The 57,671-nt window shown below is 40.6% G+C and carries 57 protein-coding genes, 2 tRNA genes and 1 other RNA gene (1 of these 60 running past the window's edge); 31 read left to right on the top strand and 29 right to left on the bottom strand.

Translation table 11 applies throughout. From position 1 onward, the window contains the following. From dnaX to HZC45_05380, 8 genes are all read right to left on the bottom strand, one after another. Window positions 1-534, bottom strand: partial view of a DNA polymerase III subunit gamma/tau gene (gene dnaX, locus HZC45_05415; protein MBI5682586.1) — the 5' portion only. The gene continues 1,050 nt to the left of window position 1, outside the view; only the first 534 of its 1,584 coding nucleotides appear in the window; the start codon lies at window positions 532-534; the stop codon falls past the left edge of the window. Window positions 535-591: 57 nt separating this feature from the next. Further along, window positions 592-692: signal recognition particle sRNA small type (gene ffs / locus HZC45_05410), an RNA gene on the bottom strand. A gap of 98 nt (window positions 693-790) precedes the next feature. Continuing rightward, window positions 791-881, bottom strand: a tRNA-Ser gene (locus HZC45_05405). Window positions 882-888: 7 nt separating this feature from the next. Next, window positions 889-2,184, bottom strand: a complete 1,296-nt coding sequence (locus HZC45_05400; GenBank protein ID MBI5682585.1) for an adenylosuccinate synthase — start codon at window positions 2,182-2,184, stop codon at window positions 889-891. Then, window positions 2,185-3,180 carry an ATP phosphoribosyltransferase regulatory subunit gene (gene hisZ, locus HZC45_05395; GenBank protein ID MBI5682584.1) on the bottom strand — a complete coding sequence of 332 codons (996 nt, stop codon included), beginning with the start codon at window positions 3,178-3,180 and terminating at the stop codon, window positions 2,185-2,187. A gap of 69 nt (window positions 3,181-3,249) precedes the next feature. Beyond that, the gene (locus HZC45_05390) at window positions 3,250-4,833 is read right to left on the bottom strand and encodes a phosphoglycerate dehydrogenase (GenBank protein ID MBI5682583.1); all 1,584 of its coding nucleotides are present in this window, start codon (window positions 4,831-4,833) and stop codon (window positions 3,250-3,252) included. A gap of 186 nt (window positions 4,834-5,019) precedes the next feature. Beyond that, window positions 5,020-6,690 carry an apolipoprotein N-acyltransferase gene (gene lnt, locus HZC45_05385; protein ID MBI5682582.1) on the bottom strand — a complete coding sequence of 557 codons (1,671 nt, stop codon included), beginning with the start codon at window positions 6,688-6,690 and terminating at the stop codon, window positions 5,020-5,022. Continuing rightward, window positions 6,690-7,421 carry a diacylglycerol kinase gene (locus HZC45_05380; GenBank protein MBI5682581.1) on the bottom strand — a complete coding sequence of 244 codons (732 nt, stop codon included), beginning with the start codon at window positions 7,419-7,421 and terminating at the stop codon, window positions 6,690-6,692. Before HZC45_05380 ends, lnt begins: the two co-directional genes overlap by 1 nt. Before the next feature lie 145 nt (window positions 7,422-7,566). On the opposite strand from HZC45_05380, the gene HZC45_05375 reads away from it, so the two are divergent. Continuing rightward, a tRNA-Gly gene (locus tag HZC45_05375) sits at window positions 7,567-7,642 on the top strand. Window positions 7,643-7,721: 79 nt separating this feature from the next. On the opposite strand, the gene HZC45_05370 is transcribed toward HZC45_05375, so the two are convergent. Further along, on the bottom strand, window positions 7,722-8,360 hold the full coding sequence (locus HZC45_05370) for a radical SAM protein (GenBank protein ID MBI5682580.1): 639 nt from the start codon (window positions 8,358-8,360) through the stop codon (window positions 7,722-7,724). A 70-nt stretch (window positions 8,361-8,430) separates the two neighbouring features. Next, window positions 8,431-10,224, bottom strand: a complete 1,794-nt coding sequence (gene aspS, locus HZC45_05365; protein ID MBI5682579.1) for an aspartate--tRNA ligase — start codon at window positions 10,222-10,224, stop codon at window positions 8,431-8,433. A gap of 275 nt (window positions 10,225-10,499) precedes the next feature. Here aspS and HZC45_05360 point away from each other — a divergent pair, with 275 nt between their 5' ends. After that, a complete protein-coding gene (locus HZC45_05360) occupies window positions 10,500-11,756 on the top strand; it encodes a replication-associated recombination protein A (protein MBI5682578.1) in 1,257 nt (418 codons plus the stop codon). A 49-nt stretch (window positions 11,757-11,805) separates the two neighbouring features. Here HZC45_05360 and HZC45_05355 read toward each other — a convergent pair whose 3' ends face one another. The 15 genes from HZC45_05355 to HZC45_05285 all read right to left on the bottom strand — a co-directional run bounded on the left by HZC45_05355 (window position 11,806) and on the right by HZC45_05285 (window position 23,626). After that, on the bottom strand, window positions 11,806-11,994 hold the full coding sequence (locus HZC45_05355; GenBank protein MBI5682577.1) for a hypothetical protein: 189 nt from the start codon (window positions 11,992-11,994) through the stop codon (window positions 11,806-11,808). Between the two features lie 106 nt (window positions 11,995-12,100). Continuing rightward, complete coding sequence (locus tag HZC45_05350; protein MBI5682576.1) at window positions 12,101-12,469, bottom strand: YraN family protein; 369 nt, start codon at window positions 12,467-12,469, stop codon at window positions 12,101-12,103. Next, the gene (locus HZC45_05345) at window positions 12,466-13,083 is read right to left on the bottom strand and encodes a ribonuclease HII (GenBank protein MBI5682575.1); all 618 of its coding nucleotides are present in this window, start codon (window positions 13,081-13,083) and stop codon (window positions 12,466-12,468) included. The genes HZC45_05350 and HZC45_05345 overlap by 4 nt, the downstream gene beginning before the upstream one ends. A 78-nt stretch (window positions 13,084-13,161) precedes the next feature. Continuing rightward, window positions 13,162-13,503 (bottom strand): 50S ribosomal protein L19, encoded by a 342-nt coding sequence (gene rplS / locus HZC45_05340; protein MBI5682574.1) that lies wholly within the window; start codon window positions 13,501-13,503, stop codon window positions 13,162-13,164. Window positions 13,504-13,511: 8 nt separating this feature from the next. Next, on the bottom strand, window positions 13,512-14,249 hold the full coding sequence (gene trmD / locus HZC45_05335) for a tRNA (guanosine(37)-N1)-methyltransferase TrmD (protein MBI5682573.1): 738 nt from the start codon (window positions 14,247-14,249) through the stop codon (window positions 13,512-13,514). Next, complete coding sequence (gene rimM, locus HZC45_05330) at window positions 14,246-14,788, bottom strand: 16S rRNA processing protein RimM (protein MBI5682572.1); 543 nt, start codon at window positions 14,786-14,788, stop codon at window positions 14,246-14,248. Before rimM ends, trmD begins: the two co-directional genes overlap by 4 nt. A gap of 25 nt (window positions 14,789-14,813) precedes the next feature. Then, the gene (locus HZC45_05325; GenBank protein ID MBI5682571.1) at window positions 14,814-15,044 is read right to left on the bottom strand and encodes a KH domain-containing protein; all 231 of its coding nucleotides are present in this window, start codon (window positions 15,042-15,044) and stop codon (window positions 14,814-14,816) included. Window positions 15,045-15,102: 58 nt separating this feature from the next. Continuing rightward, window positions 15,103-15,372, bottom strand: coding sequence for a 30S ribosomal protein S16 (rpsP, locus tag HZC45_05320; protein ID MBI5682570.1), 270 nt, complete (start codon window positions 15,370-15,372; stop codon window positions 15,103-15,105). Window positions 15,373-15,432: 60 nt separating this feature from the next. Further along, entirely contained in the window at window positions 15,433-16,785 is a 1,353-nt protein-coding gene (gene ffh / locus HZC45_05315) for a signal recognition particle protein (protein MBI5682569.1), read from the bottom strand. A 126-nt stretch (window positions 16,786-16,911) separates the two neighbouring features. Next, complete coding sequence (locus HZC45_05310) at window positions 16,912-18,357, bottom strand: mannose-1-phosphate guanylyltransferase/mannose-6-phosphate isomerase (GenBank protein ID MBI5682568.1); 1,446 nt, start codon at window positions 18,355-18,357, stop codon at window positions 16,912-16,914. Window position 18,358: 1 nt separating this feature from the next. Then, the gene (locus tag HZC45_05305) at window positions 18,359-19,792 is read right to left on the bottom strand and encodes a phosphomannomutase/phosphoglucomutase (GenBank protein ID MBI5682567.1); all 1,434 of its coding nucleotides are present in this window, start codon (window positions 19,790-19,792) and stop codon (window positions 18,359-18,361) included. Next, entirely contained in the window at window positions 19,789-21,093 is a 1,305-nt protein-coding gene (locus HZC45_05300; protein ID MBI5682566.1) for a nucleotide sugar dehydrogenase, read from the bottom strand. The genes HZC45_05305 and HZC45_05300 overlap by 4 nt, the downstream gene beginning before the upstream one ends. A gap of 34 nt (window positions 21,094-21,127) precedes the next feature. Further along, the gene (locus HZC45_05295) at window positions 21,128-21,637 is read right to left on the bottom strand and encodes a UpxY family transcription antiterminator (protein MBI5682565.1); all 510 of its coding nucleotides are present in this window, start codon (window positions 21,635-21,637) and stop codon (window positions 21,128-21,130) included. Between the two features lie 16 nt (window positions 21,638-21,653). Continuing rightward, window positions 21,654-22,625, bottom strand: coding sequence for a GDP-mannose 4,6-dehydratase (locus tag HZC45_05290; GenBank protein ID MBI5682564.1), 972 nt, complete (start codon window positions 22,623-22,625; stop codon window positions 21,654-21,656). 11 nt (window positions 22,626-22,636) lie between these two features. Continuing rightward, window positions 22,637-23,626 carry a dipeptide ABC transporter ATP-binding protein gene (locus HZC45_05285; GenBank protein MBI5682563.1) on the bottom strand — a complete coding sequence of 330 codons (990 nt, stop codon included), beginning with the start codon at window positions 23,624-23,626 and terminating at the stop codon, window positions 22,637-22,639. 654 nt (window positions 23,627-24,280) lie between these two features. Here HZC45_05285 and HZC45_05280 point away from each other — a divergent pair. After that, window positions 24,281-24,652 carry a hypothetical protein gene (locus HZC45_05280; protein MBI5682562.1) on the top strand — a complete coding sequence of 124 codons (372 nt, stop codon included), beginning with the start codon at window positions 24,281-24,283 and terminating at the stop codon, window positions 24,650-24,652. Here HZC45_05280 and fusA read toward each other — a convergent pair. After that, window positions 24,605-26,701 (bottom strand): elongation factor G, encoded by a 2,097-nt coding sequence (gene fusA / locus HZC45_05275; GenBank protein MBI5682561.1) that lies wholly within the window; start codon window positions 26,699-26,701, stop codon window positions 24,605-24,607. The genes HZC45_05280 and fusA overlap by 48 nt on opposite strands. 16 nt (window positions 26,702-26,717) lie before the next feature. Then, complete coding sequence (locus tag HZC45_05270; protein ID MBI5682560.1) at window positions 26,718-27,482, bottom strand: type III pantothenate kinase; 765 nt, start codon at window positions 27,480-27,482, stop codon at window positions 26,718-26,720. A gap of 165 nt (window positions 27,483-27,647) precedes the next feature. On the opposite strand from HZC45_05270, the gene mraZ reads away from it, so the two are divergent. The 20 genes from mraZ (at window position 27,648) to tsaE (ending at window position 49,127) form a co-directional block, all read left to right on the top strand. Then, window positions 27,648-28,145 (top strand): division/cell wall cluster transcriptional repressor MraZ, encoded by a 498-nt coding sequence (mraZ, locus tag HZC45_05265; protein MBI5682559.1) that lies wholly within the window; start codon window positions 27,648-27,650, stop codon window positions 28,143-28,145. Between the two features lie 2 nt (window positions 28,146-28,147). After that, window positions 28,148-29,083, top strand: a complete 936-nt coding sequence (rsmH, locus tag HZC45_05260) for a 16S rRNA (cytosine(1402)-N(4))-methyltransferase RsmH (GenBank protein ID MBI5682558.1) — start codon at window positions 28,148-28,150, stop codon at window positions 29,081-29,083. Window positions 29,084-29,100: 17 nt separating this feature from the next. Continuing rightward, window positions 29,101-29,460 carry a cell division protein FtsL gene (gene ftsL / locus HZC45_05255; GenBank protein MBI5682557.1) on the top strand — a complete coding sequence of 120 codons (360 nt, stop codon included), beginning with the start codon at window positions 29,101-29,103 and terminating at the stop codon, window positions 29,458-29,460. Next, window positions 29,457-31,430 (top strand): PASTA domain-containing protein, encoded by a 1,974-nt coding sequence (locus tag HZC45_05250; GenBank protein ID MBI5682556.1) that lies wholly within the window; start codon window positions 29,457-29,459, stop codon window positions 31,428-31,430. Before ftsL ends, HZC45_05250 begins: the two co-directional genes overlap by 4 nt. Before the next feature lie 67 nt (window positions 31,431-31,497). Beyond that, window positions 31,498-32,988 (top strand): UDP-N-acetylmuramoyl-L-alanyl-D-glutamate--2,6-diaminopimelate ligase, encoded by a 1,491-nt coding sequence (locus HZC45_05245; protein ID MBI5682555.1) that lies wholly within the window; start codon window positions 31,498-31,500, stop codon window positions 32,986-32,988. Between the two features lie 18 nt (window positions 32,989-33,006). Further along, window positions 33,007-34,224 carry a UDP-N-acetylmuramoyl-tripeptide--D-alanyl-D-alanine ligase gene (gene murF, locus HZC45_05240; protein MBI5682554.1) on the top strand — a complete coding sequence of 406 codons (1,218 nt, stop codon included), beginning with the start codon at window positions 33,007-33,009 and terminating at the stop codon, window positions 34,222-34,224. A gap of 80 nt (window positions 34,225-34,304) precedes the next feature. Next, complete coding sequence (locus HZC45_05235) at window positions 34,305-35,378, top strand: phospho-N-acetylmuramoyl-pentapeptide-transferase (protein MBI5682553.1); 1,074 nt, start codon at window positions 34,305-34,307, stop codon at window positions 35,376-35,378. A 4-nt stretch (window positions 35,379-35,382) separates the two neighbouring features. Then, a complete protein-coding gene (locus HZC45_05230) occupies window positions 35,383-36,804 on the top strand; it encodes a UDP-N-acetylmuramoyl-L-alanine--D-glutamate ligase (GenBank protein ID MBI5682552.1) in 1,422 nt (473 codons plus the stop codon). After that, the gene (gene ftsW, locus HZC45_05225; protein ID MBI5682551.1) at window positions 36,801-37,904 is read left to right on the top strand and encodes a putative lipid II flippase FtsW; all 1,104 of its coding nucleotides are present in this window, start codon (window positions 36,801-36,803) and stop codon (window positions 37,902-37,904) included. Before HZC45_05230 ends, ftsW begins: the two co-directional genes overlap by 4 nt. A gap of 2 nt (window positions 37,905-37,906) precedes the next feature. Continuing rightward, window positions 37,907-38,623 carry a UDP-N-acetylglucosamine--N-acetylmuramyl-(pentapeptide) pyrophosphoryl-undecaprenol N-acetylglucosamine transferase gene (locus HZC45_05220; GenBank protein ID MBI5682550.1) on the top strand — a complete coding sequence of 239 codons (717 nt, stop codon included), beginning with the start codon at window positions 37,907-37,909 and terminating at the stop codon, window positions 38,621-38,623. Window position 38,624: 1 nt separating this feature from the next. Then, complete coding sequence (locus HZC45_05215; protein MBI5682549.1) at window positions 38,625-38,984, top strand: hypothetical protein; 360 nt, start codon at window positions 38,625-38,627, stop codon at window positions 38,982-38,984. Continuing rightward, window positions 38,977-40,365: a UDP-N-acetylmuramate--L-alanine ligase gene (locus HZC45_05210; GenBank protein ID MBI5682548.1), complete on the top strand. Its 1,389-nt coding sequence runs from the start codon at window positions 38,977-38,979 to the stop codon at window positions 40,363-40,365. Before HZC45_05215 ends, HZC45_05210 begins: the two co-directional genes overlap by 8 nt. A gap of 20 nt (window positions 40,366-40,385) precedes the next feature. After that, the gene (gene murB, locus HZC45_05205; protein MBI5682547.1) at window positions 40,386-41,327 is read left to right on the top strand and encodes a UDP-N-acetylmuramate dehydrogenase; all 942 of its coding nucleotides are present in this window, start codon (window positions 40,386-40,388) and stop codon (window positions 41,325-41,327) included. Window positions 41,328-41,388: 61 nt separating this feature from the next. Continuing rightward, window positions 41,389-42,285, top strand: a complete 897-nt coding sequence (locus tag HZC45_05200) for a D-alanine--D-alanine ligase (GenBank protein ID MBI5682546.1) — start codon at window positions 41,389-41,391, stop codon at window positions 42,283-42,285. Between the two features lie 78 nt (window positions 42,286-42,363). Continuing rightward, the gene (locus HZC45_05195) at window positions 42,364-43,113 is read left to right on the top strand and encodes an FtsQ-type POTRA domain-containing protein (protein ID MBI5682545.1); all 750 of its coding nucleotides are present in this window, start codon (window positions 42,364-42,366) and stop codon (window positions 43,111-43,113) included. Between the two features lie 22 nt (window positions 43,114-43,135). Further along, a complete protein-coding gene (gene ftsA / locus HZC45_05190; GenBank protein MBI5682544.1) occupies window positions 43,136-44,368 on the top strand; it encodes a cell division protein FtsA in 1,233 nt (410 codons plus the stop codon). A 92-nt stretch (window positions 44,369-44,460) separates the two neighbouring features. Further along, on the top strand, window positions 44,461-45,639 hold the full coding sequence (gene ftsZ, locus HZC45_05185; GenBank protein MBI5682543.1) for a cell division protein FtsZ: 1,179 nt from the start codon (window positions 44,461-44,463) through the stop codon (window positions 45,637-45,639). A 56-nt stretch (window positions 45,640-45,695) separates the two neighbouring features. Continuing rightward, window positions 45,696-46,946 (top strand): glutamate-5-semialdehyde dehydrogenase, encoded by a 1,251-nt coding sequence (locus tag HZC45_05180; protein MBI5682542.1) that lies wholly within the window; start codon window positions 45,696-45,698, stop codon window positions 46,944-46,946. Window positions 46,947-47,107: 161 nt separating this feature from the next. After that, window positions 47,108-48,628, top strand: a complete 1,521-nt coding sequence (locus tag HZC45_05175) for an NAD(P)H-hydrate dehydratase (GenBank protein ID MBI5682541.1) — start codon at window positions 47,108-47,110, stop codon at window positions 48,626-48,628. A gap of 61 nt (window positions 48,629-48,689) precedes the next feature. Further along, window positions 48,690-49,127 carry a tRNA (adenosine(37)-N6)-threonylcarbamoyltransferase complex ATPase subunit type 1 TsaE gene (tsaE, locus tag HZC45_05170; protein ID MBI5682540.1) on the top strand — a complete coding sequence of 146 codons (438 nt, stop codon included), beginning with the start codon at window positions 48,690-48,692 and terminating at the stop codon, window positions 49,125-49,127. A 21-nt stretch (window positions 49,128-49,148) separates the two neighbouring features. Here tsaE and thiD read toward each other — a convergent pair whose 3' ends face one another. Further along, window positions 49,149-49,898 (bottom strand): bifunctional hydroxymethylpyrimidine kinase/phosphomethylpyrimidine kinase, encoded by a 750-nt coding sequence (gene thiD / locus HZC45_05165; protein ID MBI5682539.1) that lies wholly within the window; start codon window positions 49,896-49,898, stop codon window positions 49,149-49,151. Next, entirely contained in the window at window positions 49,895-50,500 is a 606-nt protein-coding gene (thiE, locus tag HZC45_05160; protein MBI5682538.1) for a thiamine phosphate synthase, read from the bottom strand. Before thiE ends, thiD begins: the two co-directional genes overlap by 4 nt. Window positions 50,501-50,572: 72 nt before the next feature. Here thiE and HZC45_05155 point away from each other — a divergent pair, with 72 nt between their 5' ends. The 8 genes from HZC45_05155 to HZC45_05120 all read left to right on the top strand — a co-directional run. Next, entirely contained in the window at window positions 50,573-51,958 is a 1,386-nt protein-coding gene (locus tag HZC45_05155) for a TldD/PmbA family protein (GenBank protein ID MBI5682537.1), read from the top strand. A gap of 91 nt (window positions 51,959-52,049) precedes the next feature. Further along, the gene (locus HZC45_05150) at window positions 52,050-52,538 is read left to right on the top strand and encodes a YajQ family cyclic di-GMP-binding protein (GenBank protein ID MBI5682536.1); all 489 of its coding nucleotides are present in this window, start codon (window positions 52,050-52,052) and stop codon (window positions 52,536-52,538) included. Window positions 52,539-52,544: 6 nt separating this feature from the next. Beyond that, complete coding sequence (locus tag HZC45_05145) at window positions 52,545-53,834, top strand: glycoside hydrolase (protein MBI5682535.1); 1,290 nt, start codon at window positions 52,545-52,547, stop codon at window positions 53,832-53,834. Between the two features lie 37 nt (window positions 53,835-53,871). Further along, the gene (locus HZC45_05140) at window positions 53,872-54,657 is read left to right on the top strand and encodes a hypothetical protein (GenBank protein MBI5682534.1); all 786 of its coding nucleotides are present in this window, start codon (window positions 53,872-53,874) and stop codon (window positions 54,655-54,657) included. 252 nt (window positions 54,658-54,909) lie between these two features. Continuing rightward, on the top strand, window positions 54,910-55,215 hold the full coding sequence (locus HZC45_05135; protein MBI5682533.1) for a BrnT family toxin: 306 nt from the start codon (window positions 54,910-54,912) through the stop codon (window positions 55,213-55,215). After that, window positions 55,193-55,462 carry a CopG family transcriptional regulator gene (locus HZC45_05130; protein MBI5682532.1) on the top strand — a complete coding sequence of 90 codons (270 nt, stop codon included), beginning with the start codon at window positions 55,193-55,195 and terminating at the stop codon, window positions 55,460-55,462. The genes HZC45_05135 and HZC45_05130 overlap by 23 nt, the downstream gene beginning before the upstream one ends. A 273-nt stretch (window positions 55,463-55,735) precedes the next feature. Next, window positions 55,736-56,797: a hypothetical protein gene (locus HZC45_05125; protein ID MBI5682531.1), complete on the top strand. Its 1,062-nt coding sequence runs from the start codon at window positions 55,736-55,738 to the stop codon at window positions 56,795-56,797. A 113-nt stretch (window positions 56,798-56,910) separates the two neighbouring features. Then, the coding region (locus tag HZC45_05120; GenBank protein ID MBI5682530.1) for a hypothetical protein at window positions 56,911-57,671 on the top strand (761 nt) is incomplete at its 3' end.

Raw genomic sequence — 57,671 nt, 5'->3', positions numbered from 1 at the left:
TATCCTCTTAAAATCAAATCTCTGGCACCGCGAGAGGATTGTATTTGGAATCTTGTGAGGTTCGGTAGTTGCAAACATAAAGATTGTATGGGCTGGCGGTTCTTCAAGGGTTTTTAGAAGTGCGTTAAATGCGTTATTTGAGAGCATATGCACCTCATCTATTATATAAATCCTGTATCTTCCCATAGAAGGAAGATACTTAACTGTTTCCCGTAGTTCCCTTATACTATCCACGCCGGTATTGGATGCACCGTCTATTTCAAGGACATCAACAGAGGAACTGCGGGTTATATCCCTGCATATCTGGCATTCATTGCACGGAACAGGGGCTGGGCCATTAAGACAGTTTAATGCCTTTGCAAAGATACGGGCAACGGTTGTTTTTCCAACGCCTCTTGGTCCAGAAAAAAGGTATGCATGGGCAACCCTTTTTGATGTAATGGCATTTTGAAGGGTTTGGCTGACATGCCTCTGCCCAATAACATCTTCAAAGACCTGTGGTCTCCATTTTCTTGCAAGTACGAGATAGGACATAATTTTGTAATTTCAAATTTAAGATTTAAGATTTGAAATAATCTTGTGGTTATTATTGATAGCCAGGCAGACTTGCGGCACCCGGAATAGAGTTACTGCCGTTGCTTCCTTCCGGACCTGGCGGGGTTCGCAACCTAACCGCTGCGCAAGACCCGGCTATCAATACTAACCACAATTAACTACGGTTCGGAGTTAAAGAGTTTAGGAGTAAAAACAAAAACAGTAACTCCATAACTCCTTAACTCTCAACTCAATCTGGCGGAGAGAGAGGGATTTGAACCCTCGGTACGGTATTAGCGCACACACGATTTCCAGTCGTGCTCCTTCGGCCGCTCGGACATCTCTCCTTAACAATCATTCAAACGGATTTTTTAACATTATTGCTTCTTTTCTCTTTGCACCAACAGAAATCATAACCACACTAACCCCTGTCAGCAGTTCAATCCTTTTTATATATTCCTTTGTATTGTTCGGTAATTTTTCAAATGAGGTAATCCACTGTATATCTTGTTTCCAGCCGTGCAGTGTTTCAGATACAGGTATGCAGTTCCCTAATTCATGGACATCTGTGGGCAAATCTTCTAATATTGTTCCATTATAGTTATATCCCGCACATATCTTTATCTCTTCAAGTTCATCAAGTATATCAAGTTTTGTCATTATTACAGATTCCAGTCCATTTACCCTTACTGAATGCCTTAAGGCAACTGCATCAAACCAGCCGCACCTTCTAGGTCTTCCTGTTGTTGCACCAAATTCCTTCCCCTTTTCCCTGAGCCTGCTGCCTTCTTCACCTTTAAGTTCAGTTGGGAATGGTCCCTCTCCAACCCTTGTTGTATATGCCTTTGATACACCCAAAATACTGCCAAGTTTTGTGGGACCGATACCGCTTCCTGTTGATGCCTGTGCAGCTACGGTGTTACTGGATGTAACAAATGGATATGTGCCATGGTCAACATCTAAAAGCGTTCCCTGCGCCCCCTCAAAAAGTATCTTCTGGTTTTGTTTAACAGCACTATCAAGAAAAATGGATGTGTTTGTTATATACCGCTCAATCCTTTGTGCATATTCCATGTATTGGCAGTAAATTTCTTCTACCTCAAAGCCGTGTTCACCTAATGTATCTTTTAGACAACTATTTTTTTCTATGAGATTTATCTTGAGTTTCTCTTTGAATATATCTTTATTTAAGAGGTCGCGGCATCTGATACCGCATCTTGCAACCTTGTCTTCATACGCAGGACCTATCCCTCTGCCTGTTGTCCCTATCTTTGAACTGCCCCTTAACCGTTCCCTTGCTATATCCAGCACTTTATGATACGGCATAATCAGATGACTATCTTCACTTATAAAGAGATTTGATTCGCTAACATTGCAGCCCTTTTTTTTCAGCATTTCCATCTCTTCCAGAAGAACTGCCGGGTCAATAACAACACCATTTCCTATAACACATCTCTTTCCCGGAGTAAGTATGCCGGATGGGATAAGATGGAGAATGAACTTATCATCACCAACAACAATGGTATGTCCTGCATTATTGCCACCCTGAAACCTGACAACTACATCACAGTATTCACTCAGTATATCAACTATCTTGCCTTTACCCTCATCACCCCACTGGGCACCGACAATGACTACATTTTTAGACATTTAAACCCCATTCTCTTTTTTTATTGCTGCCGCTACACTTTCTATATTAATTGCAAAACCGGTTGCAGGGCATGGATAGCCGTATTTTCCCAAGAGATTATCGTATCGTCCACCCCGAAGCAGTGCTTTGCCAACACCTTTTGCAAAGCCTTCAAATATTATGCCTGTATAATAATCAAAACCCCTTACCTCACCGAGGTCAACGGTTACATACTGTTCCATTTTCCTCTTCTTGAGTATCTCAATAACTTTTGCAATATCATCCAATGCCTTTCTGGCAGATTCTGCCTTCACAAGAGGTTTGACCCTGCCTATAACTTCTTTTCCGCCAAACATAAAGGGCAGTTCAGCAATGATTCTTTTTGAATCACTATCTTTAACAGAAGACAGTATCTCTTTTAAAGACGAACTGTCTTTTATAAGCACAGATCGTCTGATACTTTTTTCAATGGATTTGTTAGCCTTAATATCCTCCATAAGTCCTTTAAAAAAACCTATATGCCCTATATCAATCTTGAAACCCATTACCTTCGTCTTCTTCATCGCCTCTATGGCAGTTGATATAATCTCTGCATCTGCCTTTGAAGAGTCTTCACCTATGTATTCTGCACCTATCTGACGGAGTTCTACAGGTGTTCCTGCACGAAGGTCATCATATCTGACAATGTTTTCATTATAGCACAACTTGAGCGGCAGCGGATAATCTTTCATCCGTGCGGCAACCATTCTAGCCACCTGCGGCGTGATGTCAGGTCTTATGGCTATTATTTTACCTGAAACAGACTCAACAAACTTAAATATCTTGTCCTTTAGTTCAGCGCCCAATCCAAGCAATACAACATCAAGATATTCCAGAAGCGGCGTAATAACCTGCTTAAATCCATTTTTCTCAAAAACTGAAATTACAGCATCCTCAACATGCCTTGCCTTTTCAGCCTCTTCAGGGAGTATATCACGGACACCCTGCGGGAGGGATATGTTTAGTTGACTAACCATAGTTTAGGATTAGGAGTATTTAACTCCTCAACTGTTTTTGCTTTTACTCTTAAACTCTTTAACTTTTTTTTATAATCTTACAACCTTTACAGAGATTATGTTTGGAAGTTTAAGAAGTTTTCCCATAACATTTTCAGAAACAGGGGTGTCCACATTCCAGACAGAGACAGCCTCACCTCCGATAGACTCTCTGCCGAGATGGAGTCTTGCAATATTTATATTGCTTTTACCGAGGAGTGTCCCGATATTGCCTATAACCCCTGGTTTATCATAATTATGGAGGAGCAGCAGATAACCATCCGGAACCGCATCTATAAAGAATTCATTTATTCTAACTATCCTTAAATCCTTCTTGCCAAATAAGGCGCCTTCAACAAGATTCTCCTTTTCCTTTGTCTTAACCTTTATTGTAATTGTGCTTGCAAAGTCTATTGTTCTGGAACTTTTTGTTTCAATAACCTTTATGCCTCGTTCCTTTGCTATAAACGGGGCATTTACAAAGTTTACCTGCTGGTCAAGCACCTGGTCAAGGACGCCTTTCAGTGCTGATATGGTAACAGATGCAACATCATAATTTGCAACATCACCTGTATATTCAACTACTATCTCCTCTATCCCGCCTTTGAGTATCTGCCCCTGAAGGCTACCAAGTTTTTCAGCAAGGGTTATATACTGCCCAAGTGTCAACAATAGTTCAGTAGGCACAGACGGCACATTCACAGCATTTCTTATTGTGCCTTTTGAAAGATATTCTGCAATCTGCTCTGCAATTGCAATTGCAACGCTCTCCTGCGCCTCAAATGTTGAAGCGCCGAGGTGGGGGGTCAGGATTACCTCTTCCATCTGCAGAAGAGGATTATCTGCTGGCGTCGGTTCTTTTTCAAAAACATCAAATGCAGCGCCTGAGACAATGCCTTTTTTTATCGCATCAGCCAAATCCTTTTCATTTACAATGCCACCTCTGGCACAGTTTATGAGTTTTACGCCCTTTTTCATATTTGCAAAGGCATCTTTATTCACCATATTTTTTGTCTCGTTTGTCAAAGGCACATGGATAGATATAAAGTCGCTCCTTTTATAAAGTGCGTCTAATGATACAACCTCAATCCCAAGCCTGTTAGCAGCCTCCTCTGAAATAAACGGGTCGTATGCAATCACATTCATCTTTAAGCCAATTGCCCTGTCAGCAACAACACTGCCGATATTCCCAACACCTAATATGCCCAGGGTCTTTCCTGTAACCTCTGTGCCTTCAAACCTTTTCTTTTCCCACTCGCCTTTTCTCATGGATGCTGTTGCCTGCGGTATCTTTCTTGACAGGGAAAGGAGCATTGATACTGCATGTTCAGCAGTTGTTATTGTATTGCCGCCCGGGGTGTTCATCACAACAATGCCCCTTTTTGTCGCGGCATTTATGTCAATGTTGTCAACGCCTGTCCCAGCCCTGCCAATAACCTTAAGGTTATCCGCAGCATCAATAATCTCTTTTGTAACCTTTGTCGCGCTCCTTACAACAAGGCCGTGATAATCCTTTATAATATTTTTTAATTCCTCTGGCTTTAGTTTTGTATTGACATCAACCTGAATGCCTGAAACATTCTTTAATATCTCAACGCACTTGTCAGACATGCTGTCGCTTATGAGAACCCTCATTGCTTCACTTCCTCCCTTTGACTGTTTGTTGCTGCTGCCGTTCCAGACTTGTCTCCTGATACAGATTAACACTTAAACCCATACCAAGTGTAGAGTGCAGTAAGAATTATACGGAACAAAATTTATATGATAGATTATTGCTAAAAGCAAGAATATTTTTGTCATTATTGACATTTAGAAGACAGGTTAGGATAATAAGAAAACAAGAAAAGGGGACCAATAAGAAAAATAAGAAAAGGGGACGGCAGAGGTAAAAAAGGTGATAGAGAAGATAAAGAGGGCAAATGTCAATAGGCAAGTCTGCCCCCTTTTTCTTGCATTAGTAATAAATATAACTATTGAGATGAATATGCATCCAATGGCAAACACATCGCCATATCGGGTATAAAATGTTGTGAAAGACCTTTCTTTTAATGATATTGTATCTACTAAACCTTCTCTTGTAAACAGTCCGCTTTTAACCTTTATCCTTCCAACAGGGTCAATCACTGCGCTTATACCTGTATTGGCAGAGCGGATTAAAAATGTCCTGCCTTCAACAGCCCGCACTAATGATTGGGATAGGTGCTGATATGGTGCAGATGACCTTCCAAACCATGCATCATTTGTTACTGTGATTAAAAAGTCTGCGCCATTTTTCAAAAGCTGCCTTGCTATGTCAGGAAATATTGCCTCAAAACATATGAGGATGCCAAATGTATCATCATTATTTAATGCAAGGGGCTTGAAGTTTTTTCCTGAACTGAAATCCCCGACACCTGCAACAAGTTTTTCAAATGGAAGAAATCTTTTAAAAGGGACATATTCGCCGAAAGGCACGAGATGGACTTTATCGTATCTATTGACAATGCCTCCCTGCTTTGAAATCAGAAACACGCTGTTATAGTAATTTATAGTTTTACCATCAGATGTATACTCATGCGCAGGACTTCCTGTAATAAGGTTTACTGCCAGAGTTTTTGCTATATCAAAGATAAGCGGACCGAATTTTTCATCAGACTGAAGATAAAATGGTGTGGCTGTTTCTGGCCATATAATAAGGTCAATGTCCTTTTCATTTTGTGCAATGTCTATACTAATCTGCCTGTAAATATCTATCGTTCCTTCCTGATGTGCAGGGTCCCATTTCTGCGCCTGATCTATATTGCCCTGGGCAATACCTATCTTAATCTGCCTCCAGTTTTTAGTTAAATTATCAATCTGTCCAATCCTTAAATGACCATAACCAAAGACAAGGATTAAAACCGAAAATACTATAATCCATTCCATTTTAGAAATTTTAATTTTAAATCCGCAATCTGCAATCTGCAGTCCGCAATTGAATAGAAAAACATTGACCATGATTATCAAAAACGATACACCATAGACACCTGTTATATCAGCAATCTGCATTATTGGGAGGAATGCTGTTTGTGAATAACCAAGTAAGACCCAAGGAAAGCCTGTAAAAAGATATGTCCGCACAAATTCAAGACTGACCCAGAGGAAAGGGATAAAAATCAGGCGAAAGGCTGAAGGGTGAAAAGCATGCTTTTCACGGCTAAAGGTAAAATAAGCGAATACAGCAGGGTAAAGGCTTAAGACAATTACAAGAAGCAGAAGCGCCAGCACACTTGCCCATACAGGCACACCACCGTAATTTACCATTGAGTTTACAACCCAGTAAACAGTGCCGAGAAAAAAAACAATGCCCCAGATAAAGCCCAGTGCAAATGCCTGCAACGGCTTTTTATCATAAATGGCAAAGAATAAAGGCGCCATGCCAAACCAACCTATAACCCATATATCAAAAGGCGGGAATGCAAATATCATAATAGTGCCTGATATAACAGATGCTATTATTGATTTATTTGACATCAGAGGGTATTTGAAAAAAGGTAAAAGATTAGAAATGTGAGACCTGCTCCCAGCAGAGCGCCCATAAATACTTCAAAGAAAGTATGGATGCGGCCAATGAGCCTGCTTTGGCTGACCATGACAGCCATAACGAATGATAAAATTGTCACCAAAGGGTTTACTGTAATAAGCGATATTGATACCCACAGAGAAAATGCAACTGCAGAATGACCGCTTGGCATACCCCCGTGAAGCGGTCTTCCTTTATGTAAATATGCCTTTGAGAAGACAACAGCAATAAAAACGAAAAGCAGTGATATAATTGCTATATGACCTGACAATGTCTTTACCCCTATTAGAAATAGTTCAGCAGGACGGTACAGATATTTTGAAAATATTACATAAGATGTAAGGAAAACTCCAATAGAAGATATTAGAACTGCACCTGCTGCTATATCCTTTGCCTGTTTTATGAAGATGTGATGTTTCTCCCAAATGATGTTACCCAGATGCTCTATTGCAGTATTAAACATCTCAGCAAATAAGAGCAGCACTATGGAAAGGGCAAATATGAGAAATTCAGTTGTTGTCAGATTCAGCAGAAGACTTGTCAGCAGGATAACAGCAGCAATTACATAGTGATACCTCATGTGCCGTTCAGTCTTTACAGCGAAGATAGCACCCTCTATAGCACAGTCCAGACTCTCAAACCAGTTTTTTGGTTTCTGAATTTCCTCTTGGGATTTATCCATATGATAGAAAAAAATCTTGACAGCATTATATAGTATGATAAATTCTAAAACAAGTTATTATTAATCTTTACAGGAATTAATGTAAAAAAGTTTTTGTCTAGTATTTACTAAACACCACTTACTAATAACTATTCACTGTCTTTAAGCGGGTGTAGCTCAGCTGGTAGAGCACAACCTTGCCAAGGTTGGGGTCGCGGGTTCGAATCCCGTCGCCCGCTCCAATAAAATCAAATAATTAGAGATTGCTTCGGAACAAAAATCCTCGCAATGACATCTTACTTATGCAAGGACATATAACAATTAAACTCCTCTTTTTTCTCCCCAAATAATTTTATGCATCTGCGGCTGTAGTCTTGCATGCAGTCCATCTTCTAAAATCCATTTTGAAAGTTTATCAAGGGATAGTTTCTTGTGGGCAGCAGATAATAATACCTTTGTCTTTTTGTCTAGGGAATATCTTTTTATAATTTCCTTTGCCCATTCATAGTCGTTTCTGTCCATAAGAACAAACTTTATCTCATCATTTTTTTTAAGATATTTTAGATTTCCTTCCATAAAATCCTGTGCAAATCCGCCTCCGGGCGTTTTTATATCCATGATTTTTACAACCCGTTTGTCTATGCCTTTTAAACTTATTGTACCGTTTGTTTCAAGAAGAACTTTATATTTTAATGCAAATAGTTTATTTATAAGAGGCACGGCCTCATCCTGCATAAGCGGCTCGCCGCCTGTTATTTCAACCATCTTGCATTTGAATTTTTTTACCTCATGCAGAATCTCATCAATAGGCATCTCATAGCCCTGCTCCATATCTTGTGCATAAACCGTATCGCAGTAAACACATCGCAGGTTACACCCTGCAAGCCTTATAAAAATACAGGGGAGCCCTGCATAACTTGACTCCCCCTGTATACTGAAAAATATCTCTGAGATTTTCACTTGAAAATACCCTCCGAGGGGTTGATAATATTTTCATTCTCCTTTGTGCCAACTTGTCGGCATGAATGTTTTATTTGGGAACCTCTGTTTTTAATCTTATAAACAGTTCATCCATCTGTTTCTTTTCTACAAGTGATGGTGCTTCTGTCATAAGGCATGTGCCTTTCTGGGTTTTTGGAAATGCTATGACATCCCTTATGGACTGTGCATTGCAGATTATTGCGCAGAGCCTGTCAAGTCCGAATGCAATGCCGCCGTGAGGGGGGGTGCCGAATTCGAGGGCATCCAGTAGAAAGCCGAATTTAAGCCTTGCCTCATCCTTTGATATGCCGAGTTTGTCAAATATCTTTGACTGAATATCCTGTCTGTGTATCCTTATGCTTCCGCCGCCGATTTCAGAGCCGTTTAGGACAAGGTCATAAGCCTTTGCCCTTGCCTCAATGGGATTGACATCAAGTTTAGGAGTATCCTCATCTACAGGCGCTGTGAAAGGATGATGGACTGCAACAAACCTCTTTTCTTCTTCATCATATTCAAGGAGAGGGAAGTCTGTTACCCATACAAAATTAAAGGTGTCTTTTGGTATAAGGTTCAGTCTCTCAGCAAGGTTGAGCCTGATTCTGCCAAGCGTTGTATTCACGACCTTCGGCACATCAGCAGCAAAAAGGAGCAAATCACCTATAACAGCATCTGTGGTTTTTACAATGCCATCTTTTTCTGCATCTTTTAAAAACTTTGCAATAGGCGACTGCCAGCCATCTTTTGTGATTTTGACCCACGCAAGACCCTTTGCGCCGTAAGTTGCAGCGAGTTCTGTTAATTCATCAAGTTCCTTTCTTGAAAATTCAGCGCAGTTTTTTGCATTGATTATCTGGACAATTCCGCGTTTATGGACAGCATCTTTGAATACCTTAAAGTCTGAATTTCGGACAATCTCTGTAACATCCTTTAACTCAAGCCCGAACCTTGTATCAGGGTTATCAAGCCCGAACCTGCTTATTGCCTCTTTGTATGTCAATCTTGGAAATGGCAGGCAAAGTTTTTTATCCGCTGCCTTTTCAAAGACCTCTGCAATGAGTTTTTCCATTATGTCCATTACATCTTCCTTGTCAACAAAACTCATCTCAGCGTCTATCTGTGTAAATTCAGGCTGTCTGTCCGCCCTTAAGTCCTCATCTCTGAAACACCGGACAATCTGAAAATACCTGTCAAAGCCAGATACCATCAATATTTGTTTAAATAATTGCGGGGACTGAGGCAGTGCATAGAAATGTCCGGGGTTTAATCTGCTCGGCACAAGATAGTCCCTTGCGCCTTCAGGCGTTGATTTTGTAAGCATAGGCGTTTCAAGTTCAATGAAGCCTCCTTTATCAGAAAGAAAATCCCGCACCACCTTGCATATTTTGTGGCGCAGGATAAGGTTTTTCTGCAAGGCAGGCCTTCTCAAATCAAGATACCTGTATTTCAGCCTTATATTTTCAGTAGCGTCAATATCATCTTCAATAAGAAATGGGAGCGGCTGAGACTCATTTAAAATCTTCAATTCTTTGACATGGACTTCAATCGCGCCTGTCCTTAAATCAGGATTTTCAGTGCCTGCCGGTCTTTTTGAAACAATGCCTTTAACTGCGATGACAAATTCATTTCTTATATGATGCGCCTTTTCGTGGACTAATTTTTCAAATTCAGGATTGAATACAACCTGAACAATGCCTGTCCTGTCCCGCAAATCAATAAATATCAAGTTCCCGTGGTCGCGCCGCCTTTGAACCCAGCCCATAAGCATTATCTCTTTCCCGATATGAGGCGCAGTTGTATCTCCACAGTAAACGTCCCTTTTCCAATCCCCAAGATTTTCTATAATATGCCCTGACAAAATATTCCTCCCAATAATTCAGTTTTCCTGCAAGATAGCATATTGCCTGCGTATTTTCAAAATCAAAATTTTATCCGTAAAGTAGCGATTAAAAACCTCGCTATTGGACAAACTTGCCTGCCTGTGCCGTTGGCACGGCAGACAGGCAGGTTTTCCCAAAAATCAATGTCTATTTTTAGGTTTTATGCTATATTAAATTCGTGGAATTATTTGATGTTAAACCGAGTGAGCCTGCAAGACCGCCTGCGCCTCTCGCAGACAGGATGCGTCCAAAAAACCTTGATGAATTTGTAGGGCAGGGGCATCTTGTTGCAAAGGGCAGATTTTTAAGAAATCTGATTGAAAGAAAAGATGTCCCTTCAATAATACTCTGGGGACCTCCGGGTACAGGTAAGACAACCATTGCAAATATAATTGCAGAGTCAACAGGGAGCAGGTTTATATCATTTTCAGCAGTCCTTTCAGGTGTAAAGGAAATAAGAGAGGTCATAAAAGAGGCAAAAGACGAATTTGTTTACCATAAGAGAAAGACAATCCTTTTTGTTGATGAAATCCACAGATTTAACAAATCCCAGCAGGATGCATTTCTTCATCATGTGGAGGACGGCACAATAACCCTCATCGGCGCTACTACAGAAAACCCGTCATTTGAGATGAATGCGCCGCTCCTTTCAAGATGCAAGGTTCTGCTTTTAAAACAACTTTTGCAGGAAGATATTAAAAAGATTATCCAGAGGGCAATAGATGATAAGGAAATGGGTTTAGGCAAATACAGGTTAAATATTGGAGATGGCGCAATAGATATAATTGCAGAATACTCTCATGGAGATGGGAGGAGCGCCCTTAATACAATTGAGGCAGCGGTTATGACTACTGCCCCTGATAAAGACGGCACAAGACATATTACATCTGAGATAATCCATGAGGCAATCCAGAAAAAGGCGCTATTGTATGATAAGGACGGTGAGGAGCATTACAATGTCATATCGGCATTCATAAAATCTATGCGCGGAAGCGATCCGGATGCTGCATTATATTATCTTGCAAGAATGCTTGAGGCAGGCGAAGACCCTTTATTCATTGCAAGAAGGATGGTAATATTCGCATCAGAAGACATTGGTAATGCTGACCCAAACGCTTTAAGGGTTGCAATTTCAGTTAAGGACGCATTTGATTTTGTCGGCATGCCAGAGGGCTGGATACCGCTTGCACAGGGTGTCGCATATCTTGCAACAGCGCCAAAGAGCAATGCCTCTTATACTGCGTATCTTGGGGCTTTGGAAGATGTAAGGGAAAAGGGCAGTTTGCCTGTGCCTCTGCACATAAGAAATGCACCGACAAAACTTATGAAAGAACTCGGTTATGGAAAGGGGTATAAATATCCGCATGATTATGAAAAGAGAGATGTCAAACAGGATTATCTGCCTGAAAAACTTAAAGACAAAAGATATTATAGACCAAAGGATATAGGATACGAGAAGGTAATAAAGGAAGATATTGATAGGAAAGAGAAAAAGTAATGAATGAATAATTACCTCTCCCTTCCCTATCTTATACCCGGCATATAAGTTACTTCTTTGCTGGTGCTGCCTCTGGGGCTGGTGCTGCTGGTGCTGCCTCTGGGGCTGGTGCTGCAGGTGCTGCTGGAGCTGCTGTTTCTGCTGGCTTTGTTTCCTCTGCCTTCTTACCGCATGAAGCAGCAAGAAACATAGGAGATACTAACAATAATACAACAATCAGACTATAAATCCTCTTCATCTAAAATCTCACCTCCTTTCAGATTTCTATCTGAATATAGAATTTGATGTTGAATACTACTAATTTGTCATAATATTTGTCAAGATTTTTTTGATTTTTTTGATTTTTAAAGACACATTTCAAAGGCATCCTTTATATATTCTATTTTTGCAGGTCCGTCTGCAAGATTTATTGCAATAACATCAAATCTGGCAGGGATATTTACAGCCCTCCTGCATCTGATATAATGTGATGCAACCTTTGACATTTGCCTCTGTTTCCTTAAATCAACCGCCATCTGAGGAATCCCGCAGGAAAGGTTTTTTCTTGTCTTTACCTCAACAAAGGCAATTATATCTTTATCCTTAGCAATAATATCAATCTCACCATACCGGCATTTATAATTCTGCTCTATTATCTTAAGACCATGCCTCTGTAAAAATGAAATGGCTGCCAACTCCCCTGTCTTCCCTAATGTAATCCGTGCATCATTCATGTATGCTCTCTTACGCCTTTGAAACCCCTCCTGTGTATTGAAGAGGGACCATACTTTTCTATAAACGTACAGTGGTCTAATGTCCCATAACCTTTATGTTTTGCAAACCTGTAATCAGGCAGTAGATTATGATACCCGCTCATTATTCTATCCCTTGCAACCTTTGCAATAATAGATGCAGCAGCCACACTTACACTGGCAGCATCACCACCTATAATTGTTCTTTGACTGATATTGTATGGAATTCCATAAATGCCGTCAATTAACAGAAAATCAGGAGACGGCATCAATTTAGAAACAGCATTTACCATTGCCTTCTGCGTGGCAACATTGATATTGACTTGTTCTATATAATCAGGCCATGCAATCCCGATTCCTACAGAACGGGCATTTTGAAAGATTTTATTGCAAAGATTTTCCCTTTTAAGAGGGGTTAGTTTTTTTGAGTCGTTTATCCCAAGATTGAGGAACTCTCTAGGTTTATTGCAGGCATCAAAAGGAAATATTACAGCAGCAGCAACCACAGGCCCTGCCAGTGGACCCCTTCCAGCCTCATCTACACCTGCAATAATTTTGAAGCCATTTTTCAGTGCTTCCAGTTCATAGGAATTCATCATACTTAGAGTCGGAGAGTCAGAGGGTCAAAGAGTCAGAGTACCGTGGAGAATGATTTTTTAGCTTTGACTCTGTCCTTACACCTTTTCTTTAATCCTTGCTGCCTTACCCTTGAGATTACGGATATAGTAAAGTTTAGCCCTTCTAACCTGCCCATGACTTATGACCTTTATTGTTTCAAGGGCAGGGGAGTGAAGCGGGAATGTCCTTTCAACGCCAATACCATAAGAAACCTTTCGGACAGTAAATGTTGCTTTTAGTCCACTTCCCCTCTTACTTATCACTATCCCCTCAAACTGCTGAACCCTTTCCTTTTCCCCTTCTTTTATCCTGACATTAACCCTCGCTGTATCTCCTATCCTTAACTCAGGGATATCTGTGCGAAGGTAGTCCTTTTCTATACTCTCTATTATTCCCATAATTCCTCCTATTGCTTTTTTAATTCACTTATTATTATTTTATCATCTTCTGAAACCTCTGCCTTTTCCAGAAGGTCAGGTCTTTTTTCAAGTGTTTTCTTTATTGTTTCTTGCCTTCGCCATCTTTCTATCTCCTTATGATTGCCTGAAAGAAGTACAGAAGGCACTCTCAAACCCATGAACTCCTCGGGTCTTGTCCATTGAGGATATTTAAGAAGACCTCCTGAAAATGTGTCTGTCTCAACCGATACCTCTGAACCAACAACACCGGGTATATTTCTGGAAACCGCATCAATAATTACAATAGCAGGGAGTTCACCACCGCTTAAGACATAATCACCTATAGATATCTCTTCAGGATTTAGAATAGTCCTTACCCTCTCATCAATACCCTCATATCTTCCACATATTATTATAATATTTTTAAAACCAGCAAGTTTTCTTACTATACCCTGTTCAAGCAATTTCCCCTGAGGCGTAGTAAGGATTATTTTAAGGGAAGCCTTGCTCTCAATCTTTGACCTTATATCCTCTACAGCAGAGATGATTGGCTCTGCCATCATTATCATCCCTTTGCCGCCGCCATACGGATAGTCGTCTGTACTTTTATGCCTGCCAGAGGCATAATCCCTTATATTGTTAATATTTACACTTATCAGTCCTTTTTCTATAGCCCGCTTAAGTATAGTCTGACTTAATGGTGACTTAAAAAAATCAGGGAAGATGCTTAATACATCAAATCTCATTTCTTAAAGAGACCTTCTGGCGGTCTGACAATCATCCTCTTTTTATCTGTATCAATACTTACGATAATATTATCCACTGCTGGAACCAATATCTCACCTGAACTACCTTTAACAATATAAACATCGCTACCCCCCCGTGTTGACAATATGCCTTCTATTGTGCCAATAAAGGTATTGTCCTCAGTAAAAACCATGGTGCCCTCAAGTTCAAAATGATAATATTCACCTTTTGGAAGTTTTGGTAATTCTGACCTTTCTATTAAAGCCTCTGAATCTATCAATGTGTCTGCATCATTTCTGGTATCACAGCCGTAAAGACTGACCAGCAGCACACCTTTGTGAGGTCTTATCCCCTTTATCCTATACCTCTTCTGCAAGGCATTCTTTTTTAGATAGATTGCCCTCCACTTCTTCTGTTCACGGTCCCCATAAGGTAAGATTTTTATTTCACCGTTTATGCCGTGAACACCAACAACCCTGCCTATCAAAACAAGGTCTGCGCCCTCTTCACAAAGGTTTTCAGCAGGTTTTTTGGACATCTTTTAAAAAGCAGTTGGCAATCTTTTACTCAACTATCTCCAGAACTGCCCTCTTCTTTAGTTTTGTTGACACTGCCGTGAGAATTACTCTCATTGCCCGTGCAGTTCTGCCTTCCTTGCCTATCACCTTACCAAGGTCCTCCTTTGCAACAATGAGCTCAATGACCGAGGTATTCTCACCCATGATCTCACCGACCCTTACCTTATCAGGATGGTCTACAAGCGCCTTTGCTATATACTCAATAAGTTCCTTCACCGTTACACCTCCGTAAGTTTAGTTTTAATGCGTTTATATTAGCCCAATCAGAAAAAGGTTACGCTGATAGTCTCCCAGATGTTTTGTTAAAAATGCCTGCCTTCTTGAACAGGTTTTTTACAGTCTCTGTCGGAACAGCGCCCCTATCAAGCCATTTCAGGACAAGACCCTCATTGAGGTCAGCCTTTGCAGGATTCTTATTTGGGTCATAGGTGCCAACAACCTCAATAAATTTTCCATCCCTTGGAGAATCTGAATCCGCAGCCACTATCCTGTAAAATGGTTTTTTCTTTGCACCAAGCCTTGTAAGCCGTAATTTAACAGCCACTTTATTTATCACCTCCTTTTGTTTATCATGAAATCATTGACATTTCAGGTGGTTACACCATTAAAACGGCATGCCACCCCTCAAAACCTTTAATGCCTGCCCCGTCATTGCCTTTGGACCTATATTAGCAAATTTCTTCATCATCTGTCTTGCCTGAAGATATTGCTTTATAAGTTTATTAACATCCTGAACAGTTGTGCCGCTTCCATTTGCTATCCGTTTTTTCCTACTGGCATTAAGGATATCAGGCTTTACCCTTTCCTTCATTGTCATGGAATTTATTATCGCCTCTATCCTCACAAGTTCTTTAGGATCAGGATTAACATCGCGGGTCATCTTAATTTGTTTAAAACCAGGCACCATTGAAAGTATGCTCTCCAAAGACCCTATTTTTTTTATCTGACTTAACTGCTCCTTAAAATCCTCAAGTGTAAATAAATTCTTGCGGAGTTTCTCTTCCATAATCTTTGCCTTTTCTTTATCAACTACTGCCTCTGCCTTTTCAATGAGCGTAAGGACATCACCCATACCAAGTATCCTGCCTGCGAGTCTATCAGGATAGAAAACCTCAATAGCATCAACCTTTTCCCCTGCTCCAATAAACTTTATGGGTTTTCCGGTGACAGTCACCATAGAAAGTGCCGCACCACCCCTTGCATCACCATCTAGTTTTGTAAGAATAACACCTGTAATGTCAATATCGCTGTTAAATCCTGCTGCTGTGTTCACAGCATCCTGTCCTGTCATTGCATCTGCAACAAAGAGTATCTCTTTAGGATTTAGTATTTCTTTTAAGTCCTTTAATTCATCCATAAGGGATTTGTCAATATGCAGCCTGCCTGCTGTATCAATAATGACAGTATCATAACCTTTTATTTTGGCAATCCTGAGTGCCTCATGGCATATATCCTGAGGCATTTTAAAGGCATCGTCTTCAAACACATCTATATCTATTTCTTTAGATAGTTTCCTCAGCTGCAGGATTGCAGCAGGTCTATACACATCAGCCGGAACAAGATAGGGTCTCCTGCCTTTCCCACGCAGATGCCTTGCGAGTTTTGCTGCTGTGGTTGTTTTTCCTGAACCCTGAAGCCCAACTAACATAATTACTGCAGGCGGTTTTGTCCCGAGGTTAAGAGATGATACAGTACCGCCGAGTATATCTGTGAGTTCATCTCTGACAATCTTAACAATCTGCTGCCCCGGTGTCAGGCTGTCTAACACATCTTTGCCAACTGCCCTATCCTTAACCTTCTGAATAAAGTCCTTTACAACCTTGAAATTGACATCAGCCTCAAGAAGTGACATCCTGACATCCTTGAGCGCCTCTTGAATGTTTACCTCAGACAGCCTTCCGTATCCCTTAAGCCTTTTAAATATACTGTTTAATCTATCACTTAATCCATCAAACATAAAATCCCCTTACAAATTTCAATGATGTTTAGCCGTTATTTCTAACAATCTAAACAGTTGCAGATTTTCTAACTAGGTTTACACTGATTTAAAGATTGTTAGAATACAAAATACCGTTGCATACTGTCAAGTAAGTTTTTGTCTCCCATAATCATCATCAACCCTCACAATATCATCTTCTCCAACATATTCACCATTTTGAACCTCTATTATCTCTAGAGGCACTTTGCCGGGGTTTTCAAGTCTATGGACAGTTGATTTAGGGACATATGCAGATTCGTTTTCATGGATAGTCCTTTTTATATCGCCAACTGTCACCCGTGCAGTTCCTTTCACAACAACCCAGTGTTCGCTCCTGTGATGGTGCATCTGCAGGCTTAACTTTTTATTTGGGTAAACAACAATCCTTTTTATCTTATACCGCTCCCCCTCTTCAAGCACTGTATAACTGCCCCATGGCCTATATGTGGTAACATGTTCTTCTGCCTCTTTTCTGCCATCTGCCTTTAACTTTCTAACTATATCTTTAACCTTTTGAGTCTCTCCTTTTCTTGCTATAAGCACAGCATCGTCAGTTTCAACTATAAGACAGTCATTAAGTCCAATGGTTGATATAAGCCTTTTATTTCCTATTATCAGGGTATTTTTTGTGTCTATAGCAATAACATCACCCTTTTTGATATTTCCATCTTCATCCTTATCCATAACATCACACAATGAATCCCATGAGCCAATGTCATTCCAGTATAAATCAAGGGGGACTGTTACAACATCCTTTGATTTTTCTGCTACAGCGTAGTCTATGGATACATCAGGCATATCCTTAAAGTTTGACAGCATCTCGTCAAAACTTTTAGTTAGCATATTACTTATTGCCGGTGCATGTCTTTCAAATTCCTTAATCATTGTGCCTATACTGAATGCAAACATGCCTGAATTCCAGTAGTAATTCCCTTCATCTAAATAACGTCTTGCAGTCTCTACATCTGGTTTTTCCACAAACCTTTCAACTCTCAAGAATTCCTGACTTCTGACTTCTGACCCCCGATTGAAGCCTGCGGGGGCAGGCTCCTGACTTCTGACTTTTATATATCCATATCCTGTCTCAGGTCTATCCGGTTTTATCCCAAATGTTACTATATAGCCTTTCTCTGCAATAGCCTTTGCAGATGCAAGGTATTCTGTGAACTTGTCATTGGGTTTGATGATGTGGTCTGAAGGCGACAGGAATATTATTTCATCATAATCACAGCCGAGTCTTTCAAGACAATATTTAACCCCTAGCGCAATAGCAGGCGCAGTATTTCTTGCCGCTGGTTCAAGGATGATATTAGAGTTCAGAGTTGAGAGTTTAGAGTTAAGAGCCTGAAGGTCTGACAGCACATGGAATTTATAATTACTGTTCGTCATTACGATAATGTCCTCAAGTTGAACTGCACCTGACAATCTTTCCACTGTCTGCTGAAGAAGGGACTTATCGCCGTTTAGTTTTAGAAACTGTTTGGGATAGTTCCTTCTGGACAAGGGCCAAAGCCTTGTCCCGCTTCCACCTGCAAGGATTATTGCCTTCATCTTACACTGTCCTCCCTGCCTGTCGGCAGACAGGTGCATTTTTAAGTTCATTCTCAAGAAACAGCCTGTAACTGTTTAAACTCTCCTTGTCTTCTGCCTCAACCCGCATAACCACTACCGGCTGTGTGTTGCTTGTCCTTAAAAGCCCCCACCCGTTTTCAAATGTAATCCTGACGCCGTCTATTGTATTCACATCCTTAATATTATATTCACATCCGCCATTTTTTTTATATCCTATAAATCTGGATACAATCTGTTTAACCACATCTTTTTTTATTTCATCAGGACAATCAATCCTTATCTCGGGTGTATAATACATATTTGGAATATCAGAAAGAAGTTTCTTTATATCACTGCCTGTATTCTTCATGATTTCTACAAGTCTTAAGGTAGTATAGATTGCATCATCATATCCAAAATATCTGTCCTTGATAAATATATGTCCGCTGAATTCCCCTGCAACAACCGCCCCTTCATCCCGCATCTTTTGCTTTATAAGTGAATGCCCTGTCTTCCACATAATCGGTATGCCGCCGTGGTTTTTCACATCATCAAACAGAATTTGAGAACATTTAACATCAGCAATTATCTTTGCACCTTTTCTCTGTTTTAATATCTCACGGCTTAAGATTATCATCAATTGGTCGCCCCATACAATACCACCATCTCTATTTACTATTCCAATTCTGTCAGCATCACCATCATATCCAACCCCCATATCTGCACCCAACTCTTTAGTCTTGCCAATCAAATCCTGTATGTATTCAACTACTGTAGGGTCTGGGTGATGATTTGGAAAATTTCCATCAGGCTCGCAATAAAGCGGTGTCACTTCACAGCCTATCGCACTTAAGATTTCAGGGGCAACAATACCTCCTGTGCCGTTACCAGCATCTACAACTATCTTTAACCTTTTAAACCTTGAATCATTAAGATATAAAAACTCTTTCAGCATATAGTCCTTATATGCTGTAGTTATGTTATATCTTTTAATATCTCCTATCTTTCCGGAAATCACTGACTCTCCTTTTAGTATCTCCTCTTTTATCCTTTGTATATCCTCACCGTGAATAGTGTCTTTGCCGATACTTATCTTAAAGCCATTATATTCAGGCGGATTATGGCTGCCTGTAACCATTATGCCGCCATCAAGATTTAGGTGAAACAGAGAAAAGTATTGAAGCGGTGTTGGACAAACCCCGACATCATATACATCAAGACCCGAAGAGGCTATCCCCTCCATTACCCCTGATGCTAAATCATCTGAACTTATCCTCACATCCCTTCCAACACTTACACACCTCGCATCAGGGATTTTCACTCTGACAAAAGAGGCAAATGCCTTACCAATGGAGATAGCAATATCTCTATCAATATCTTTCCCTACCTCTCCGCGTATATCGTATTCCCTGAATATCTTTTCACTTACTATCATGCCTTTACCACCCTCCTATCCTTTATGCCTTTTTTGCCGACAAGATTTCTGGTATCAATTATAAGATTTGAATTATTCACTATAAACTCTGCATCATAACTTGAATGGTCAGTCGCTATAACAATACAGTCATATCCCGCCAGATTTTCCTTTGTTAATAGGACAGATTCCTTATTAATCTTATGCCTTCTCATCTTTGGCGCCTTTGGTATGTAGGGGTCATTATAATCAACAATTGCACCTTTTCCCTCCAACAACTCTATAAGTCTGAAAGACGGGGATTCTCTTGGGTCATCCACATCTTTTTTATATGCAAGCCCTAATATCAAAACCTTTGCACCATTTATACTCTTACCTCTTTCGTTCAATGCCTCTATAGTCCTTTGAACAACATAATAGGGCATATTCGTATTTATCTCGCCTGCAAGTTCAATAAACCTTGTTGAAAAGTCATATTCCCGCGCCTTCCATGTAAGATAGAAGGGGTCAACCGGAATGCAGTGCCCACCGAGTCCTGGTCCCGGATAGAATGCCTGAAAGCCAAAAGGCTTTGTCTTTGATGCCTCTATTACCTCCCATACATCAATCCCCATCCTGTCAAATAGCATTTTGAGTTCATTCACAAGGGCAATGTTTACTGCGCGATAGATATTTTCAAGGAGTTTAGTCGCCTCAGCAGTTCTTGTAGATGAAACAGGGACTGTCTTAACAACTATATTGTCATAAAGTGTTCGGGCTATCTCAAGACATTTTGGGGTGAAACCGCCAACAACCTTAGGAATTGTGCTTGTGGAAAAATCCCTGTTGTTCGGGTCTTCTCTCTCAGGAGAAAATGCAAGATAAAAGTCCTCTCCTGCCTTTAACCCTGATTCCTCAAGTATTTCTTTTACATCTTCATCTGTTGTGCCTGGATATGTAGTTGATTCCAGAATTATAATCTGACCTCTTTTTAGATACTTCGCAATGGTCTTAGTTGTATTAAAAACATATGACATATCAGGTTCGCGGTATTTATTCAGCGGTGTGGGAACGCATATAATGATGCAGTCCATAGTTGACAACTGACTAAAATCGGTTGTTGGAATGAAGAGTTTTGAGTTTTGAGTTATGAGTTTTGAGTCAATATGTTTTATATAACTCTTGCCCTGTTTTAACAGTTCTACCTTTTCATTATCCACATCAAAGCCTGTAACCTTGAATCCTGCCTTACAGAATTCAATAACAAGCGGAAGTCCAACATACCCAAGACCAATTATGCCAATTCTGGCACTCTTTGACTTAATCATCTGAACCAATTCCATTTTGAGTCCCCCTTTTTTCCAGCCTTTCCCGCCTTTAAATCATCTCCACATCAGATGCTGCTATTCTTACCGCAACACCCCGCTGTAAGACATCAATAGAAATTACAAGCATGTGTTTGTCATGCTTTTTTGCAAGTATTCCTTCAATGCCTTTAAAAGGCCCGCTTTTTATTCTAATCATCTTCCCTTCCTTGAGATACGGGTAAGGGTCAATGTCTTGCTTGCATGCAATAAGTTTTTTTAAAGATATGATTTGTTCTTCAGGCACAGGATATGGCTCAGATGCAGAAAGCCCAAGCATCCTTACAACACCCGGTGTTTTGAGAACAGAGAGCATGGTATCATAAACCTTTTGGATATGCACAAACATATAACCCGGGAAAAGCGGGAAATCTATTAACTTCTTCCTGTCCTTCCATCTGGAAAGCCTTTCCACTACAGGAAGAAATGTATCTATCCCTGACCTCGTCAGATGCTCAAATACCTTAAACTCATGTCTTGACCTGACATGAACAGCATACCAATTAATATTCTCGTTATCTATTGCACACTCCTTGCAGTTAAATTTTTATTTCTTTTAGCCAATCACTGTTTTCAATATACCAGTCAACTGTCTTTTTTAACCCTTCATCTAAGTCAGTCTGAGGTTCCCAGTCAATGAGTTTCTTTGCCTTTGTTATATCTGCTTCGGTCTTTGTCATATCAGCCTTATGAAATGGTTTGTAATCTATTTTAGCCTTTTTGCCTAAGTATCCTTCAAGTCTATCTATTACATAATTGAGTGATGTCGGCTCTTTTCCGCCGCCCAGATTTATTATTTCATATCCAAGACTTTTAAGCCCCTTTATTGTCCCATTCGCTATATCATCTATATAGGTAAAGTCTCTGCTTTGTGAACCATCGCCAAACAGTTCTAAAGGCACCCCTTCGTCTATCCATTTTATGAATCTGAATATACTCATGTCAGGTCTGCCTGCAGGTCCATACACAGTAAAATACCGCACCACTGATATGTCCAGCCCATAAAGGTAATGGTATGTATATGCCATTACCTCTGCCGCCTTTTTTGATGCTGCATAAGGTGAAATAGGGGTATTAACAGGCAGGTCTTCTGAAAATGGGATTTTCTGTCCTGCATACAGAGATGATGTAGAGGCAAGGACCATCTTTTTTATACCATATTTTTTCATAAGTTCAAGGAGATTTAATGTGCCATTGGCATTGGTAGTCATATAGACATGCGGATTTTCCATGCTGTATCTGACACCTGCCCTTGCAGCAAGATTTATAACAGCCAGAAGATTATTGTGCCTGAATATATCCTCCATAGCTTTCAGGTTTTCTATATCAAGAGGATTGAATGTAAAGTTTTTATACCTCTTTAACCCATCAAGACGATGGGTTTTCAAGGTTACATCATAATAGTTATTTAGATTGTCAATGCCTATTACATGAATGTCTTCATCAAGTAGTTTTCTCGCAACCATGCAGCCTATAAACCCTGCACATCCTGTAACCATAATCTTTTTCATCTTTCCTCCTCTTATAACGGGAAGTGGCATGACGCAACCCTTCCATCCCTTTCTGTCAGCAGCGGTGCTTCTATCTTGCACCTTTCCTGTGCATATATACACCTTGTGTGAAATGCACAGCCTGAAGGCGGGTTCATAGGGCTTGGTATGTCACCTTTAAGTATTATCCTCTTCTTTTTTTTGTGGACAGTGGGGACAGATTTCAAATCTGTCCCCAGTATTGGTATAGAAGACAAAAGCGACTCAGTATATGGATGGACAGGGTGATTATAAACATCGCTGGCATTTCCGAGTTCAACGATCTTTCCAAGATACATAACCGCAATCCTGTCGCTTATATACTCCACAACCCTTAAATCATGGGCTATAAAAAGGTATGTGAGATTAAATTCCTTCTGCAAATCCTGTAACAAGTTTAGAATCTGTGCCTGAATAGATACATCAAGGGCAGATATAGGTTCATCTGCAATGATTAAATCAGGTTTTACTGCAAGCGCCCTTGCTATGCCGACTCTCTGTCTCTGACCTCCGCTGAATTCATGCGGGTAGCGGTTTATAGAATCCTTTGGAAGACCAACCACATCCATAAGTTTTGCAACAATATTATTCTTCTGAACATTACTTTCTGCAAGTTTGTGTATTATAAGTGCCTCTCCAATAATATCCCCAACTGTCATCCTCGGGTTTAAAGATGCATAAGGGTCTTGAAATATCATCTGCACCTTTCTTCTAATCGGAATCATCTCTCTTTGCGATAGAGATGATATATCACGACCATCGAAGATGATACTCCCACCTGTTGGTTCTATAAGCCGCATCACAACCCTTGCAAGTGTTGATTTGCCGCACCCTGATTCTCCGACAAGACCAAAGGTCTCGCCCTTTTTTACAGATAGACCCACACCGTCAACAGCATACACTGTGCTGCCGTGTCTATCAAATATCCCCCTGCTCACATGGAAGTGCTTTTTTAAGTTTTTTATTGTAAGTAAGTTACCCATATTACAAAATACAGAAAATACAGGGACACTTCCCCTATTTCGTTCATAATTTATCATAATAACGGCTTAAATCACAGGCGGGCTAGCGCACCGTCTCATGGATTTGATTGTTAGGCGCTCTTTCTAATCAATTCATTATTAAGTTCAAGTTCATATGAGAAAATTGTTGGTTCTTTCATAAAAAAGTTGGTATTAGTGTAACATATGACTAAAAGCCGTGCAATATCAATGAGATAAAAAAGTGCATCGGATTTCAGCCGTATCTGGTATAGTTTTGCTGACAACAATACATACCGGGAGGTGAAATCCGACGCAGCTAAATACTATCACAGAATTGTTAAACATACCAAACTTTAAAAGTAGCGGTAATGTATCATAGTTTGTGTTAGAGATAAGAAAGGGGTATCCTTCCCATAGCCAAAAGAACACATAAAAGGAGGATACCCCATAGAAAGGAAAAGATTTTCCTGTCTCCCCTTTTCCTGTCAATTAAATAAATCTGTCCCCTTTTCCTGCATAGAAAGGAAAAGATTTGACCCCCTTTGACGTGCAGTTTTTTCAATATGTTACTGGATGCCCGCTTTCGCGGGCATGACACTTTTTCCGTTGGAGAAGATTTTTTCAACACCCTGTTAAAAACAGGAGGGTTAGATTATGAAAAGGTTATTTGCAAATTTTTTAATTGTATTTGTAGTTGTAATATTTTCAGTGCCTAACAAGAATTTACAGGGTGCTCAAGCGACTCCGCAGCAAATACAAGAAATGCAAAGTGTCCTGAAAAATGCAGAGGCACAGTTGATACAGATGCAAAAAGCACTTGAGCAAAAGAAAATACAACCACCGGCACCACCACCGCCACCAAAAGTAGTTCAACCACCTGTTCAGAAACCAGCACCAACACCTAAATCAGTAACTCTGGGAAGCCGATATGTAAAGATAGTAAGTGTATCGCGAACCCTGATAGAGTATAGATTGTATCTATTCCTTCTCTTTCCCTGCCTTTGCAGCAATTATTATCTTCTGTGAAAGGTGTGTCGGCACATCTTCATAATGCGAAAACTCCATTGTAAACATGCCCCTGTCACCTGTCATGCCTCTTAAATCTGATGTATATTTCAGAACCTCTGCCATTGGCACAACTGCCTTTATTGTCTGGCTGTTTGCCTTTGGTTCAACACCTTGTATCTTACCCCGTCTTGAGTTTATGTCTCCTATAACATCACCCATACTTTCATCAGGCACATTTATTTCCACTCTCATTACGGGTTCAAGAAGGACAGGATGAGCCATCTCCATAGCCTTTTTAAAAGCCATTGAGCCTGCGATTTTAAATGCCATCTCAGAGGAGTCAACAGAGTGGTATGAGCCATCATACAAAGTAACCTGAACATCAACAGCAGGATAGCCTGCAAGTATGCCGCTGTGCATTGCCTCAACAACGCCCTTTTCAACAGCAGGGATATACTGTCTTGGAATAACACCGCCTACGATATTGTCAATAAATTCAAATCCTGCGCCTCTTGGCATCGGCTTTAATTCCAACCAGCAGTCGCCGTATTGCCCCCTGCCGCCTGATTGTTTTTTATATCTACCCTGTATTTTTACAGATGAGCGGATTGTCTCTTTGTAAGGCACCCGCGGGATATTTAATTCAACATCAACCCCGTATTTCCTTTTCATCTTGTCAATAGACACCTCAAGATGAACCTGCCCCACACCCGATAGTATAAACTCCTTTGTCTCATCTTCTCTTGAGAATTTTATTGTCGGGTCTTCGTCCATAAGTTTTAATATGGCAGGGTGCAGTTTATCTTCATCAGATTTTGTCTTTGGAGTGATTGCATACGAAAGCACGGCATTAACAGGTGGTATTGTTGGAAAAATGACAGGGTGATGCTCATCACAAAGGGTGTCGCCTGTGCCAGTATCCTTAAACTTTGCAACAGCAACAATATCACCTGCACCTGCTGTCCCTATCTCTTTCAGTTTTTTCCCCTGAACACGATAGAGGTGACTTATCTTTTCCTTTACACCATTAGAAGAATTTAAGACCGTAGAATCTGATTTTATCCTGCCTGAATGTATGCGGAAGATATTTAATCTTCCTGTATATGGGTCAACCGTAGTTTTGAATACAAATGCAGAAAAAGGCTCATCAAGAGACGGATGCCTTTCAACCTCTTCACCTGTTACAGGATTTTTACCTTTTATTACACCCCGCACAATCCCCTTTTCCATGGGTGATGGCAGGCACATATTTATCATGTCCATTAAAGACTGTATGCCTATATTCTTGAATGCAGAACCGCATACCACAGGCACAAATCTCCTTGCGAGGGTGCCTTCTTTTAACCCCATTGTGAGTTCATCTATTGTTAACTTCTCACCATTTAGATACTTTTCAGTAAGCGCATCATCTATTTCAGCAATCAGTTCAATCATATGCTCACGCATCTTCCCTGCATCTTCCATAAGTTCCTGAGGGATATCCTTTGTTTCGTAAGTGCCAGAGAGGTCATCCTTGTAAATAAGTGCCTTCATGTGCATAAGGTCAACCACACCTTTAAAATCCTCGGCGATGCCAATCGGAATCTGCACAGGGACACCTTTGACATTTAATACCTTTTCCATATCATCTACAGCCCTTAAAAAATTTGCATATTCCTTATCCATCTTGTTTACAAAGGCAATCCTTGAAACTGCGTATTCGTCTGCAAATTTCCATACCTCTTCTGTGGCAACCTTTACCCCGGATATGGCAGACAGGATAACGACTGCTCCGCCTGCGACCATAAGACAATCTCTGGTATCATGGATAAAATCCGAATATCCGGGCGAATCTATAATATTTACTAAACACTTATCCCACTCGTAGCAATGCACCTTTGCGGATATTGTGATTTTTCTCTTAATCTCTTCTGGCTCAAAATCCAAAACAGAAGAGCCATTATCTACCCTGCCGATTTTATCAGTGGATTTTGTATCAAACAGCATAGATTCCATCAAAGTGGTCTTGCCTGCCCCGCTGTGGCCAATGACAGTAATATTTCTTTTTTTATCAATGGGGATTTCCATAGTATCTCCTTGTCTATTATAAATTCCTTTCATAAATAATGAGTAAGCCCTTTAATGTAAGGAACTCATCTATATCTCTTATGATTTTACTTTCAGAGGTGATAAGTTTTGCAAAGCCCCCTGTTGCAACGAGCATTGGCTTTGTTCCAACCTCATCGGACATCCTTTTTGCAATTCCATCTACAAGCCCTGCATAACCATAGAAAATGCCTGCCTGCATACTGTCTATTGTATTTTTGCCAACCAATCTCTTTGGCTTTGCAATCTCAATCCTTGGTAGTTTTGAAGCCCTTTGAGAGAGCGCATCAGTTGATATGCCTATGCCAGGGGCAATTGCCCCGCCCATATATTCACCCTTTGGCGATATGTAGTCAAATGTGGTTGCTGTGCCAAAATCAACAACAATCACTGCAGAGTGGTATTTGTCGTATGCAGCCACAGCATTTACAATCCTGTCAGCACCAACCTCTTTTGGATTATCAGTCAAAATCGGTATGCCTGTTTTTATGCCTGGTCCAACTATCAAGGGTTTGATTCCAAAATATCTTTCTGACATATCAGAGAATGTATCAGTTAGCGGCGGGACAACACAGGAGATTATAGCGCCTTTTATATCCGCAGTCTTTATCCTTGCAAAATTTAACAGGTCCATCATCATAATGCCGTATTCATCCGCGGTACGTGCCTTTTTTGTTCCTATCCGCCAGTGATGGACTAATTCACCTTTATCATAAACACCGATTACGATATTTGTATTGCCTATGTCTATAACAATAACCATATTGCCCATTTATAATAGCACTCTTAAGGATTTATTCAAGTCCTAAAATATTATAAAAAAACTCTTAAAATTTGCTTAAAAATTTACTTGACAAGAATTGCCAAGAGGCATATAGTTTAGCCACAGTGGGATAAAGTGGTATAAAGTGGATAAGTTTTTATTTGGGTGGGGGACAGGGGTAGAATAAATTCAAGAAAGGTAAATCTTGTAACCACCATGTTCAGAGGCAGATTTGAACACACCATAGATGCAAAAGGAAGGGTTAGCGTTCCTTCAAAATTCCGTGAAATATTAAAGGATAAATATGAGGAAAGGCTTATAGTCACTAACTATGACGGCTGTCTTGTTGCCTATCCATTTTCTGAATGGGAGATTATTGAACAAAAGGCATCAAACTTATCAATGCTGAAAAAGGAACCTGCCCAGTTTTTAAGGTTCTTTTATTCAGGGGCTGCAGAGTGCTGTATTGATAAACTTGGTCGTCTGCTCATTCCACAGGTACTGCGGGATTATGCAAAACTGGAAAAGGATATTGTGTTTGTGGGGATGCTTAAAAGGATTGAGATATGGAGTAAGACACGGTGGGAATCTGTAATAGTAAAATCTCAGGAGAACTTTGATGCCCATGATGTCCGCGATGCCCTTGCGAGTTTGGGGCTTTAGGAGTGGATTTTGAACACACATCAGTATTGTCAGGGGAGGTTGTAAGATTTTTAAATTGCAGCCCGGGTAATACATATGTTGACGGAACATTAGGGGGAGGTGGACATACACTAAACATACTTAATGCAATAAAACCTGATGGAAAGGTCATAGGCATTGATTGGGATGAAGATGCGGTCTTGGCTGCAGAAAAAAGGTTAATAGAAGACATTTCAAGGGTAACTATAATAAGGGGAAACTTTGCAGATATAAAGTCTATACTTGAAGAACATCATGTAATAGAAGTTAATGGGATACTCCTTGACCTTGGTGTGTCTTCTTACCATTTTGAAAAACCTGAAAGGGGCTTTAGTTTCAGGCATGAAGGGTATCTTGATATGAGGATGGACAGGACAAAAGGCACTTCAGCCTGTGATCTGGTTAATGGTCTTTCTGAACAAGACTTAGGTGATGTTATTTATCAGTATGGGGAAGAGAGGTGGGCAAGAAGGATAGCAAAGAAGATTGTGGAAAAGAGGAGGGTTTGTAAGATAACAACCACAAAAGAACTTGCAGATATTGTATACTCGGCAATACCTGTAAGATACCATCCCACCAGCATACATCCTGCCACAAAGACATTTCAGGCAATCAGAATTAAGGTGAATAATGAACTTGAAAATCTTAAAAGAGCGATAGATGAAGGTGTATCCCTTCTTGCCCATGAAGGCAGATTCGTTGTTATTTCATATCATTCTTTGGAAGACAGGATAGTAAAAGAAAGATTCAGGTCTCTGGAAAAGGTGTGCATCTGTCCCCCTGACCTGCCCATGTGTATTTGTGAAAGGGTGCCGCTAGTGAAGGTTATTACAAAAAAACCTGTAATACCATCTGAAACTGAAATAAAAAATAATCCCCGTGCGCGGAGTGCAAAGATGAGGGCGGCGGAGAGGATATAGGGTCAAGGGTCAAGAAGATGCAGGCGATATTAAAAAAAAATTCTTTTACCGGTGTCCTTGGACGCCAAAGGGTTAAAGATAAGAGGGATGTTAACAGCCCATGGTTTTTATTTTCTGCAATCATCGTAATAACAGTTATTGCAATGGTTACACTTTTTTATGTGTGGAGCAGGCTTTTGACTATAAATCTTGGTTACGAGATATCAAGGGTGGAACTGGAACGAAAAAATCTTCTGAAGGAAAAGGGGTTATTGAATATAGAGATTACTTCCCTGAAATCACCTGACAGGATAGACAGGATAGCAAGGACAGAATTGGGATTAGTATATCCATCGCAGGAACAGATTATAAGGATAAAAGAACAAACCCAACAATGAACAGGTTTAAGACATGGCTCAAGTTCAGAATATTTATAGCGATGCTCCTTTTTTTTGTGGCATTTTCTATTGTTTTTATACGGGCATTTCAATTTCAGGTTGTCGACAGTCCAAAATTTAAGGCGATTGCATTAAAACAGCGATTGAAAGAGGAAACACTTTTACCGAGGCGCGGCACGATATATGACAGAAACATGAAAGATATGGCTGTTTCTATGGATGCTGCTTCTATTTATGTACAGCCCCAGCATATTGAAAACCGTGGTGATGTTGTGAAGGCGCTTGCACCTGTAACTGCGATGAACAAGAGTGAGATAATAGAGAAGATAAATAGAGATAAGCCGTTTGTGTGGATAAAAAGAAAGGTTGATTTTCAAAAGATTTCTGAAAGGAAGGAGTTGAAGATAAAGGGTGTAGGTATCCTGACAGAAGATAAAAGGGTCTATCCGAATTTTCGGCTGGCAAGTGATATCATAGGTTTCACAGGACTTGACTCAAACGGCCTGGAGGGCATAGAATTTAAGTTTGATGCTTATCTTCAGGGCAGCGGAAGGGTCATTATTGATGAGAAAGATGCCAACGGAGATGCCATAACACTGAATAATAATGTGGACAGGGTAAGGATATCCAGAGGTATGGATATTGTCCTTACAATTGACAAGACTGTTCAATATATAACAGAAAAGGAGTTGGGAAAGGCTGTTGCATCAACAGGGGCAAAGGGAGGCACGGCAATGGTCATGGACCCTAAAACGGGTGAGGTTCTTGCTATGGCAGACCTGCCTTCTTTTGACCCAAATACCTTCTTGCAGTATCGTGCGCACCTCTGGAAAAACAGGCTGGTTTCAGACGCGTTTGAACCAGGCTCGACATTCAAGACCTTTCTGATAGCAGCAGCATTTGAGGAAGGAGTTGCAAAACAAACAGATATATTTTTTTGCGAGAACGGTGAATATAAGGTTTTTGACAGGGTAATCCATGATGCACACGACAGGAAATTTGGATGGCTTTCTGTAACGGACATAATAAGACATTCAAGCAATATAGGTGCGGCAAAGATTGGTGAAAAACTGGGCAAGGAGGCATTCTATAGATATATAAAGGGTTTTGGGTTTGGTTCAAAGGCAAATATTGACCTGCCGGGTGAAATAGCAGGCAGTGTCCAGCACCCAAAAAGATGGTCAGGTGTTTCTATTGATACAATATCATTTGGACAAGGGATTTCTATTACAGGCATTCAACTCGCCGCCGCATTTTCATCAATTGCAAATGGCGGTTATCTTATGAAACCAATCATAGTCAAAAGAATTATTGATAGCGAAGGCAAGATAGTAAAAGAGTTTACCCCTGAGATTCAAAGACGCGTAATAAGCGAAGACACGGCAAAAAAGGTTACAGAGGTCTTAAAAACAGTAACAAATACCGGAGGGTCAGGTATTAAGGCGCAGGTAGATGGTTTTGAAGTTGCAGGCAAGACAGGAACCGCGCAGAAGGCAAACCTTTTAACAGGAGGGTACCTGGAAGACAGATATATGAGTTCATTTATAGGATTTGTGCCAGCAGATAATCCGGGGATAGTTATCCTTATCATCTTGGATGAACCGCGCGGGGTCTTTTACGGCGGACAGGTTGCTGCGCCTGTTTTTAGAGAGATTTCAAAACAGGTCTTGCCATATCTTGGCATTTATACAAATGACGGAAAGGCAGAAAGATATGTAAGTGATTCCTTTGTTAGCACTTCTAATAAAAGGTTCTTTGAAGACAGCAGTGCTGCTTTTGATAGTTACTCAGATGAAGGAAATTATGCAATGCCTGACTTGAAAGACAAGACAATCAGGCAGGTTCTTAAGATTTTAAGGGAAATACCTATGGAGGTAAAGGTTGTTGGGAGCGGCAGGGCATTTTATCAGAGCCCGATGCCTGGAGCAAATCTCAGCCCAGGTGTTGTGTGTGAGGTGAGATTTCAGTGAGGCAGGCTAAAGGCGTAAGGGTGAAAAGCATGCTTTTCACGGCGAAAGGCGAAAGAGGTATTTTCGGGTGAAATTAAAAGATTTATTAGAAGTTTTATCACCATTTGAAATTCAAAACTTAAATGAGGATATAGAGATAAAGGGTATTGCATATAACTCCAGAGATGTAAAAAAGGGTTCCCTGTTCGCAGCGCTAAAAGGGGAGAATACAGATGGCTATAACTTTATTCCTGATGCAGTGAAAAATGGTGCAGCAGCAATTGTATCAGAAAGGATAGACAGTGCTGTTAAAGTCCCAGAGATTATTGTGCCTGATTCAAGAGATGCGATGGCAAAACTTGCATGCAGGTTTTATGGAGAGCCTTCAAGAAAACTCAATCTTGTAGGTGTTACCGGAACAAATGGCAAGACAACAACGACATTTCTGATTGAATCTATACTTAAACAGGCGGGTCTGGAATCGGGTGTGATAGGCACAATAAATTACAGATACAGGGGGAAGATACTGGATGCATCCCATACAACACCTGAGTCTCCTGATTTGCAGAGGCTCTTAAAAGATATGGCGGATAATGGTGTTACCAACTGTGTTATGGAGGTCTCATCACATGCCCTTTCCCAGAAGAGGGTGGACGGCTGTATCTTTAAGGGAGGGGTATTTACAAACCTTACACAGGACCACCTTGATTATCACAAGACTATGGAGGATTATTTTGAGAGCAAGGCAAGACTGTTTGAGGAGTTTCTGCCGCAGTCAGAAGATTGTTTTGCAGTAATTAACATAGATGATGAATGGGGAAGATTATTAAAAGTCAAACGACCCACTATCGTGGGTGCCCCGAAGTCAAAAGTCAAAACTATTGAATATAGTCTTAACGCAGAGGCAATGGGCAATATATTCCCTAAAAAAATGGATTTTACAGATAACGGAATTGAGGCTTCTTTATCAACACCTATTGGCAGTATTCATATCTCATCAAAACTTTTAGGCAAGCATAACTTGCAAAATATAATGGCAGCGGTTGGTGCCGGGATCGGATTGGGTTTGAAAATAGATGTCATTGAAAAAGGCATCTCAAATCTTAAAACTGTGGAAGGCAGGATTGAAAGGGTTTCGTCAAAGAAAGGCTTTCAGGCAGTTATTGACTATGCCCATACAGGTGATGCACTTGAAAGGCTTCTTACAACAATAAGGGATGTGGCAGGGGCAAGGGTAATCACAGTGTTTGGCTGCGGTGGTAACAGGGATAGAGGCAAGAGACCCATTATGGGGGAAATTGCAGCAAGGTTCTCCAATATTACAATAATTACATCTGACAATCCGAGAGATGAAGACCCGCTTGCAATTATAAAGGAGATAGAGGCAGGGGTCAAGGGTCAAGACTACATGATAATTCCTGATAGGAAAGAGGCAATTGAAAAGGCAGTAACTATTGCAGAGGCAGGGGATTTTATAGTTATTGCCGGAAAAGGGCATGAAAAATATCAAATTATCGGTGATAAAAAGATACCATTTGATGATGTGGAAGAAGTTAGAAAGGCAATGAATAATGAATAGTGTCAGTGTCAGTGGACAGTGAGAGGCAAGATTTTACTGACACTGACACTAATCACTGACACTAATGTTTGTATGTTTGAACTGACAGCAAAAGAAATCATAGATGCCATTAACGGAATTTCCGCTCTCGGCAATCTTGCACGATACTGGCGGGAGAGACACCCTGTGCCCTTGATTGCAGTCAGCGGCAGTTGCGGCAAGACAACAACAAAGGAGATGATAGCCTCAATACTCAGGCAATCCCATTGTGTCCTGAAGACAGAGGGTAATCTGAACAACCTGATAGGTCTGCCCCTTACACTGCTTAAGATGAACAACATACACGATATTGCAGTTGTAGAACTTGGTATAAGCGAAAAGGGTGAGATGACAAAACTTACAAGTATCTGCAAGCCTGATATTGCCCTTCTGACTAATATTGGTTCAGCACATCTGAAGACACTCGGAGATATTGATGGTGTTGCATCTGCTAAAGGTGAAATATTTTCGGGGCTCAGAGAGGATGGTGTTGTTGTAATAAATATGGATGACCCGTGGATTGTAAAAATAGCAGAATCTATAAAGCAAAAAAAGATTACATTCAGCATTAAATCTAATGCCGATGTTTTTCTTAAAGAATATTCAAAGAATAACGGCGGCATGTCCGCAGTATTTAATGTGAATGGAGACAATACAGAGGTAAATATAAATGGATACGGCGTTCATAATCTTTCAAATGCCGCTGCTGCAATTGCGGCAAGCCTTGCCATTGGCGCAAAGAAGCAAAATATTATTGATGGGCTTAAAAACTATAAACCCCTGTATGGAAGGATGGGGCCGATTAAACTTGAAAATGATATTACAGTCATAGATGACACATACAATGCAAATCCTGCATCTGTTGAGGCATCCTTAAGAAGCCTTTCGGAGATGAAAGGCAGAAAAATCGCTGTGCTGGGTGATATGCTGGAACTTGGGGATGCATCAAAAGAAAGGCACAGATATATAGGCAAAGTTGCAGGCGGATTAGGATTAGACCTTTTATTTGTTGTGGGTGAATTCAAAAAAGATATTGCAGACGGCGCGATTAAGGCAGGAATGGATAAAAAATGTGTTCAAACGCTTAACAATAAATCAGAGGTTGTTAATGCCTTAGAAAAGATTTTGAAAAATGGAGACATCCTGCTTGTGAAAGGTTCAAGGGCAGTCGGCATGGAAGAGATAATTGAAAGGTTACAATACGACATTGTAAAGTGAAGATTGGGAATTGGGAATTGCAAAATGTTTATAAAATTTAAAATCTACAATTTCCGATGGACAATGGAGCGAAGCGACTAATGCTTTACCATTTACTATATCCGTTACACACATATCATACGGTCTTTAATGTATTTCAGTATATTACATTCAGGGCAATCTATGCTGTTATTACAGCCCTGCTTCTGAGTTTTATTCTGGGTCCCTACATTATAAGGAAACTTTCTGAGATGCAAGTCGGTCAGGTCATAAGAAAGGACGGCCCCCCGAATCATATAAGTAAAGAAGGCACTCCCACTATGGGGGGGACACTCATAATATTTGCAGTTGTTATACCCACACTCCTGTGGGCAAACCTCACAAATCTTTATGTCTGGCTCCTTGTCCTCATTACCCTCGGCTTTGGTGCAGTCGGTTTTATTGATGATTATATCAAATTGGTGAAAAGGGACAGCCGCGGGCTTCTGCCCCCATACAAACTTTTAGGACAGTTTCTAATAGCGTTTGCAGTTGCCCTATTTCTGTACCTTAATGGGTTTGATACCCGTGTAACAGTGCCTTTTTTTAAAGAGGTTATGATAGACATGGGGGTCTTTTACATACCGTTTGTCATGCTTGTTGTAGTAGGTGCGTCCAATGCAGTGAATCTTACAGACGGGCTTGATGGACTTGCTATAGGACCTGTAATGATAGTTTCTGCAACATATATGCTCCTTGCATACCTGACAGGAAACATAAAAATCGCCAACTATCTGCAGATACTTTATGTGGCAAAAAGCGGTGAACTTACAATATTTGCAGGTGCAATGGTTGGTGCGAGTCTTGGTTTCCTCTGGTTCAATACATATCCTGCTCAGGTATTTATGGGTGATGTAGGCTCTCTTGCACTTGGCAGCGCTATTGGAACACTTGCTGTTATTACAAAGCATGAAATCCTTCTGGTATTGGTGGGAGGGATTTTTGTTGTAGAGGCGCTCTCTGTAATATTTCAGGTTGGCTCTTATAAGATCCGCGGGAAGAGGGTTCTCCTTATGGCACCAATCCATCACCATTTTGAACTCAAGGGATGGGCTGAACCCAAGATTATTGTCAGATTCTGGATAATTTCAATAATACTTTCTTTGATAGCAATATCTACACTTAAACTGAGGTGAAGTAATGCGAGAAAGGCGGGAAAGGCAGGAAAGGCAGGAAACCTTACATCGTTTCCCGCGTTACATCGTTTCTCGCATTAATCAGTTTGACCTGAAAGGCAAGCATGTCCTTGTTGTCGGTCTTGCATCTACAGGACTTTCTACCATAAGGTTCCTGAAGGAAAAGGGGGCAGTTGTTACTGTAACAGACTTAAAACCAATAGAAGACCTGCCTTATTCAGATGACATGGAAGGGGTAAAGGTTGCAGCAGGTAAACACCCGGCAGATATTTTTACAGAGGCAGACCTTATAATCTTAAGCCCGGGTGTGCCGTCAAGTATAGAACCTATACAGGGGGCAAGAAAGAAAGGTATTGAGGTTATAAGCGAGATTGAACTGGCATATAATTTTATAGACACCCCTATTATTGCTGTTACAGGAACAAATGGCAAAACTACAACCACAGCACTGCTGGGCAGGGTTTTGAGTGATGCAGGCAGAGATGTCTTTGTGGGCGGCAATATTGGTACTCCTCTGATTGACTATGCCATGGGAAAAGAAAGGTCTGATTATGTGGTAGCAGAGGTAAGCAGTTTTCAACTGGAGGGCATAAGACGGTTTAAGCCGTATATTTCTATACTTCTGAACATTACCGAGGACCATCTGGACAGATACGCAAATTTTAAGGAATATGCGGATGCAAAATTTAATATATTCAAAAATCAGGGGCAAGGGGATATTGCGGTTGTGAATATAGATGACCCGGTTATAAAATCTCAAATCTCAAATCTCAAATCTCAAATCCGTATCATCCCTTTCAGCAGCACCCATGTTCTGGAAGAGGGGGTTTATTATAAGGATAACAGGATTGTTTATTCTCTTGATGGCGCAAAAGAAATATATCCAACTGTCGGTTTCAAACTTAAGGGTATCCATAACATAGAAAACATAATGGCTGTAATAGCGGCAGCAAAAATGTGCGGTTTAAAGGATGATGAAGTAATCAAAATCATAAATGCCTTTGATGCCCTGCCGCACAGGGTAGAGTTTGCAAGAGAGATCAACGGTGTTTCCTATTACGATGATTCAAAAGGCACAAATATCGGCGCCTTGCAGAAGTGTCTGGAGGGGTTTAATGCGCCAATTGTCCTAATAGCAGGTGGTAAGGACAAAGGCGGCGACTACAGTGTGCTTAAAGATTTGATAAAGGAAAAGGTCAAACTCTTGATACTTATAGGAGAGGCAAGACAGAAGATGAAAAAGGCGCTGGGTGCCTGCACAGAGACTGTATTCGCCTTGTCAATGGAAGATGCTGTTAAAAAGGCACACAATACAGCAAAAAGCGGAGACATAGTCCTCCTTTCCCCTGCATGTTCAAGTTTTGATATGTTTAAGAGTTATGAGGAGAGAGGGGATGTCTTTAAAAAATTGGTAGAGGCGCTGTGATTAAGGCACGGGAAATAGACAAGTTATTGATAATTGCAACACTTCTGCTTCTTGCAGCCGGTTTTGTAATGATATATTCAACTACCTATATCATGGCAATTAAGAGATATGGAAACGAGTATCTGTTTGTAAGCAAACATCTGGTTTCATTGGTTATTGCATTTACTATATTTTACATAACAACACGGATTTCCTATCACACTTATAAAGGTCTTGTGTATCCGCTTCTCATAATCTCTACAGTTCTGCTCATATTGGTTCTTATTCCGGGAATCGGTTATATGGCTGGTGGTGCAAGAAGATGGCTTAAAATAGGCAACTGGACATTTCAACCCTCTGAACTTGCAAAATTATCAATTATTATATACCTTGCCTATTCCCTCTCCACAAAAAATGAAAAGATAAAAACCTTTAAAATAGGTTTCTTGCCTCACATCATCATACCGGGCATTATACTCTCTCTGATATATTTTGAGAAAGATTTTGGGGGTATGTTGTCCCTTGGCGCTATTGTGCTTGCCATGATGATTATCGCAGGGGTGCGGATAAGATATATAGCAGCCCTTTTGCCAATATTTGTTCTTATTATATATTACATTATCTTAAAGAAGGGTTATATAGTGGACAGAATAATGGTCTTTATTGATCCATGGAAGGACTTTCATGGCGATGGTTGGCAGATTATCCAGTCTTTTCTTGCATTTGGTGTTGGTGGTATATGGGGGGTTGGTCTGGGTGAGGGTAAGCAGAAACTATTTTATCTCCCTGAGGCACATACAGACTTTATATTTTCTGTTATTGGGGAGGAACTTGGACTTATTGGTGTTGGCATTGTAATCTCTTTATACATACTTTTTCTTATATCAGGCATAAAGATTTCTTTAATTGCATCTGACCTGTACGGCACCTATCTGGCAATAGGTGTGACACTTCTTGTCTCGCTTCAGGCAGTTGTGAATATGGCTGTTGTAACAGGGCTATTGCCAACAAAAGGGCTTGTCCTGCCGTTTATAAGTTATGGAGGCTCATCACTTGTCATCAATATGATAGGTGTGGGCATACTCTTAAATATCTACAAAAAAAGTCAGGAGAGTGTTTAATATTGAAAATTATACTAACTGGAGGCGGAACCGGAGGACATTTATTTCCAGCGATTGCACTGGCAGAAATCTTTAAGGAAAGGGATTCTGGAAATGAGATTACATTTATAGGGAGCAAGAAGGGTCTGGAGGCAAAGATACTCTACAAATATGGTTTCCATCTTGAGACATTAGATGTTGGAGGTGTGAAAGGAAAGGGATTATTAAATAGGGCGATTTCCATTTTAAAGGCACTTATGGGGATTTTTAAATCTATAAAGTTGATTAGAAGATATATGCCTGACCTTGTAGTAGGTGCAGGCGGGTATAGTGCCTTTCCAGTTGTAGCGGCTGCAAAGATTATGAAGGTTATGACAATAATCCTTGAACAAAATACCCTGCCGGGCATTACGAACAGATACCTTGGGAGGTTTGTTGACAGGGTATTTGTTGCATTTCCTGATGCAAAAAAATATTTTCCAAAGGGCAAGGTGGTAGTTTCAGGAAATCCTGTGAGGAAGGAAATACTAAAGGCGAAAGGCGAAAGGCGAAAGGCGAAAGGCGAAGGATTCACCATTCTGGTTTTTGGAGGCAGTCAAGGTGCAAAGGCAATAAACTCAATATTTCTTGAGTCGCTGGAATATCTTAAACATTGCTCAATAAATATCATCCACCAGACAGGTGAAGAGGATTATGAGAGGGTGAAAGAAACATACAATAAACTCAAAACTCAAAACTAATGTGTTTAATTTTATTGACGATATGGCAGATGCATACAAAATGGCAGACTTGATTATCTGTAGGAGCGGTGCAACAAGTATTGCAGAGATTACGGCGCTTGGCAAGGCATCGATCCTTATCCCGTATCCATTTGCTGCGGACAACCATCAGGAGGTTAATGCAAGGTATCTTGCAGACAGAGGCGCTGCTGTCATGTTCAAACAGGAAGAACTGGATGGGGCAAAACTTGCCCATGCATTGACTTCACTTTATGAAAATTTAGTAAAGATAAAAGAGATTGAGGAAAGGGCACACCAATTGGGAATGCCTGATGCGGCTAGTATTATTGTAGAAGATATTTATAGAGGGATGCATGTATAAAGGGAGGATTAAACATATACATTTTGTTGGGATAGGCGGAATAGGCATGAGCGGGATTGCAGAGGTGCTTCTAAACCTTGGATATAAGATTACAGGCTCAGATGCGAAAGAATCTTCTATAACAAAGCGGCTGGCATCTCTTGGTGCAGCAGTGCATATATCCCATAAGAAAGAGAATATAGATGGCGCTGATGTTGTGGTCTATTCCTCAGCAGTGAAAGAGGACAACCCTGAGATAAGGCATGCCCATGAAAGACTTTTGCCTGTTATTCCAAGGGCAGAGATGCTTGCAGAACTAATGCGGATGAAATACGGGATTTTGGTTGCAGGGACGCATGGGAAGACAACGACCACCTCAATCATTGCAACGATACTCAGTATCGCTGGCATGGATCCCACTGTTGTTATAGGCGGCAGGCTTAATAGTATGGCAACCAATGCAAAACTTGGAAGCGGGGAGTTCCTTGTTGCAGAGGCTGATGAAAGCGATGGGACATTTGTAAAACTATCTCCTGTAATTGCTGTCGTAACAAATATAGACAGGGAGCACATGGACCATTATAAAGATATGGACGAAGTCAAAGGTGCCTATCTCTCATTTATAAACAAGGTGCCGTTTTATGGTTTAAGTGTCTTGTGTCTTGACCATCCAAATGTGCAGTCTTTGATTCCAAAGGTGGAGAGGAGACATGTAACTTATGGGCTTTTTGCACAGGCAGACTATCATGCGAAAGGGATTTCATTTAATGGGATGGAAACATCCTTTGAAATATGGAACAGGGCAGATAAAATTGGCTGCGTTCTAACTCATACCCCTGGACTCCACAATGTATATAACTGCCTTGCTGCAGCCGCAGTTGCTATAGAACTCGGCTTGGATTTTGATGATATTAAAAATGGGCTTAAGGATTTTAGCGGCGTTGAACGGAGGTTTCAGATAAGAGGGACAGTGGATGATGTTATAGTTATTGATGATTATGGACACCATCCAGAGGAGATTAAGGCGACCCTTAAGGCAGCAAAGGACGGCTGGAATAAACGGGTTATCGCTGTGTTTCAGCCGCATCGCTACACACGAACAAAAGACCTATTTAATGAATTTCTCTCTGCATTTAATGATGCAGACATCCTCATACTCACTGATATATACCCTGCCGGAGAGGGCAAGGTTGAAGGTGTAACAGGTAAAGGTTTGTTTGAAGGAATCAAAGGGTATGGTCATAAAAATGTTGTGTATATACCTAATAAAAAGGATGTGCCTAATTATCTGGCAGATATGGTTAAGTCTGATGATATGATTATTACATTTGGTGCAGGTGATATATGGCAGATAGGGGATGAGATTTTAAAGAAGATTCAAGATGCAAGTTTCAAGGTTTAAGAGAGGAGGTAATTAACAGAGTGAAAGATAAGACTTGCAACTTGCAACCCCTGTTTACTGCTTACAGGGGCAGGCTTGCAACTTGCAACTTCAAAGGACGCATCCTCTTTGATGTCCTGATGAAAGAGTGGACATCCATGAAAATAGGCGGTCCTACGGATGTTATGGCGTTTCCTCTGGATGAAGATGACCTTCAGGAGATACTTAAGTTTGCATATGTAAAGGATTTCCCTGTTTTTTTACTTGGCGCTGGAACAAACCTTGTTGTCCGAGATGGCGGCATAAGGGGTGTTGTAATAAACCTCGCAGATGGATTTAAAGATTTATACTGGCAGGCTGATGACTATGTGGTCGCAGGTGCAGGGGTTAAACTTGCAAAGATTGTGAATGAATGTAGTAAAAGGGGACTTTCAGGGCTTGAATTTGCAGTCCAAATACCAGGAACCATTGGTGGGGTAGTGGCAATGAATGCAGGTGCATACGGCGCTGATGTAGGCAGTCTTGTGGCAGGGATTGATGTGACTGATACAAGAGGCAGTAAAATATTTATAAGAAGAGATGAACTGCATTTTTCATACAGGTCGTGCAGTCTTAAGCCGGATTATATAATTACAAGGGTTCATCTTAAATTTAAAAAAGGGGATGTATCTATAATAGAAAAACAAATGAACGAATTTATTAAAAGGAGGGAAAAGACCCAGTCTGTTCGCCTGCCGAATGCAGGCTCAATATTTAAAAACCCTGAAGGGCTTTGCGCAGGCAAACTCATAGATGAGGTTGGTTTAAAGGGTGCAAGGATAGGTGATGCAATGGTATCAGATGTCCACGCAAATTATATTGTAAATCTTGGGGATGCAAAGACAAAGGATGTGCTGTTACTTATAAATATTATTAAGGATAGGGTATTAAAGGAAAAAGGGGTATTGCTTGAGGAGGAGATAAAGATTGTCGGAGAGGAGTAAAAAAATTACGAATTACGAATTACGAATTACTAATTTAAAAAAACTTAAAATAGGGGTTTTGATGGGCGGGATGTCATCTGAAAGGGAGGTATCCCTCTGCTCAGGCATGGCTGTATATAAGGCGCTTAAGGGTAAAGGTTATAAAGTGGTTGCAGTGGATGCAGGCAGGGATACAGCAAAGGTAATTGAGAAAAAGAAGATTAAACTTGCATTTATCGCCCTACACGGCAAATATGGAGAAGACGGCACAATACAGGGGCTCCTTGAGATAATGGGGATACCATATACAGGGTCAGGTGTGCTTGCAAGTGGAGTGGCATTTGACAAGGCAGCAGCAAAGGAGATTTTTAGGTTTCATGGTATACCAACACCTGATTGGCAGGTTATAAGAAATTACGAATTAGGAATTAAGAATTACGAATTACGAACTACAAATTACAAATTTCCTCTTGTAGTAAAACCTGCAAGGCAGGGTTCAACAATAGGGCTTACTGTTGTAAAGGATAAAAAGGATTTGCAAAAGGCAATTAAAAAAGCCTTCAGGTTTGATAACAAGATTGTCCTGGAAAGGTTTATTCAGGGCAGGGAGGTTACTGTAGGGATATTAAGCGGAGAACCTTTGCCTGTAGTAGAGATAAAACCCAAAAAAGGTTTATATGACTATAGGTCAAAATATACAAAAGGGATGACAGATTACATCGCGCCTGCACCATTGGAGAAAGGGGTTGAATGCAGGGTAAAAGAGGCTGCCATTAATGCATACAATGCCCTTGGGTGCTGCGGCGCAGCAAGGGTTGATGTATGCCTTGACAAAAAAAATGACCCCTATGTTCTTGAACTTAACACAGTCCCTGGTCTAACAGAACTGAGTTTACTGCCAAAGGCAGCAAGGTGTGCAGGCATAGATTTTACAGAACTTATTGAGAGGATGCTTTTGGCTGTAAGGAATAAAGGTTAAAAAATGCCCATGTTATTTAAAAGACCAAAAAACTTTAGGAGGAAAGAACCATTATTCAAAAGAGTCAAAAAGACCTGTATGTCCAGAAGGTCTAAAAGGATATTTAAGGGCATAGCAGCAGTAATAGTAGTCATAGCAATATCTTTTTCAGGCAAAAGATTTTATGAGGAACTTTTAAACTCACCGCTGTTACGGATAAAAGAGATAGATATACAGGGCGTCAAAAGGATTTCCAGAGATGAGATTCTGGAACTGGCAGGCATTCGTATAGGGGATAATATCCTTGCTGCCAGTATAGATGACATGGCAGTAAATATCAGAAAGCATCCATGGATAAATACATTAAAGATAAAAAGAAGGATGCCTGACAAGTTGGTTGTGGAGATAAAGGAAAGGGTCCCTGCTGCATTTATAAATATGGATGAACTTTACCTGATAGATGAGAGCGGTTCTGTTTTTAAAAGGGCTTCTTTGGAGGATGACCTTGATTTGCCAGTCATAAATGCTGGGATTTCAAAAGACGGAGTGGAAGATAATGAAAAGGTATCATCACTTATAATTGACGCTGTCCTTTTAATAAAACTGCTGGATGATAGAGAGATATTTGGCACAGATGACATTTCAGAGATAAAGGTTGACCCTGTCTACGGCTTAACACTATATACAATGGACAGCGGTGTAAGGGTTGAAATGGGATTTGACAACTTCCAAAAAAAACTTGAAAGACTTGACAGGGTGTTAAAGGAACTAAACGGTACCATTAAGTATGTAAAGACAGTAGATATGAATTATGGGAAAAGGGTTGTTGTTAAGATGGCTAATAGTTGAATAAGAAAGGTGGTGATGACAGATGGGGAAAAAAGATAATCTTGTTGTTGGGCTGGATATAGGAACAACAAAAATATGCACCATTGTTGGTGAAATAAAGGAAGAAGGCATTGAGATTATATGCATAGGCAGCCATCCTTCCAGAGGACTTAGAAAGGGTGTTGTTGTGAATATTGAATCTACTGTCCAATCCATTAAAAAGGCTGTAGAAGAGGCTGAACTGATGGCAGGCTGCAGCATAAACACAGTTTATACAGGGATAGCAGGCGGACATATAAAAGGGTTTAACAGTCATGGTGTAATAGCAGTCAAGGACAAGGAGGTGACTAAACCTGATATAGACAGGGTCATAGACGCAGCCAAGGCAGTTGCAATACCGCCTGACAGAGAGGTAATTCACATACTCCCGCAGGAATATATAGTGGATGAGCAGGATGGCATCCTTGACCCCCTTGGCATGAGCGGTGTGAGGTTAGAGGTTAAAATCCATATAGTCACTGCTGCTGTTACATCAGCACAGAATATTATAAAGAGTGCAAACAAGGCAGGACTTGATGTTGCTGATATTATCCTCCAGCAAATCGCAAGCAGCGAGGCGGTTTTGGCCCCGGATGAGAAGGACCTGGGTGTTGCCCTTATAGATGTTGGTGGAGGCACAACAGATATTGCCATCTACCACAGCGGGACAATCAAACATACAGGGGTTATATCTCTTGGAGGAAATCAGGTTACCGGGGATATTGCAGTAGGTCTTCGCACCCCTATAAGTGAGGCAGAGAAGATTAAAAAGAAATACGGCTGTGCAATGACATCAATGGTTGGCAGGGATGAGATGATAGATGTTCCGAGTGTAGGCGGGAGGCAGGCAAGGACAGTATCAAGGCAAATATTATCAGAGATTATAGAACCAAGGATGGAGGAACTTTTTCAACTTGTATGTGCAGAGATAGGCAGTTCAGGTTATGACAACATGACAGCATCAGGCATTGTGCTTACAGGCGGAACTGCAAGTATGGACGGGATAGTTGAACTGGCAGAGCAGGTATTTAATATGCCTGTAAGGAGGGGATTGCCAACAGGGATCGGCGGGCTTGTGGATGTGGTAAGGAGTCCAATGTATTCAACAGGTGTCGGGCTTGTCCTATATGGAAATAGTCACCTGATGCCGCAAAAAAACAGATTTGGAAGGGGGGATAGGAATACATTTAATAAACTCATTGCAAGGATGAAGGGGTGGGTGAGGGAGTTTTTTTAAATAATTGAAAATTGCAAATTGAAGATTGGGAATTTTAAAATTTACAATTTCCATTTTACAATTCTCGCAAAGCGAGTAAAAAGGAGGTGCCTATGTTCCAATTAGAAGATAGTTTGCACAAAAGGGCGATTATAAAGGTTATAGGTATTGGCGGTGCAGGAGGAAATGCAGTAAATACCATGATAAATGAAAGGCTTGAGGGTGTTGAATTTGTAACTGCAAACACAGACTCACAGGCACTTTCAGTATCAAAGTCCCCTGTTAAGATTCAACTTGGCGTCCAGTTGACAAGGGGGCTTGGTGCAGGTGCAAGGCCTGAAATCGGTAAAAATGCCGCGATTGAGAGCAGGGACAGAATCAGAGAGGTTCTTGACGGCGCTGACATGATATTTATAACTGCTGGCATGGGTAAAGGCACAGGCACAGGCGGCGCACCTATAATTGCTGAGATTGCAAAAGAGATTGGCGCATTAACAGTTGCAGTTGTGACAAAGCCGTTTGTACACGAAGGCAGGCAAAGGGCAAGGTTTGCAGACGAGGGTATAAAGGAATTGAAAAATTATGTTGATACAGTTATCACAATCCCGAATGAAAGACTCTTTTCCATAGCAAATAAGAACACATCCCTTCAGGATGCCTTTAAAAAGGCTGATGAGGTGCTGTTTCAGGCTGTAAAAGGGATATCAGATGTCATAACAATCCATGGTCTTATGAATGTTGATTTTGCAGATGTAAAGACAATCATGGCAGAAATGGGGCTTGCACTTATGGGCTCAGGCACTCACAGCGGCGAGAACAGGGCTGTTGAGGCAGCAACAAAGGCAATATCCAGTCCGCTCCTTGAAAATATATCCATAAATGGTGCAATGGGTGTGCTTATAAATATCACAGGTTCTTCTGATATGGCTTTGCATGAGATTAAAGAGGCATCTTCCCTTATTCATGAGGAGGCACACGAGGATGCAAATATTATCTGCGGCGCTGTAATAGATGAAAATATGGGTGATGAGATAAGGGTTACAGTGATTGCAACAGGTTTTGGCAGGGAAGAATGCATAAGAGAGCATTCAAAAAAAACACTACCTACGAAACCAAAAATGAAAACAGAGCTGGAAACGCCGATAATCAGTATAACTAAAAAACCTGAAACAGAAAAAAGTTATAAGCCTTTTAATTTGGAAGGCGTAAGGCAGACGAGGATGAGCAGCCTTAATTCAGCAGGTGATGATATTCTTGATATGCCTACATTTTTGAGGAGGCAGGCGGATTAAAGACTTTGAGTTACAGTAACTCAAGGCTTTAGCCTTGAAAACCTTTTTGTAAGACTATGGAATCTATAATATTACAAATAGCAAAAGATAGCCGCTCTGCCTCTTTTGAATTAGCCAATCTCAATACAGGCATTAAAAATAATGCCCTTTTAAGAATGGCGGATGAACTCCTTATAAATGCAGATGCCATAAAGGAGGCAAACACAAAAGATGTGGCATTAGCAAAGGGAAAGGGTCTGTCTGCGGCAATGATTGACAGACTCACAATCACTGACAAGGTCTTAAATGCTATGTCAGACGGTGTAAGGGAGGTTGCAGGACTCCCTGACCCTGTTGGTGAGATTACGCGGATGTGGAAAAGACCGAATGGTCTGGTTGTCGGCAAGATGCGGATTCCCTTGGGCGTTATAGGTATTATCTATGAGGCAAGGCCTAATGTTACTGCTGATGCAGCAGCATTATGTCTCAAGTCAGGGAATGCAGTAATCTTAAGGGGAGGCAGTGAGGCGATAAATTCAAACCTTGCCATAGCAAAGGTTCTTAAGGATGCATGCAGGAAAGAGGGCGTCAATGATACATGCATACAGGTCGTGCCTGTGGTAGAAAGAGAAGCGGTTCTTGAAATGCTGAAACTTGAAGAATATATTGACCTGATTATACCAAGGGGCGGTGAGGGGCTTATACGGTTTGTGGTTGAAAATTCCAAAATCCCTGTTATCAAGCATTATAAAGGTGTGTGCCATATATTTGTGGACGAGTCTAGTGATACGGATATGGCTTACCGGATTTGTTTCAATGCTAAGGTGCAAAGACCCGGTGTATGTAATGCAATGGAGACACTCCTTGTGCATAAAAATATTGCTGAAAGATTTCTACCAGAGATGGGAAAGAGATATGCTGAAGCAGGTGTTGAGATACGGGGATGCGAAGAGACAAGAAAGATTATACCTTATGCAAAAGAGGCTAAAGAAGAAGACTGGCATGCAGAGTATCTTGACCTAATTCTGGCAATAAAGGTTGTAGATGATATTGATGAGGCAATAAGGCATATTAGAAAATATGGCTCTTTGCATACAGAGTCCATAATCACAAAGGATTACAGGAACAGCCAGAGGTTTTTAAAAGAGGTAAATTCATCCACAGTCCTTGTCAATGCCTCAACAAGATTTTCTGATGGATTTCAATTAGGTCTTGGCGCAGAGATAGGCATATCAACGACCAAGATTCATGCCTTTGGACCTATGGGTCTTGAAGAACTCACCACACAGAAGTTCATAATATATGGTGATGGTCAGATAAGGGAATAGGGAGTATAGCACGGTTTACGCTACCATCACTCACTGCCCAAGATAATCTCAAGAGGCACCCCTCTTATTTTCAAATTACAGAACAAATAACTGCAAAGGGATTGCAAACATACATGCACTGTGATATTTTTGCTTGCATGAAGGTTGCGGATGCAAGAACAGTGAGATTACTTGACGAGACCGCTATTAAAAGGTACGGCATCCCCGGCATTGTGCTGATGGAAAATGCAGGGAGAGGGGCTGCTGAAATTATCTTAAGAAGGTATGGCGGCAATATGCAGAAGGTCAGCATATTTGCAGGCAAGGGCAATAATGGCGGGGATGGTTTTGTAATTGCAAGACACTTGAGCGGCGGCGCAGAGATAACCGTATATCTTATAGGAGAGGAGTCTCAAGTTAAAGGTGATGCAAAGACAAATCTTGAAATCTGGGAAAAAATGGACGGCAGGATTTATGCAGTCAAAACAGCAGATGACATTAAAAAACATGCCTCTCAGATAAGGCACAGCCATCTGCTCGTTGATGCAATCTTTGGCACAGGTCTTGAAAATGCTATAACGGGTATCCATAGAAAGGTCATAGAGTTTATAAATTCTATTGGCAAACCAGTTGCTGCTATAGATGTGCCAACAGGTCTTGACGCATCAACAGGCAATGTGCTTGGGGCATGTGTCAAGGCAGATATAACTATTACTATGACGCTTCCAAAACTTGGTCTATTTATATATCCCGGCGCTGCTCATGCAGGAGAAGTGGAAATAGTTGATATTGGCATACCTAAAAAACTCATTGATGAAGCAGGCATTAAATATGAAACCATTGCTCCTGATTTTATAAAAGGTGTTTTAAAGAAAAGACCTGAAAACTCTCACAAAGGGAGTTTCGGTCACCTCCTTGTTCTGGCAGGTTCTGTTGGCAAAACAGGGGCAGCAGCAATGACTTGTTTGGGTGCCATGAGGGTTGGAACAGGGCTTGTTACACTCGGAATACCCAAAAGCCTTAATAATATTATGGAGAAAAAACTCACAGAGGTTATGACAGAGCCCCTTCCTGAAACAAAGGCAAAGACAATGGGTAGTATGTCGTTTGACAAAATCAAGGCGCTATCTTTAGATAAAGAGGCGATTGCAATAGGTCCGGGTCTTACTACTAATTCAGATATAAAGGAACTTGTCATAAAACTTGTTCAGAAAATTAAGATACCTATGGTCATTGATGCTGATGGGGTAAATGTGTTAAGGGGAGTTTTGGATATATTGAAGGATGCAAATGCACCAATCGTTTTAACTCCACACCCGGGAGAGATGGCAAAGTTACTAGGTATATCTGCAAGGGATGTCCAGTCTGACAGAATAAACATTGCATCAAAGGCTGCAACTAAAAATAATGTTATTGTTGTATTAAAGGGTGCAAGGACTCTAATTGCAGAGCCATCTGGCAGGGTCTATATAAATATGACAGGGAATTCCGGTATGGCAACAGCAGGCACAGGAGATGTTTTAACAGGGATAATTGCAGGTTTTATTGCGCAGGGTTATTCATCTATAGATGCAGCAAGACTTGGTGTGTATCTGCATGGACTTGCAGGTGATTGTGTTACAGAAAAAATCGGCAAGATTGGAATGCTCGCAACAGACCTTTTGAAGAGCCTGCCAAATGTTTTAAATGAATATCAAGGCTAAAGCCTTGAGTTACAGACTTGCACAGGGTTTGTAACTCAAACCTTCAGGTTTGAGATATATCGTGAAACTAGAAATCTTTAACACAAACTCTCAAGAAGAAACAAGGAAACTTGGCAAAAAGATTGGCGCTAAACTTAAAGCAGGTGATGTTATTGCCCTTATCGGAGACCTTGGCTCTGGCAAGACAACATTTGTTCAAGGGCTTGCCAAAGGGCTTGGTGTAAATGAACTTGTCAAAAGCCCGTCTTTTACAATAGTAAATGAATATAAGGGGAGGATGCCTTTATATCATATTGACATTTACAGGCTAGGCAGTGTTAGTGAACTGACCGAAGCAGGCATAGAGGATTTTTTTTATACAGATGTAGTAACAGTTGTTGAGTGGGCAGAAAAGGGATTGCCTCTTTTACCGCCAGAATATATTCTTATAAAATTTTATTATACAGGCGAGAATTCAAGACAGATAGAAATCACAAAAGCGGTAAGCGGTGAGCAGTAAACAGTAAGCGGTAACTACTTACTATATTTGAATTAGCATCCTTGTAACATGCCTTTTTGCTTTTTTAATCGCAGACTGCATATCCAGCCCATTTGCAAGCCCTGCTGCAATGCCTGCTGACAGAATGCACCCTGTGCCGTGCAAGTCTTTTTGAACCCTTCTTGTTTTAAACAATTTAAATTCCTCGCCATCATATAGCACATCATTTGAAATTTGGGATTTGGAATTTGAAATTTTATGGAGGTGTCCTCCCTTAACAAGCACAGCCTTACAACCAAGTCTTTTAATCCTCTCTGCCGCAGAATGCATTTCATCAATGCCATTAATTTTTATCCCAGAAAGTATATGCGCCTCAAAGAGATTTGGCGTAACAATGTCTGCAAGAGGGATTAGTTCGCTTTTCAATCTTGCAACCCCTTTTTTTTCAAGGAGCGGATAACCGCTTGTTGAGACAAATACAGGGTCAACAACAATGTTTTTCTGCTGCCTTCTTTTTAAAAATCCAACAACAACCTTAACTATCCCCTCTGCTGCAAGCATGCCTGTCTTCAAGCCGTCTATTTTATATTCTTCAACAAGTACACCAATCTGTCTTTTGACAAATCGGGCAGGAATAGGAAAAACTGCATTTACCTTTTTTGAATTTTGCGCAGTGAGGGCGGTTATTGCAGAAAGACCATTGCACTTAAAATCCGAGAATACCCTTAAATCTCTCTGGATACCTGCCCCGCCTGATGGGTCAGAACCTGCTATGGTTAATACCGTGCTCATAAACTAATAAATCTTTTAACCCTGTCTTTTATATCATCTGATTTTAAAATATCTGAAATTACCGCAGCAGAGTCTGCCCCTGCCCTATATACATCCTGTGCGTTTTCTAAAGTTATGCCGCCGATTGCAGCAATGGGGCTATTTACTTTTGTCCTTATTTTTTTAAGTTCAAGAATACCCTTTGGCTCTTGCGCATCCTTTTTTGTCTTGGTAGTAAATATCGGTCCGAATGAAATATAATCAGCGCCTCTCGTCTGTGCATCTTTAGCCTCGTCCTCATTGTGCGTTGAAATGCCGATGATTTTCTCATCTCCCAAGAGCCTTCTTGCCTCTTCTATCGGCAAATCTCCCTGCCCAAGATGAACCCCGTCTGCACCAACAAGCACAGCAATATCAACCCTGTCGTTTATAATAAATGCTGCGTTGTTTTTTTTTGCAATTGGTCTTATTATATTTGCAGTGTCAACAAACTTTCGTGTGGAAATGTCTTTTCCTCTTAATTGTATGAGCCTTGCACCTGCTTGAATAATAGTTCTTGTAATGTCATCTATTCTTGAAAGCAAAACTTGAGATGTATCTATAATTGGATAGAACTTTGGCATCTGTTTTGGCATGGAAATATATTACAATGTATGCTAAAAAAAAACAATAGACTTGGAGGTATCGGAATGGAACTGATTAAGGGTATTGACCCGTTTGAAATCCTGAAAACTGCACTCAAAAAAGGCGGAGACTTTGCTGATATATACTTTGAAGAGACTGTAAATACATCAATTGTCTGCGAAGAAGACAGGATTGAAAAGGTTATATCTGGCAGGGATGTCGGCTGCGGAATAAGGGTTATATTTGATTATAAAACCGCATACGGATATACAAATGACATTTCACAGAAAGGGCTGATTACCCTTGCTGAAACTGTAAATCAGGCAGTTAAAAAAGGAGAGACAGAAAGGGATATTGCACTCACTCATAAAAATATTTCAGCAGGGTTTTTTATAAAGATACCTCCTCATAGTATCCCCCTTTTAGAGAAGGTTGAGATTGTAAACAGGGCAAACATGGCAGCGAGGCGGACAGATAAAAGGGTCCAACAGGTTAAGGTTGTATATGGTGATGGAGCAAGAAGGATGGCTGTTATAAATAGTGAAGGTGCATGGGCAGAGGAAGATAAAACAAGCATACTCTTTTTTGTGAATGTTGTTGCTGTGGAGGGTGATGTCCTTCAAACAGGTTATGAACCTGTTGGCGGCTGCATGGGTATAGAGATATTAGAAGATATGCCGCCTGAACAGATTGCCGAAACAGCGGCACGAAGGGCAATTATCTTGTTAAATTCAAGAATGGCGACTGGCGGCAAGATGCCTGTAATATTATCAAGCAGTGCAGGCGGCACAATGATTCATGAGGCAATAGGACATGGACTGGAGGCTGATTTATCACAGCAGTGCCTTTCAGTCTATTCAAATAAGATTGGCGAACAGGTTGCATCCCCTCTTATAACTGTAATAGATGATGCGACAATCCCAAATAAACGGGGTTCATTCTTTTTTGATGATGAGGGCACAAAGGGGCAGAAGACTGTGCTTGTTGAAAATGGTATTCTTAAAGGTTATATGTATGATAGACTTACTGCAATGAAGGATGGGAAAAGGTCTACAGGCAACGGCAGACGGGAATCTTACCTTCATAGACCGATACCAAGGATGACAAATACCCTGATTGCACCGGGTAAAACAGGCCCGCAGGAGATAATCGCATCTCTTGAAAAGGGGCTTCTGGTAAAAAAGATGGGAGGGGGGCAGGTTAATACGGTAAATGGTGATTTTGTGTTTGAGGTTACAGAGGGGTATCTCATAGAAAATGGTAAAATATCAGAGCCTGTGAGAGGCGCCACATTAGCAGGGAATGGCCCAAAGGTTCTGAAAGATATTGATATGGTGGGCAGTGATTTAGGTTTTGGTATTGGCACATGCGGTAAGGATGCTCAGGGTGTGCCTGTTTCAGATGCCCAGCCAACACTGCGCATACCAGAGATAGTTGTTGGAGGAGATGTGAGATAGATTTTATCAACATAGAAGAAAATGCAAAATAGCGAGGTTTTTAATCGCTATTTTACGGAATAGCATTTTCTGACAATCAGGAGGAGATGATATGCCGTCTTTTGATATTGTTTCAAAGGTAGACACACAGGAGGTTGACAATGCGGTTCATCAGGCTGTAAAGGAAATCAGCCAGAGGTATGATTTTAAAGGTTCAAAGAGTGAGATAAGGTGGGAGAAGAAAGGGGAGATAATAGTTATAGGTGACGATGACTATAAACTGATGGCAGTTATAGATGTTCTGCAAGGGAAGATGGTGAAAAGGGGTGTTTCTTTAAAGGCACTGGAATATGGAAAGATTGAAGATGCATCAGGCGGTTTAAAGAGACAGGTGATAAAAATCAGACAGGGCATACCAACTGAAAAGGCAAAGGAAATCGTTAAGATTATAAAAGACGGTGACATAAAGGTTCAGCCGCAGATTCAGGATGAACAGGTAAGGGTAACAGGAAAGAAAAGGGATGACCTTCAGGCAGTTATCCAGATGTTAAAGGCAAAGGATATGGAGATAAATCTGCAGTTTGTAAATATGAGAGATTGATAGATCATGAAAGACAACTCACCCATTCATGTGGCATTTCTCTGGCATATGCACCAGCCGTTATATAAAGACCCTGTAGATGGCAGGTATCCCCTGCCGTGGGTCAGACTGCATGGGACAAAGGATTATTATGATATGGTGCATATACTTGAAAGGTATCCCAGTATCCACCAGACAGTCAATATTGTGCCGTCCCTTTTAGAGCAGCTCATAGACTACACAGAAGGCAGGGCAAAGGATAGATTTCTGGATGTTACAACAAAACCTGCGGATATATTGACTTTGGATGACAAGAGATTTCTCTTAGATAAGTTTTTCTTTGCCAACTGGGAGAATATGATAATGCCGTTTCCAAGATACTGGGAATTGCTTAAAAAAAGGGGGCTGCATTCATACAATGGCAATTTCTCTGAAGCCATACGCTACTATGCTGTGCAGGACTTTCTGGACCTGCAGGTTCTTTTCAATCTTGCGTGGATAGACCCTTTACTTCGTGATGACGATGACTTTCTTAAAGGACTTGAAAAAAAAGGGCAGTATTTTACAGAAGATGAAAAATCAAGGCTTATAGAAAAGCAGTATGATATTTTAAAAATCATAATCCATGAATACAGGAAAATGCAGGACTTGGGTATTATTGAACTGTCAACCTCTCCGTACTATCATCCGATACTGCCGCTTTTATGCGATACTGACTCTGCCAGAGATGCAATGCCGTGGGTGGTTTTGCCAAATTCAAGATTCGTCCACCCTGAAGATGCAATGGAGCAGATAGCAAAGGGCATTAGATACCATGAAAATGTCTTTGGCAAGAAGCCTGCTGGTATGTGGCCTCCAGAAGGGGGTGTAAGTGAAGATGCAGTATCTTTAATAGCAAGACATGGTATTAACTGGATTGCAACTGATGAGAGGATACTGGAGCAGTCTTTAGGCAAACATATAAGGAGGGATGATAACAACAGATGTCTTGACCCGCATATATTGTATAAACCATATAAGATGCTGAAGGGTGGTAATGAGATTGCGATGGTCTTCAGGGACCGCATACTTTCTGACTTAATCGGGTTTGTTTATTCAAAATGGGATGCAGGAAAGGCTGCAGATGACCTTGTTGAAAGGTTGTTATACATCAGGGAATCCCTTGGCAGCGAGATAGAGGGTCATCTTGTCACAATAGTTCTGGATGGTGAAAATGCATGGGAATATTATAAAAATGATGGGAATGATTTTTTAAATGCCCTGTATTCAAAAATAAGCAGTAATAATTTGATAAAGTGTGTGACGATAGGCGAATGAACTGGTTCTGTTTGAAAATAACTTAAAAAAGGGCGGTATGGAATTAAGTGAAGATAGTATCTCAAAACTTAAAGAGGCATGGGAGGAGATATATACAGCGGAGGGGAGCGACTGGTTCTGGTGGTATGGGGAAGAACACTCATCAATGAATGACATTGAATTTGATGAACTGTTCAGGAAGCATCTTAAAAAACTTTATATGCTCATAGGTAAAGAGCCGCCGACAAATCTTGATATTCCGATTATCTCAGAAGAAAGGGTTTGTGAACCTGCTGCGAGACCGACATCTTTTATAATGCCTGTTATTGACGGTGAGATAACCGATTATTTTGAGTGGCTTTCTTCAGGTAAGATAGATATCGGATGGGGTGGAAGCGCCATGCACATGGAAAAAGATACTAGCAGCATACTAAGTTCCATAAACTACGGCTTTAATCTTGACTGCCTCTTTTTCAGATTTGATTTCATAAGCGGGATTATGCCTTCTGATATAAGATGGGGTTTTGCAATAAACATTTTTTCCACAGAAAACTCTAAGGTAGAGGCACAGATAAATGGACCCTCTATTGAATGGGCATACATATTTGAAAAGTATAGGGATGGGCAGTGGACTAAAAAAGCAGAGATTAAAGAGATAGCAGTGAAGGATGTTGTGGAGATTGCTGTGCCGTTTAATGCACTTGGTCTTAAAACGAATGATGAAATCAGATTTTTTATCACAATAGTCAAAGACGAAATCTCTCTGGAGAGGTGGCCAAAGAGGGGGTATATAGCAGAGCATGTCCCTGATGCGGATTTTGACCTGTATAACTGGCGGGTGTAACTTATTCTTCGTCTTTCGTATTTTAGTTTATATGTTGGGTTGAGCAGCGCGAAACCCAACGGTTTATTGCAGAATAGATTGGGTTGATAAAACCAACCCAACCTACTTCACTCACCCCTTCCTGACATTTCAACTTTTTTACCCCGCACCCAAAAGGCCGCCCTGTGGGCGGGGTGCGGGGTTTACGAATGAACCCTTATTTTCATAATAAGTAAATGTTGAAAATCTGGACAAAATATGTATAATAACACCATGAAGTTTGAATGGGATTCCGACAAGAGCAGTTCAAACAAATCTACACACGGCATCGACTTTGATACGGCAAAAGAGTTGTGGCTGGATGAAAACCGCATTGAAATCCATGCGCCACATCCCGTAGAAGACAGATGGATCGTGATCAGCAAGCTCCAAAAGAAGATATGGATCGTGATCGGCAAGCTCCAAAAGAAGATATGGATCGCAATTTACACCAACCGCAATGAAGCAATCCGTATCATTTCGGTCAGACGGGCAAACAAAAAGGAGGTAGAACTATATGAAAACGAAAAAAACGGCTAAAAGCAGCGCTGAATTTGATCGCCGCTTTGACTCCAGTGAAGATATCCATGACATTATTGACATGTCTAAGGCAAAGCTTATACGTCATGGGAAAAAGGTGCGACTTACACTGGATGTTGCGGAATCACTGGTTAACGACATTGACACAATCCGTGAAGCGATCGGTGTTGATCGCGGGGCGTTGATAAAGGTTTGTCTGCATGAGAGGGTAAAGCAGGAAAAATCTGCACATGATGAGCAGATATAAGCGGGAAGCTCAGCCGTTTTGGCTTGGTTTGTAGGTTGTAGGTTGGGTTGAGCAGCGCTAAATCCAATGGTTTATTGCAAAGGTTGGGTTGATAAAACTAACCCAACCTACTTCACTCACCCCTTCCTGACATTTCAACTTTTTTACCCCGCACCCAAAAGGCCCCGCCCTGTGGGCGGGGTGCGGGGTTTACGAATGAACCCTTATTTTTATTTATTCGTTCGACTTGAGAGGATTTTTGATTAGAACGCATTTATAAGGAGGACACAATCTATGGAAAATGAATCAATCTTTGAGAAGTTTACAAATAAATACCAGATTTCCAAAACGCTGAGGTTTGAACTGAAACCTATCGGAAAAGATGGGAAACCACTTGCAGCAGAAGATGCGGCAAGATTGCTTGGAAATATCCTTGAAAACGACAGGAAAATAAAAGATGCGTACATAGCCCTGAAACCTGTTATGGACCATATACACGAGCAGGTAATCAACAGAAGCTTGACTTCTGATGAAGCTAAACAAATCGATTTCTCTAAATATTTTGAGAAATACAAACTGAAGAAGGAAAAAGAAAATACGATTACTTCAGAAGAAAAATCGCTTCGGGAAGCCGTTGTTAAAACCTTCGATGTTGGAACACAACCTTTAAAAGAAAAGGCGGGAGAAGACAATAAGGGAAAACCAGTTTTAAAAAAAGAGGGCGTCAAATGTTTGACCGAAGCAGGAATATTGAAGTATATCAAAAACAATATTAGGAAGTTAACAGATGATGAGAACGAGAGAAAGGAATTAGAAACGCACTTAAAAACATTTGAAAAATTCTTCACCTATTTCTCCGGTTACAACCAAAACAGGGAAAATTACTATAAAAAAGAAGAAAAAGCGACTGCTGTTGCTACGCGGATTATACACGATAACTTACCCAAGTTTTGTGATAACTGCATTCAGTTTTTGGAGGGGAAAGTTCAAAAGAAAAAGAAGAAATCACAGGATAATGCGAAAGTAACTTTTTCACGAAAAGACGAGTACCTGAATGCCTACCAATATTTGAAAGATGCCAACAGAACAACACATATAAAGGATGCCGAAACAAATAAAATGATAGAAGCATCTCCCATTGAGGAGAAGATGTTTGAAATTGCCAGATTTTCAGAGTGTTTGTCGCAATCGGGAATAGAGGAATACAATCGGATTATCGGGCATTATAACTTACTTATTAACCTGTACAATCAGGCACGAAGGGTTGAAAAGGATTTCAGAAAACTTCTGCCTTTCAAGACGCTGTATAAACAAAGGAGGATGTACAAACCATTTACAGGTTCATTGACTGGCTGAAACAAACCGAAGAGTGGGACGACATTTATTGGTCGAAAGCTGCCGTAGATAGAGTTTCCGATAAGTATTTTGCCAACTGGCACGATATAAAAGACCGAATACAAAATGGCTTGTTGAGCAAAGACAAAAATTTAAAGGAAGTATGTGAAACTATTGCATCATACAATAAAAAACGCGAAGAGCAATTCAAAATCAATGATGCTGTGGAGTTGTCGGGCTTGTTTGAAGTACTAAATCAGGAAAAGGGCAATGGTTGGAGTGAAATCCTTTTCAAGAAATCTGTTCTGGAAGATCACCAATCGCTGATCGATGAAACCCTTACCCCAAGCCAAAACCTTATCAACCTGCTTTGTGCCGATATGGAAGATCTGGCAAAAGATTTTTGCAGTAAATCGGCAGACATACTGAAAATAAACGACTACAAAAATGAGGATAACATATTAAAGATAAAGGCGTGGCTTGATACGGCAAAATCGCTTATTTGGCTTGTTAAATATTTTCAGGTAAAAGAAAGTAAAGTGAAAGGCAACCCCATTAATTCTGAGCTTTCCAATATGCTTACCGCTCTTTTATATTCTGATGATGCTAAATGGTTCGATTGGTATGATGCTGTTAGAAACTATCTGACCAAAAAACCGCAGGACGATGCAAAGAAAAATAAGCTAAAGCTGAATTTTGAAAATCCCATTTTGCTTGGTGGCTGGAGCGATGGGCAAGAAAAAAATAAAGGTTCTGTATTGCTAAAAAATAACAATAAGTACTATGTAGGAATACTGATGGAACGGGATGTTTTTGATACTGCTGAGAATAAAAATCCCATTTATAATGCTGCGGACAAAAGCATCGGACGATTGATATTAAAAAACTTGGCGTT

The organism is Deltaproteobacteria bacterium, from assembly GCA_016223005.1.
GTDB lineage: Bacteria > Desulfobacterota > GWC2-55-46 > UBA9637 > GWC2-42-11 > JACRPW01.
Note: the sequence above shows the minus strand (reverse complement) of the source record. Positions and strands in the feature narration are given on the sequence as shown.

What these genes read in the sequence shown, in the direction of transcription:
- HZC45_05400 (MBI5682585.1), bottom strand. Translation starts at nt 2,184, where the DNA reads ATGTCTAAAAATGTAGTCATTGTCGGTGCCCAGTGGGGTGATGAGGGT.
- hisZ (MBI5682584.1), bottom strand. Translation starts at nt 3,180, where the DNA reads ATGGTTAGTCAACTAAACATATCCCTCCCGCAGGGTGTCCGTGATATA.
- HZC45_05390 (MBI5682583.1), bottom strand. Translation starts at nt 4,833, where the DNA reads ATGAGGGTTCTCATAAGCGACAGCATGTCTGACAAGTGCGTTGAGATA.
- lnt (MBI5682582.1), bottom strand. Translation starts at nt 6,690, where the DNA reads ATGTCAAATAAATCAATAATAGCATCTGTTATATCAGGCACTATTATG.
- HZC45_05380 (MBI5682581.1), bottom strand. Translation starts at nt 7,421, where the DNA reads ATGGATAAATCCCAAGAGGAAATTCAGAAACCAAAAAACTGGTTTGAG.
- HZC45_05360 (MBI5682578.1), top strand. Translation starts at nt 10,500, where the DNA reads ATGCGTCCAAAAAACCTTGATGAATTTGTAGGGCAGGGGCATCTTGTT.
- HZC45_05355 (MBI5682577.1), bottom strand. Translation starts at nt 11,994, where the DNA reads ATGAAGAGGATTTATAGTCTGATTGTTGTATTATTGTTAGTATCTCCT.
- HZC45_05350 (MBI5682576.1), bottom strand. Translation starts at nt 12,469, where the DNA reads ATGAATGATGCACGGATTACATTAGGGAAGACAGGGGAGTTGGCAGCC.
- HZC45_05345 (MBI5682575.1), bottom strand. Translation starts at nt 13,083, where the DNA reads ATGAATTCCTATGAACTGGAAGCACTGAAAAATGGCTTCAAAATTATT.
- rplS (MBI5682574.1), bottom strand. Translation starts at nt 13,503, where the DNA reads ATGGGAATAATAGAGAGTATAGAAAAGGACTACCTTCGCACAGATATC.
- trmD (MBI5682573.1), bottom strand. Translation starts at nt 14,249, where the DNA reads ATGAGATTTGATGTATTAAGCATCTTCCCTGATTTTTTTAAGTCACCA.
- rimM (MBI5682572.1), bottom strand. Translation starts at nt 14,788, where the DNA reads ATGTCCAAAAAACCTGCTGAAAACCTTTGTGAAGAGGGCGCAGACCTT.
- ffh (MBI5682569.1), bottom strand. Translation starts at nt 16,785, where the DNA reads ATGTTTGATGGATTAAGTGATAGATTAAACAGTATATTTAAAAGGCTT.
- HZC45_05310 (MBI5682568.1), bottom strand. Translation starts at nt 18,357, where the DNA reads ATGAAGGCAATAATCCTTGCAGGTGGAAGCGGGACAAGGCTTTGGCCC.
- HZC45_05305 (MBI5682567.1), bottom strand. Translation starts at nt 19,792, where the DNA reads ATGATAGTAAGTGAAAAGATATTCAGGGAATACGATATACGCGGAGAG.
- HZC45_05300 (MBI5682566.1), bottom strand. Translation starts at nt 21,093, where the DNA reads ATGGAATTGGTTCAGATGATTAAGTCAAAGAGTGCCAGAATTGGCATA.
- HZC45_05290 (MBI5682564.1), bottom strand. Translation starts at nt 22,625, where the DNA reads ATGAAAAAGATTATGGTTACAGGATGTGCAGGGTTTATAGGCTGCATG.
- HZC45_05285 (MBI5682563.1), bottom strand. Translation starts at nt 23,626, where the DNA reads ATGGGTAACTTACTTACAATAAAAAACTTAAAAAAGCACTTCCATGTG.
- HZC45_05280 (MBI5682562.1), top strand. Translation starts at nt 24,281, where the DNA reads ATGAAAAGGTTATTTGCAAATTTTTTAATTGTATTTGTAGTTGTAATA.
- fusA (MBI5682561.1), bottom strand. Translation starts at nt 26,701, where the DNA reads ATGGAAATCCCCATTGATAAAAAAAGAAATATTACTGTCATTGGCCAC.
- HZC45_05270 (MBI5682560.1), bottom strand. Translation starts at nt 27,482, where the DNA reads ATGGTTATTGTTATAGACATAGGCAATACAAATATCGTAATCGGTGTT.
- ftsL (MBI5682557.1), top strand. Translation starts at nt 29,101, where the DNA reads ATGCAGGCGATATTAAAAAAAAATTCTTTTACCGGTGTCCTTGGACGC.
- HZC45_05250 (MBI5682556.1), top strand. Translation starts at nt 29,457, where the DNA reads ATGAACAGGTTTAAGACATGGCTCAAGTTCAGAATATTTATAGCGATG.
- HZC45_05235 (MBI5682553.1), top strand. Translation starts at nt 34,305, where the DNA reads ATGCTTTACCATTTACTATATCCGTTACACACATATCATACGGTCTTT.
- HZC45_05230 (MBI5682552.1), top strand. Translation starts at nt 35,383, where the DNA reads ATGCGAGAAAGGCGGGAAAGGCAGGAAAGGCAGGAAACCTTACATCGT.
- HZC45_05210 (MBI5682548.1), top strand. Translation starts at nt 38,977, where the DNA reads ATGTATAAAGGGAGGATTAAACATATACATTTTGTTGGGATAGGCGGA.
- HZC45_05200 (MBI5682546.1), top strand. Translation starts at nt 41,389, where the DNA reads ATGGGCGGGATGTCATCTGAAAGGGAGGTATCCCTCTGCTCAGGCATG.
- HZC45_05195 (MBI5682545.1), top strand. Translation starts at nt 42,364, where the DNA reads ATGTCCAGAAGGTCTAAAAGGATATTTAAGGGCATAGCAGCAGTAATA.
- ftsA (MBI5682544.1), top strand. Translation starts at nt 43,136, where the DNA reads ATGGGGAAAAAAGATAATCTTGTTGTTGGGCTGGATATAGGAACAACA.
- ftsZ (MBI5682543.1), top strand. Translation starts at nt 44,461, where the DNA reads ATGTTCCAATTAGAAGATAGTTTGCACAAAAGGGCGATTATAAAGGTT.
- HZC45_05180 (MBI5682542.1), top strand. Translation starts at nt 45,696, where the DNA reads ATGGAATCTATAATATTACAAATAGCAAAAGATAGCCGCTCTGCCTCT.
- thiD (MBI5682539.1), bottom strand. Translation starts at nt 49,898, where the DNA reads ATGAGCACGGTATTAACCATAGCAGGTTCTGACCCATCAGGCGGGGCA.
- thiE (MBI5682538.1), bottom strand. Translation starts at nt 50,500, where the DNA reads ATGCCAAAGTTCTATCCAATTATAGATACATCTCAAGTTTTGCTTTCA.
- HZC45_05150 (MBI5682536.1), top strand. Translation starts at nt 52,050, where the DNA reads ATGCCGTCTTTTGATATTGTTTCAAAGGTAGACACACAGGAGGTTGAC.
- HZC45_05145 (MBI5682535.1), top strand. Translation starts at nt 52,545, where the DNA reads ATGAAAGACAACTCACCCATTCATGTGGCATTTCTCTGGCATATGCAC.
- HZC45_05140 (MBI5682534.1), top strand. Translation starts at nt 53,872, where the DNA reads ATGGAATTAAGTGAAGATAGTATCTCAAAACTTAAAGAGGCATGGGAG.
- HZC45_05135 (MBI5682533.1), top strand. Translation starts at nt 54,910, where the DNA reads ATGAAGTTTGAATGGGATTCCGACAAGAGCAGTTCAAACAAATCTACA.
- HZC45_05130 (MBI5682532.1), top strand. Translation starts at nt 55,193, where the DNA reads ATGAAAACGAAAAAAACGGCTAAAAGCAGCGCTGAATTTGATCGCCGC.
- HZC45_05125 (MBI5682531.1), top strand. Translation starts at nt 55,736, where the DNA reads ATGGAAAATGAATCAATCTTTGAGAAGTTTACAAATAAATACCAGATT.